Below are 57,075 nucleotides of genomic sequence, written 5' to 3'. Positions count from 1 at the left end.
TGTGTTGCTCAAGGCCGTGCACGTCTGCCCGGTCTATTGCCGCTTCTGCTTCCGGCGCGAAATGGTAGGGCCACAGGGCCTCGGCACGCTCGATGCGGCGGCGATGCAGGCCGCCTTCGATTATATCCACAGTGATGAGGAGATCTGGGAGGTCATCCTCACCGGCGGCGATCCGCTGGTTCTTTCCTCGCGCCGGCTCGGCGAGATCATGGAGGCGCTTGCCGGCATCACGCATGTGAAGATCATCAGGTTTCACACGCGTGTTCCGGTCGTCGACCCCGAAAAGATCGATGCGGCGCTGATCGCCGCGCTGAAGGCGAGCGGCAAGACGGTCTATATCGCGCTGCACGCCAACCATGTCCGCGAACTGACGCCGGAAGCGCGGGCCGCCTGCGCCCGCCTCGTCGATGCCGGCATCGCCATGGTCAGCCAGTCGGTGCTGCTCAAGGGTGTCAATGACGATCCCGACGTGCTGGCGAAGCTGATGAAGGCCTTTGTCGAAATCCGCGTCAAACCCTATTATCTGCATCATCCGGATCTGGCGCCTGGCACCAGTCATTTCAGAGTGACGATCGAGGAGGGGCAGGAGATCGTCGCGGCGCTGCGCGGCCGGATTTCCGGTCTCTGCCAGCCGGCCTACATCCTCGATATCCCAGGCGGTCACGGCAAGGCCGTCATCAGCGGAAGCGCGATGCGGGCGACAGGCGACGGATGTTATACCGTCACCGATTATCGCGGCGGCGAGCATTCCTATCCGCCGGCCGATTGAGACAAAACGTGGCGTATTGCGTGTCATTTCTGTACTCGCCACGCCAGAAACCAGAGTGTGTCGCAGTATCGAAATTACCTTAAGCCATTGATTTAAGGTGGTTGTTTACGACGGTGCGGGAATGACCGCTAAAATCCTAACTATGAGGCTCAGTCATATTTAACTCAATAAATTAGCGGAATGTTCTGTTTTCCGCACTAAAAGAACGCTCATGACAAGGCGATGAACGCCGGTTCGGGATCATGAGAATCTTGGAGTGATGGGATGAATAAGGCAATCCGCGACCTCGTAGCCAAATTCGGCAAGCTTCCTGGGTCGATCGACCAGGTCGCCGACGACGCCGATCTTTATGCGGCAGGTTTGACGTCCTTTGCTTCTGTGCAGTTGATGCTTGGCCTCGAAGAGGCCTTCGACATCGAATTCCCCGACAATCTCCTGAACCGCAAATCCTTCGCGAGCATCTCGGCCATCGCCAGGACCGTCGATCTGATCCGGGACAGCCGGAAGGTCGCCTGATGAATTTCCCAGTCAAGATCATGCAGGACGGTCTTGTCACAAGGGTGGCCCGTGTCGCCGAAATCGCGGCGAAACACGCGGATACCGTTGATGCCGAGGCCCGCTTCCCTCGGGAAGCCGTCGATGCGATGAAGGCCGAAAGGCTGCTCGGCATCCAGGTGCCGCGCCATCTCGGTGGCGAATCCGCCTCGATCACCGAGATCGCCGAATTGTGCTCGATGCTCGGCCAGGCCTGCGCCGCAAGCGCCATGGTCTTCGCCATGCACCACATCAAGCTGTCGAGCCTCGTTGAACATGGCGCCGACAGCGAGTGGCATCGCGGTCTCATGCGCCGCACCGCCGCCGAACAGCTGCTGATCGCATCCGCCACCACCGAAGGCGGTATCGGTGGAAATCTGCGCAACAGCATCTGTGCGGTCGAGGTCGATGGCGACACGTGCCGCCTCGAAAAGGATGCGACCGTCATTTCCTATGGCTCGCATGCCGACGCCATCCTTATCACTTCGCGTGCCCACGCGCAGGCGGCTTCCTCCGATCAGGTGCTGACCGCCTTCCTCAAGGACCAGTACACGCTCGAGAAAACGCATGTCTGGAATACGCTCGGCATGCGCGGAACCTGCTCCGACGGTTTCCTGTTCAAGGGCGAAGCGCCGGCTTGCCAGATCCTGCCGAAGCCTTTCGCGGAGATCGCGGCGCAATCCATGCTCGCCTCCTCGCACCTCTTATGGAGCGGCGTCTGGTACGGCATCGCCGTCGACGCCGTTGTGCGCGCCCAGGCTTTCGTGCGTGCCGCAGCCCGCAAGGCGCCGGATGCCCAGCCGCCGGGCGCACTGCGCCTCGCCGAGGTCTCGACCCTGCTGCAAATGGTGAAATCCAACGTGGTTGCCGGCCTCAAGGCCTATGAGGATGCCAAGGTTGACGCCGACAGGCTGTCGTCAATGGGCTTTGCCGTGGCGATGAACAACGTCAAAATCGCCTCGTCCGAGATGATCCTGGAGATCGTCAACCATGCCATGCTGATCTGCGGCATCATGGGCTACAAGAACGGCACGCCCTTCAGCCTCGGACGCCATCTGCGCGACGCGCATTCCGCACAGCTCATGATTTCGAATGACCGCATCCTCGGCAACACGTCGAGCATGCTTCTTGTCCATAAGCAGGACACTAGCCTACTGGGGTGACAGTCATGGATATGCAGACCTCGTTTCTGGACCGGCTTTTCGAATCCGGTCTGCTGATCGATACCGGCATCGACGGGCTCTACGGTCGTAGCGGCCAGTTCGAAGAGGTGATCGCTGCCTTCGAGCGCCTGATCGACACGTTCGGCGGCGCCGATGGTGCCGAAGCCATGCGTTTTCCGCCCGGCATGAACCGCGCCTTCTTCGAAAAGAGCGGCTACATGAAGAGCTTTCCGCAGCTCGCCGGCACGGTGCACAGCTTCTGCGGCAGCGAGCTCGATCATGTCAGCCTGCTGCAATACATGGAAGTCGGCGAAGACTGGACCAGGGGACAGGAGGCGACCGACATCGTACTGACGCCGGCTGCCTGCTATCCGCTCTATCCGACGATCGCCAAGCGCGGCAACCTGCCGAAGACGGGCGGCCTCTTCGACCTGCAATCCTATTGCTTCCGCCACGAGCCGTCGAAAGACCCTGCCCGCCAGCAGCTGTTCCGCATGCGTGAATATGTCTGCATGGGCACCGAGCTGCACGTCACCGATTTCCGCCAGCGCTGGATGGATCGCGGCGTCGAGATGATGAAGGCCGTCGGCCTCGAGGTGACGATCGACGTCGCCAATGATCCGTTCTTCGGCCGCGCCGGCAAGATGCTCGCCAATAATCAGCGCGACCAGAACCTGAAGTTCGAGCTGCTGATCCCGATCACCTCGGCTGCCAATCCGACAGCCTGCATGAGCTTCAACTACCATCAGGATGCCTTCGGCACGAAGTGGGGTCTCAATCTCGAAGACGGCAGTGTCGCGCACACCGCCTGCGTCGGCTTCGGACTGGAACGCATCGCCCTTGCCCTCTTCCATCATCACGGGCTCGATGTGAAGCAATGGCCGGCCAGCGTACGGAAAGCGCTGTGGGGCTGAGCAAATCGATGACATCGGTATTTTCGGGGGTATTTTCGGGAATTGACCCGGAAACCTACCGGGCCCATGCGCTGCATTCCGGCGAGCGCGCCTGGCCGGAAACCAATTGTTATGTCGATCTCTGGATCGAGGTTCTGGCGACATCAGGCGTTGCGCCAGAGGCGATGCTGGGTTTTACCCTGACGCAGGATTTCGAGGGCGACCAGTTCACTTTCTTCAAGGTGCCGCTCGAGGATCTGGAAGCGCTCTACGGCATTCGTGCGACCGAGCTTGCCATCTACGACCGTGTCGAACGCCATGTCGAGGTTCAGATCGCGCGGGCTCGTCTCTGCCTGATCGAAATGGATTCCTTCTACATGCCGGATACGCGCGGCACTGCCTACCGGCAGGAGCACGGCAAAACGACGGTCGCGATCAACCGGCTGGACGTTGCGGCCAAGCGCGTCGATTATTTCCACAATGCCGGTTATTTCCGTCTCGAAGGCGAGGATTTCGACGGACTGTTCCAGCTGTATCTGACGGAAAACGACCCGCCGTTCCTGCCCTATACGGAATTTGCGCGTTTCCCGGAAAGGCCGGCAGACGAGGCGCATCTGCGCGCGACTGCGCGGCGGCTTGCCGGTTTTCATTTTGCCCGGCGTCCCCGCGAAAACCCGATCCGCGCCTTTGCAAGCGTCTTTCCGCAACAGGTCGAAGCGGTGGCGGAACGGCCGTTCGGCTTCTTCCACAAATACGCCTTCAACACGCTTCGCCAGGTGGGCGCCAATTTCGAGCTGGCGGCCGATTACCTCACCTGGCTTTCCCCTGGTGAATTCGCCGCTGCCGCCGAGCATGCCGGGCGTATTTCGGAGGTGGCGAAATCGGTGCAGTTCCAGCTTGCCCGCGCCGTCACCCGCAGGAAGTTCGAGCCGTTGCAAGCAGCACTTGATCCGGCCGCCGATGCATGGGATTCCATGATGGCGTCGCTTGCGGGGCGAATCTGAGGCCGGAGATCTGACCATGCGGGGGCGTTTGGCAAGCATCGGTGCCGAGGAAAGTCTACTTTCCGAAGGCTGGAACCTGATCCTGACGGAGCCGGGCGCCTGCGCCGTGCCGCACGACATCCCGCTTTCTGCACAGTTCATTCCAGCACCCGTTCCAGGCACCGTCGCCGCAGCGCTTGAAAAAGCCGGGCTCTTCGACCGGGAAAATCCCGAGCCGCTGAACACGCGGGATGCCTGGTATCTCTGCCGGCTTTTCGATGCCGAACCCGGCGACGCGATCCTGCGTTTCGCAGGGCTGGCGACGCTCTGCCACGTCTTCCTGAACGGCCAGGAAATCCTGTTTTCCGAGAGCATGTTCACGGCGCACGAGATTCCGGTGACGCTTTTGGGCGGCGACGAGCTGGCACTGTGCTTCCGGGCGCTCGGCCCTCGCCTGTCGGAGCCGGGCCCCCGCGCGCGCTGGCGGCCGCAGATGATTACACCGGCGGGCTTGAAGAATTTCCGCACGACGCTGCTCGGCCATATGCCGGGCTGGTGCCCCGATATCCATGCCGTCGGCCCGTGGCGGCCGATTTCGATGGTGCGGCGTCATCCCGTCTCGATCGACAATGTCTCCATCCGCGCCGTATTGGAGGAGAGTGGTGTCGGCCGCCTCAGCGTTTCCCTGCATAGCAATGCCGAGGATCCGGCAATGCTGCTGCGCTGCGGCGGGATGGAGCAGCCCTTCGAGAAGGTCGGCGACAGTCATTACTCCGCTATCCTCAAGCTTTCCGACATCGAGGCCTGGTGGCCGCATACGCATGGCGCTCCGCGTATCTACGCGCTGACACTGGTTTCCGACGGCGTGGAATATCCGCTCGGCAGGACCGGCTTCCGACGTATCGACGTCGACCGTGGTGCCGATGGCGACGACTTCGCGCTTCTCGTCAACGGCGAACGCATCTTCTGCCGTGGTGCCGTGTGGACGACGGCCGATATCGTGCGATTGCCGGGCGGGCGGGCGGATTATGAGCCGTTCCTGCGGCTTGCCGCTGCAGCCGGCATGAACATGATCCGCATCGGCGGCACCATGGCCTATGAAACGCCTGATTTCTTCACGCTCTGCGACGAACTCGGTCTGCTCGTCTGGCAGGACTTCATGTTCGCCAATTTCGATTATCCGCGCAACGACAAGGCTTTTCTTGGTCACGTGCATGCGGAGGTCGAGGAATTCCTGCACGGCGTGCAGGCGTCGCCTTCGCTGGCTGTGCTCTGCGGCGGCAGCGAAGTCCACCAGCAGGCGGCAATGCTCGGCCTGCCGGCGGAATTCTGGAGCGGGCCGGTCACTGATGAAATCATCCCGGCGGTCGTCGCCCGCATGCGCCCCGACGTGCCCTATGTCCCGAACTCGCCATATGGTGGAGCGATGCCCTTTTCGCCCAATGCCGGCATTGCGCATTATTACGGCGTCGGCGCCTATATGCGGCCGATTGCCGATGCGCGCCGCGCCGATGTGCGTTTTGCCTCGGAAAGCCTCGCCTTCGCGCATGTGCCGCAGCAAAGGACGCTGCAGCGTCATCTCGATGTGCCCGCCGTCCATAGCCCGCTGTGGAAGGCCCGCGTGCCCCGCGACCGCAGTGCATCGTGGGATTTCGAGGATGTTCGCGACTTTTACCTGCAGCTTCTCTACGGTTCCGATCCGGCTGAGCTGCGCCGCGAAGATCCGGAACGCTATCTCGATCTCTCCCGCGCCGTTACCGGCGAGGTGATCGAGGAGACTTTTGCCGAATGGCGGCGCAAGGGCTCCGCCTGCAATGGCGCGCTCGTTTGGACGCTGCAGGATCTGCTGCCCGGCCCCGGCTGGGGAGTGATCGACTCCACCGGAGAGCCGAAGCCGGTCTGGTATGCGATGCGCCGTGCATTCCGGCCGGTGCAAGTGGTCTTCACCGACGAGGGAACGAACGGTCTCGACGTGCATGTCGTCAACGAGACGGATGCAGCGCTCGATGTCGAGCTCGAGGTCGTCTGCCTGCGCGGCGGAAAACAGCAGGTCGTCAGCGGCAGCAGGGCCTTCAAGCTGGCGGCAAGAGACACGGAGCGCCTTGCCTGCACCGCGCTGTTCGGCGCCTTCTTCGACACGACCTATGCTTTCCGTTTCGGGCCGCCGGCGCATGATGCCAGTGTGGCGCGCCTGCGCTCGCTGGCGGACGGCGCCATTCTCGCCGAGAGCTTCCACTTCCCGTGCGGACGGGGGAAGGCGTTGCATGATGCAGGTATCGAAGCATCATTCACCAGAGACGGCGACGACTGGTTCGTTGACCTCAGGACCGACCGGCTGGCGCAATCTGTGCATATCGACGTCGAAGGCTATCGTGCCGACGACGACTGGTTCCACCTTGCCCCCGGCGCGATGCGGCGCGTGAAGCTCCACGCGCTGTCCGGCGTGGAAAGCGATATTCCGCCTGCGGGCGAAATCAGAAGTCTAGGCAGTTCGCATCGCGTCGCAATCGAGGGCTGACGCCGCTGCGAAGGATGGTGCCGATCCATTGGGAAAGACCGTGATTTGAGAACGATATACCGCTTTCTGCGCGCCCATGTCCTGCAGCGGCTGATCCCGCGGTCGCGTCTTGCCTTCAATCCGCGCAAGCCGGTGGAAATCGTCGGCTATCTCTCGATGGCGGTCGGCGTCGGCGAATCGGCAAGGCTCTGCGCCGGCGCATTGTCGGAAGCTGGGCGGGCGATTTCGCTCTCCGACGTCAGCACGCATCCTGACGAGAATTCCTTCGCCGGATGGATGCCCTCGCATCTCTCCACCGAACCTGCGGGGAGCCGGATCTGGCATCTCAATCCGCCGATGCTGCCGCGCGCCATCCTGAAGAAGGGCGTTGCGAATTTCACCCGCGCCTTCAACATCGGCTATTTCGCCTGGGAGCTCGAAGTCGTGCCGACCGAGTGGCGCAATGCGATGCATTACATGAATGCCGTCTTCGTGCCGTCGGAATTCACCAGGCGGGCGATTGCGCCCCTCACTGCGGCACCGGTCATCGTCGTTCCGCATCCTGTCACCGAGAAGCCGACAACGGAAAGCATGCGCCAGAAATTCGGCATCGAGGAAGACGCCTTTCTCGTCAGCTTCATCTTCAGCGCCGGCTCCTCGATTAACCGGAAGAATCCGCAGGCCGTCATCGAGGCCTTCCGGATATTTGCCGGCGAATGCCCCAGCGCCTTCCTGTTGATGAAGGCCAGCGGCGATATCAACAAGGATGAGGGCCTGCGCGAACTGGTCGCCTCGGTTAAGGGCAATACCCGGATCAGGATCGTCACCGACAGGATGTCGAACTCCGATATCAACGGCCTCATCCGCTGTTCAGACGCCTATCTTTCGCTGCATCGTTCCGAGGGTTTCGGGCTGACGGTGGCCGAGGCGATCATGCAGCGTACGCCCGTCATTTCCACGGCCTGGTCGGGCACGGTTGATTTCTGCGATCCCGACAATAGCTGGCTGGTTTCCTCTCCCCTCATTCCGGTGGTCGATACCCATCCCGAATTTGCCGGGCTCGAAGGCGCGGTCTGGGCCGATCCCTCACCCGAGGCGGCCGCCGCGCACCTGCAAGATATCTTCCGCACACCCGAGCGTGCACGAGAGAAGGCCGAGAAGGCGCGGGAGTTCCTGCTGCGTTACCTCACGGAAAACAGCTACGAGAAGGCGCTTCAGACGCTGGCGGCGATGCAGGCGAGCTAAGGTGCCACTCCGCTTTATTTTAACATTTTCGCATTAGAGATGGCTGGTATGCGGCGGTAGGCCGATCCTGACGGATGGACAGATGTCGAAGGGTATTATCGCAAACTCGGTGATGAACGGTGCGGCAGGCATGCTGCTGCTTCTGACGGGCTTCGTTTCCTCGATCATAACCGCGCGGTTGCTCGGGCCGGAAGCCAACGGCATCGTCGCCTTTTCGCTCTGGCTGGTGGTGACCGGCGCCTCGATCGCCGAGCTCGGCTCCAGCATCACGCTGCTGAAGACCTTGCCGCAACTTTCGGCGGAAGGCTTCGACGCGCGCCGCAGGCGGGGTTTTGCCGCCATCCTCGTCAGCTTCATGATGTTCTCGACCGTCGTGCTGCTGGCGCTCTACGCGCTGTTCTTCCTCACCTCCGAAAAGATGCACTGGGCCGACACCGCACCATCCGTCGCTCTGGTCACGGGAGTGCTGTTCTTCATCCAGGCGATCGGTTCCTTCGTCAAATTCTACCTGATCGGCGAAAAGAAGCTTGGCGCCTTCTTTAAGCTGACGGTCGCCGTCTCGATCGTGCAGCTTGCCGGCGTTGCCGTCGGCGCCGTCTTCTATGGCGTCGAAGGCGTTCTCGTCGGTTATGCGCTCGGCCAGCTGGTGCTGTTTTTCGCCACGCTGCCGATCCTTCTGGCGCGGCGCGACTGGTGCGGGGTCTCGCTGAAATATCTCGCCTCCTCCTCCGTCATCCTGTCGATCCAGTTCATCATCGATTCCATTTTCCTCAACCGGCTCGAGCTGCTCTTCCTGCAGCAGTTCTGGTCGGTGGAGATGGTCGGCTATTATGCCGTCGGCCTGTCGATCGCGAATATCGCGCTGCAACTGCCGATCCAGATGACCGGCAGCCTGCTGCCCTATTATTCCGAGCGGCGGCACAGCAGCGACGATTCGACATTGCCGGTCGAGGTCTTTGCCGCCGTCACCCGAAGCATGGCCTATATCGTGCTACCGATGAGCCTCGGGCTTGCCGCGATCTCCAGCGAATTGGTGATTGTGGTGTTCGGCGAAGCGTTCCGCCGCAGCGGGACGGTGGTGGCACTGCTTGCGCTCGTCGCTCCCGCCTATACCTTCATGCAGATCCTCAGCCTCTACCTGCTGTCGATGGACAGGGCCCGCTCCCGCCTCAACATCAGTGTGATAGGTGGCCTACTGATGGTAGCGGGTTGTTTACTGATCGTACCTAGGCTTGCGGCCGAGGGCGCCGCAATCGTGCGCATCCTCGTATTCGTTGCGATGTCGATGATGATGATCAGACAGACAGGATTCGGATCCCAGCTTTCGGGTCTCTACGCAAGCCTGACGAAGGTGACGCTCGCCTCCGTCCTCTGCGCTTGCGGAGCGACTTCCGTGCTGGAATTCGTCCAGGGTCCGGCCGGATTGGTCGGCGCGATCATCGCCGGCGCATTCGCCTATTTCGCAGCACTCCGGGTGCTGCGCGCCGTGCCGGGCGAGGATGTCGAAGTCATGCGCTCCATTCTCGAGAAGATGCCGTCCCTGCTGCGGCGACCGGTCGGCCACGCGATCAATTTCATTGCGCCGCGGCTTCCCGGCGATCCCGATCGCGCCAAGGTCGCGCCCGGCGAATTCTCGCTCGAACCGGCCGAGGGCGCGGGACGCAGCGCCGCCCTGCCCGTCGTCTTCGACGGCACGATTGGGCTGTTCATGCCTGAAAATCCTCTCGCCAAAAAACGTTCGGCCGCCGTGCTCTTCGTCAGCCCCTGGGGTTTCGAGGAGATGTGCAGCCGCAAATTCTTCCGCGTCGCGGCCGAGCATTTCTCGGATATCGGCGTGCCGAGCCTGCGCTTCGACTATCGCGGCACTGGCGACGCGCTCGATTTCGACGCACTGCCGGCGAGGCTGGAAACCTGGGAAGATTCGATCCGTGCGGCCACCGACAAGCTGAAGTCGCTGAGCGGCTGTGACCGCATCATCCTCATCGCACAGGGCCTTGGTGCGACGCTTGCCCATCGCGTCGGTTCCTCGATCGAGGGCGTCGACAGCCTCGTCATGCTGGCGCCGGTGCTGAGCGGCCGGGCCTATCTGCGCGAACTCAACATGTGGTCCAAGATCATCGATGCCGATCTCGGCCTCGGCAAAGAGCATATCCAGACTGCCAAGGTGCAGATTGCCGGGCTCGTCATGCCCGAAGAGATCGCCGCCGAGCTCGGCAAGCTCAACATCACCTCGCCGCAGGGGCTCGCAACCTCCCGCTACCTGATCCTCGAACGTCCTGCCAAAGCCGAGGATACCGGCTTTGCCGATGCGCTGAAGGCGCTTGGCGCCGATGTCGAGCAGAAGGCTTTCGAAGGCTATGACGAACTCGCCACCAACCCGCTGTTTGCCAAGACGCCGATGACTGTCGTGGCGCTGCTGACGGCGTGGCTGGAGACAAGGACGACGGAGACATCCGCCGCCCATTCGTCGGCAGCGATCGACAACCCGCCGCTTGCCGGCGACGGTTTTGCGGAAACGCCGGTCCGTTTCGGAAGCCATAATCATCTGGTCGGCGTCGTCAGCCGGCCGCTCGGCGAGATCAAGGGCAATGCCGTGCTCTTCCTGTCGACTGCCTATGACCGGCATGCCGGCTGGGGACGCACGACGGTTGATATGGCGCGCGAGCTCGCCCGCCAGGGCGTCGTTTCGCTGCGCTTCGATTCTGCCAATGTCGGCGACAGCCCGCCGCGGCCGGATGCGCCGGAACAGGTGCTTTATTCGGATACGCAGACCGCGGATGCAGTCGCCGCGCTCGACCTGCTCGAAAGCGTCGTCGCCGGCCCTGTCATGGTCGCCGGCCGATGCAGCGGCGGCTATGTCGCCTTCCGCGCCGGCGTCGCCGACGAGCGCTTGAAGGCTGTCGTGTCGATCAATCCCTTCGTCTATTACTGGGATCCTGACATGCCTGTGCGCAGGGAGCATGTCGTCTCCGTTCCCCGCAGCCTCGATGACTACAGCCAGCGCCTGGCGCGGCTCGACACGCTGAAGCGGCTGCTGCGCGGCCAGGTGGATGTCGTCTCGGCGTTGCAGAACATCGTCATCGCCGCCGGCCGCCGGCTGTCGCCGTGGATCGCGCCGCTGCTCGAGCTGCTTCCCGACCGGCGCCATATCGCCCGCGAGGTTCGGCACTCCTTCGCGCTGTTCGGCAAACGCAAGGTGCCGCTGACGCTGATCTACAGCGAGGGCGATGTCGGTCTCGACCACGTCTATTTCCACTTCGGGCCGCACGGCGCCAAGCTTTCTCGCTATCCGAACGTGCGGCTGCTGATGTTGCCGGATGCCGACCACAATCTGACGCCGCCGCAATCGCGCAAATTCGTGCTCGACGAGATCATCCGTCTGGCGAGAGCGTGACCGGAGATTTTACAGCGCCGCGCGTCTTTTCACACGGGCAACGCTGTAGCGTCTATGCGGTAGAAAGACAGGATCAGATGCTTTCTGCGGCGACGACATCAAGCGATCTGTAGAGATCGATATAACGTCCGGCGACAATATCCCAGGAATAGCCGCGGGCGGCGTCGAGAAGCTCGGCGCGAACGGCGTCCGGTTGGCGCAAAAGAGCTTGATGGGCCGCTTCGATCGCCTTGGCGGCGCGCTCAGGATTGGTGAAATCGGCAAGCATGAGAACGGGATGCCGGGTGGCAAGCGTCGCAAAGGCATCGTTGGCGTTCAGCACCGGCAGGAGGCCGGCACTCATCGCCTCCAGCGCCACCAGGCCGAAACCTTCATATTCCGAGGCGGAGGCGAAAATCGAGGCTTCTGCGATAATGCGTCGGATCGTGTCGTTCTCGGGCGACACATGCAGGGTGACGCGGCCGGACAGATGACGGCTTTCGATTGCGCCTTTGACATCCGCCCGGTCCAGGTCGGATTCGGCGCCGACAATGTCGAGATGCCATTCCGGGTCACGGGTCTTCAGCTTGGCCATCGCATCGAGCAGGTGGTCCAGCCGCTTGTTCACCGAGAACCGGCCGATCGTGACGATGCGGCGCTTTGCCCGGCGCGAAGCGGTGTCGGCGAACTTGCCGATATCGGCGCCGTTTTCGATCAGCAGGCTGTCGGGCACGATCTCGGAAAACTGCTTGAGGTCGGAGGCGCTGCAGCAGACGACGCGGCGGTAGGCCATCGCCGAAGCGCGGGTCAGCGTCCGGAACCAGATCTTCTTGATCGTCGCGTATTTCTGCGTGTGGAAGAAGCCGCCATGGGTAGTGACGATCATCGGCTTGCCGTGCAGCAGCCGGCCCCAGGCGAGCGCGTCGAAGAAGAAGTCGATGGCATGGACATGGACGAGATCGGCATCGGCAAGATGGCGGAAAACATGCGGTGCCAGCGGATAGCGGCTGGTGCCGAACCAGGGAATGCGCACCACTTCGATGCCGTCGATATCTTCGCGAAGCGGCAGCTTATCCTCAGGCGCGGTGAAGAGCGAATCCAGCGTGACGACGCGCACGCGGTAACCGCGGCGCACGGTCTGGCGGGCGAGATTGGCGACGACATCTTCCAGGCCGCCGCGATTGGGCAGGAACTGGCGCACGACATGGACGATCAGCGGAGCCGTTTCCAACTGCGGCATCGCGTGCGCCCTATCTGCCTCGACGATCGACATTTTTCACCTATCGCTGGACGTACCCGCCCGTGCTGATGCGGGCCTGTGATAACAACGACCAGATATGCCCGGCGTTAAGGCGCGGTTTAGGCGACGTCCTGCGAGGGCCAATCTTCGCGAAAAAGGTTAACCGTGTCTGACGGGAATTCAGAATGCCTTAAAGGTCAGCGTCGTCAGCGAGCGGACGATGCCGGGAATATTGGCGATGTTGTCGTTGATGAATTTGCCGATATCCTGGCCTTCCTCGATATAGACCTTCAGCAGCAGATCGTAGTCGCCGCTGGTCGAATAGAGCTCCGAGACCAGTTCGGTCTGGTAGATGGCGTCGGCGACATCATAGGTCTTGCCGGGTGCGCATTGGAGCTGGACGAAGATCGGCTTCATGGAGATTTCCTGCAAAGTTGTTTGGGCCGCATAATGGTCGAAAGCGCCATGCCGATGCAAGCCGTTCGTCACACAGCCGGGTTGGCGGTGGCTTCTGCGACGATCCAGTCACGAAAGGCGGCAAGCGGCGCATAATCGGCGCGCTCGGGCGGAAAGGCGAGATAATAGCGCTCGCGGCTTTCCATTTCACGATCGACAGCGGCGACGAGATCGCCGCGCCTGATCTCCTCCTGCATCAGGAATGTCGGCAGCAGGGCGACGCCAAGGCCGGCGATTGCCGCCTGCGCCGCCGTGGCGAACTGGTCGAAGAGCATGCCGTGCACGCTTTCGAAAGAAACGCCGTTGCTGGCGAACCATTGCTCCCAGGCGTCGGGACGTGTCGTCAGATGGAGAAGCGGAACAGCGAGCAGATCCTCCGGTCCTGAGATAGTATATTGCTTCAGAAAATCCGGACTGCAGGCCGGCACCGTGCGCTCCGACATCAGAAACTCGAGTTCGGCGCCCGGCCAGTGCGGATGGCCGAAATGGATGGCGGCGTCGATTGAATCGAGGCGGAAATCGAAGGGGGAAAGCCGGGTCACCAGATTGATGGTCACGCCGGCATTGGCGGCGAGAAAGCGTCCCAGGCGCGGCGCCAGCCAGCGCGTGCCGAAGGTCGGCAGGATGGCGAGATTGAGCGTGCCGCCGTGGGGATTGGCGCGCAGGTTCAGCGAAGCGCTCGATATTCGACGCAGGGCCTCGCGAATCTCACGGGCATATCCGTCGCCGGCAAGCGTCAGCCGCATGGTCTGGCGTTCGCGCAGGAAGAGCTCGACGCCAAGCTGCTCCTCCAGCGCGCTCACCTGGCGGCTGACGGCGCTCTGCGTCAGATCGAGTTCACGCGCCGCTGCCGTCACGCTGCCGGTGCGGGCAACCGCCTCGAAGGCGGCGAGATGCGAAATCGATGGCAGAAAACGTCTGGACGTCAGCATGGTCATTCCGTTTCAGAATGGGCTATTTCCGAAATAGCGATATTTGCGGCTTTGTCGCGCGTGTAAAGAGGTTCATCCTGCAAAAACGGAATGATCCGGAGTTTCCCAATGCTGCAAGCCTTCGTTTCCCCAGATCGCATCCGATCGCTGTTTACCGAGGCGATGTCGCAGATGTACCGGGCGGAGGTACCGCAATACGGCATGCTGATCGAACTGGTGGCGGATGTGAATGCCGGCTGCCTCGAGAATGATCCCGATCTGCGCGATCGCCTGGCCCGCGCCGGCGAGCTGGAGCGCATCGATGTCGAACGTCACGGCGCCATCCGGCTCGGCACGGCCGACGAACTCTTCACCATTCGGCGGCTGTTTGCGGTCATGGGCATGCAGCCGGTCGGCTACTACGATCTTTCGGTCGCCGGCGTGCCGGTTCATTCCACCAGCTTTCGGCCGATCGACGAGGCGGCGCTCAACGTCAATCCGTTCCGTGTCTTCACCTCGCTGCTGCGACTGGAACTGATCGAGGACGAAGGGCTGCGCGGCGAGGCCGAAGCCATTCTGGCGAAACGGCGGATCTACACGCCGCGTGCGGTCGCGCTGATCGAGCGCCACGAACAAAACGGCGGCCTCACCGAGGCGGAGGCGACGGAATTCGTCGCCGAGGCGCTGGAAACCTTCCGCTGGCATGGCGAAGCGACAGTCAGCGCCGAAACCTACAAGCGGCTGCACGATGCGCATCGGCTGATCGCCGATGTCGTCAGCTTCAAGGGGCCGCACATCAACCATCTGACGCCGCGCACGCTCGATATCGATGCGGTCCAGGCCCGCATGCCGGAACGCGGCATCACGCCGAAGGCGGTCATCGAAGGACCGCCGCGCCGCCATTGCGGTATCCTGCTGCGACAGACGAGTTTCAAGGCGCTGGAGGAAACGATCGCCTTTTCCGGTGATGACGGCGCGATACAAGGGACGCATACCGCCCGCTTCGGCGAGATCGAACAGCGCGGCGTGGCGCTGACGGCGAAGGGCCGGATGCTCTACGACCAGCTGCTCGCCTCGGTTCGCGGCGAGGTGCAGGTCGGCGCCGGCGGCGCCAAGGCCGGCGCCTATGACGACGAACTCGCCGCGCGTTTCAAGGCGCTGCCGGACAGCTGGGACGAGCTGCGCAGGGCGGATCTGGCCTTCTTCCGCTATTCCGCGACGCCTGCGGGCATTGCGGCTGCGGTCGGCAGCATGCTGCCCAGCGATCCGGAGGCGCTGATCGCCAAGGGTTACCTCGCCTTCACCCCGATCGTCTACGAAGACTTCCTGCCCGTCAGCGCGGCCGGCATCTTCCAGTCGAACCTCGGTACCGACCAGCAGCAGAACTATGCGACCCGCTCGAACCGTGACGCCTTCGAGGCTGCACTCGGCGCCACCGTCCAGGACGAACTGGCGCTCTACGCCGAACGCCAGGCGGCATCGCTGGATTGGGCGCTGGAGGCGCTCGGCCTTGCGGGCTTGCCGTTGAAGACCGTTGCGTGAAATGGCAGGTTCAACACCTTCTTTTATGCACTAGAGTATCCGCGATTTCGCTCTGATCGGACTGAGCCATGCTGAATGATCCGCGCTCCCACGGCCTCTGGGAAAAGACAGCGCCCGAACCGCCGACGACCTCGCCTCTCGACGGCGCGATGTCGGCCGATGTCGTCATCGTCGGCGGCGGTTACACCGGCCTCTCTTCTGCCCTGCATCTCGCCGAAGCCGGGTCGAAGGTGGTGTTGCTGGAAGCCAAAGAGATCGGCTTCGGTGGTGCCGGGCGCAATGTCGGGCTGATCAATGCCGGCATGTGGGTGATGCCGAACGATCTGCCCGGCGTGCTCGGCCCGGTGCATGGCGAACGTCTGCTCGATCTGCTCGGCAATGCGCCGAAGCTCGTCATGGAACTGATCGACAAGCATCAGATTGCCTGCGAACTCGAACGGAACGGCACGCTGCATTGCGCGGTCGGCGCGGACGGGCTGAAGGAAATCGAGGATCGGGCGGCGCAATGGTCCGCCCGCGGCGCAGCCGTGACGCTGCTCGATGCAGCGGAAACGGCCAAACGCATCGGCAGCGATGCCTATACCGGCTCGCTGCTCGACAAACGCGCGGGCACGCTGCAACCGCTTGCCTATGCGCGCGGTCTTGCCCATGCCGCCGTCAAGGCCGGCGTCACCATTCACACATCCAGCCCGGTCATCGGGACGGAGCGCAATGGCGGCCGCTGGACCGTGAAGACGGCGAGCGGCGAGGTCAGCGCGGAGTGGATCATCGTCGCGACGGATGCCTACAGCACCGGCCCGTGGGAGCAGGTGCGCAGCGAGCAGGTGCATCTGCCCTATTTCAATTTCGCCACTGTGCCGCTCGGCCACAATCTGCGCCAGTCGATCCTGCCGGGGCGGGAAGGTGTGTGGGATACCAAGGAAATCCTCTCCTCCTTCCGCATGGATCAGGCTGGCCGCCTCGTTTTCGGCAGTGTCGGGGCGTTGCGCAATACCGGACTGGCCGTACACAGGGGCTGGGCCAAACGCGCATTGAAGCGGCTCTTCCCAGATATCGGCGACGTCGAATTCGAATGTGAATGGTATGGCCAGATCGGCATGACCGACAATGCGCTGCCGCGCTTCCACAAATTCGCACCTGGTGTGGTCGGCTTTTCTGGCTACAATGGCCGCGGCATTGCCCCTGGTACGGTCTTCGGCCGTACGCTGGCGGAGCATATCCTCGGCCGGCTTCCGGAAGCCGATCTGCCGTTGCCGCTGACTTCGCCCACCGAGCCAAGCTTCCGTGCACTCAAGGAAATATGGTACGAAGCCGGCGCTCAGGTCGCCCATTTCGCCGATGCCCGCTTCTAAGCACAATAAGATTGGAAACACGACAATGACCATCGCCGTCCTCGATCTCGCCACCGAAACCGCCAAGCTGCTTGCCGAACTCGGCGTCGATGCCAGCCGCTATCACGGCGGCACGCTTTCCGTCACCTCGCCGGTCACCGGCAAGGAAATCGGCAAACTCAGGGAACATTCCGTTTCCGAGACGAAGGCGGCGATCGAAGCGGCGCATCGGGCCTTCCTCGAATGGCGTGCCGTGCCGGCGCCGAAGCGCGGCGAACTGGTCCGCCTGCTGGGCGAAGAACTGCGCGCCTCCAAGGCGGCGCTCGGCCGTCTCGTTTCGATCGAGGTCGGCAAGATCACCTCCGAAGGCCTCGGCGAAGTGCAGGAGATGATCGACATCTGCGATTTCGCGGTCGGCCTTTCCCGTCAGCTTTACGGCCTGACGATCGCCACCGAACGCTCCGAACACCGGATGATGGAAAGCTGGCATCCGCTCGGCGTGATCGGCATCATCTCCGCCTTCAATTTCCCGGTTGCCGTCTGGTCGTGGAATGCCGCACTTGCGATGGTCTGCGGCAATTCTACCGTCTGGAAGCCCTCGGAAAAGACGCCGTTGACGGCGCTTGCCGTGCAGGCGCTGTTCGAAAAGGCGCTGAAGCGTTTCGTTGCCGAGGGCGGTACCGCACCGGCCAATCTGTCGACGCTGATCATCGGCGGCCGCGAGGTCGGCGAGGTGCTGGTCGATCATCCGAAGATCCCTCTGGTTTCCGCCACCGGCTCGACGGCCATGGGCCGCGCCGTCGGTCCGCGGCTGTCGCAGCGTTTTGCCCGCGCCATTCTCGAACTCGGCGGCAACAATGCGGCGATCGTCTGCCCGAGCGCCGATCTCGACCTGACGCTGCGCGGCGTCGCCTTCTCCGCCATGGGCACGGCCGGCCAGCGCTGCACGACGCTGCGCCGTCTCTTCGTGCATGAGAGCGTCTACGACCAGCTGGTGCCGCGCCTGCAGAAGGCCTATGGCTCCGTCACTATCGGCAACCCGCTCGAGACCGGCACGCTTGTAGGGCCGTTGATCGACGGTCAGGCTTTTAAGAACATGCAGGCAGCGCTCGGCGAGGCGAAATCGGCCGGCGGCACGGTGACCGGCGGCGACCGCGTCGAAACCGGTTCGACCGAAGCCTTCTACGTTCGCCCGGCGCTTGTCGAAATGCCCGATCAGACCGGCCCGGTCGAGCACGAGACCTTCGCGCCGATCCTCTATGTGATGAAGTATAGCGATTTCGACGAGGTGCTGGCACTGCACAATGCCGTGCCGCAGGGGCTGTCGTCGTCGATCTTCACCAACGACATGCGCGAGGCCGAAACCTTCGTCTCCGCTCGCGGTTCGGATTGCGGCATCGCCAACGTCAATCTCGGGCCGTCGGGCGCCGAGATCGGTGGCGCCTTCGGCGGCGAGAAGGAGACCGGCGGCGGCCGCGAATCCGGCTCGGATGCCTGGAAGGCCTATATGCGCCGCTCCACCAACACGATCAATTACGGCAGGACGCTGCCGCTGGCGCAGGGCGTCAAGTTCGACGTCGAATAAGCCGGCTGCAAAGGCGCAAAAGAGGGCGGCGCTCACGGAGTGTCGCCTTTTTTGCTCAATCGAGATTTATTCCCTTGTAATATGAAATATTTAGTCAAGATATTGTGATGGCTTTTCCGGCAAAGACAAACTTGAAATCGGCAGTCAGGAAAAATATACGCCTCTCATCGCCCTTGGAGAGCTCGGGTGACATCGCCACGGAGGCCATCATGAACATTGCTCTTAACCGTTTTTCTGGCGCACTAGCGCTTGCCGCTTCGCTTCTCTCGGCCACCGCGCTCGCAGGCAGCGCCAATGCGCAGGACGAAGGTCTCGTTGTTTACAATGCCCAGCACGAAAGCCTGGGCCGCGAATGGATCGCTGCTTTCACCAAGGAGACCGGCATCAAGGTCACCATGCGCCAGGGCAGCGACATGCAATTCGCCAACCAGATCATTCAGGAGGGCGACGCCTCTCCCGCGGATATCTTCCTGACCGAGAATTCGCCGGCAATGACGCTGGTCGATGGCGCGGGCCTCTTCGCCCCCATCGAAAAGGAAACGCTGGATCAGGTTCCGGAGCAGTATCGCCCGGCTGACGGCATGTGGACCGGCATTGCCGCCCGCACCACCGTTTTCGTCTATGACAAGACGAAGCTCACCGAAGACAAGCTGCCGAAGTCGATGCTCGACCTCGCAGATCCCGCCTGGAAGGGCCGCTGGGGTGCGGCACCTGCCGGTGCCGACTTCCAGGCCATCGTCGCCGCCCTGCTGCAGCTCAAGGGCGAACAGTCGACGGCCGACTGGCTGAAGGCTCTCAAGGAAAACGCCACGCCCTACAAGGGCAACAGCGTCGCCATGAAGGCGGTCAACGCCGGTGAGGTCGAAGGCGCGATCATCTATCACTATTATTGGTTCGGCGATCAGGCCAAAACAGGCGAGAACAGCAAGAATGTCGGCCTGCACTACTTCAAGAACCAGGATCCGGGCGCTTTCGTCAGCGTTTCGGGCGGCGGCGTCCTGAAGTCCACGCAGCACATGAAGGAAGCCCAGGCTTTCCTGAAGTTCCTCACCAGCAAGGCTGGCCAGGCAGTCCTCAAGGACGGCGATTCCTATGAATATGCCATCGGCAAGGATGCGCCCTCCAACGACAAGCTCACTCCGCTTGCCGATCTCAACGCGCCGAAGGTCGAAGCTTCGACCCTCGACAGCAAGAAGGTCGTCGAGCTGATGACGGCCGCCGGCCTGATCTAACGTTTCTGCCGCAGGCTTCCGCCGGCCAAAACTATTGCATTTGGCTCAAGAAAACCTTAGGGCATGACGATATCCGGCAACCGTCTTTCAAAGGCGGTTGCCTTCCTTTTTCAGCGTGTAAAGGCATCGGCCTTGCTGCAGGACAACAGATTGCTCGCATCCGGCAACCAGGCGCCGGTCGCGCCTAGGACCGCGCGAATGGTTTTGCCGCGCGGACGCATGCCGCACGCTTCCGTGATCCTGCTTGCAGCCGTCGTCGCGATCTTCAGTCTCGTGCCGCTCGGCTTCATCGGCTGGGTCACCTACGATGTCGGCTGGGAAACGGTGAAGACCCTGGTCTTCCGGCCGCGTGTCGGCGAACTTCTCGTCAATACGATTCTCCTGGAATCGATCACCATTCCGCTGTCGATCGCGCTTGCCGTGACGCTTGCCTGGCTGACGGAGCGTACGGACATTCCTTTCGCGCGGCTCTGGGCCTGGCTTGCGATCGCCCCGCTCGCCGTGCCTGCCTTCGTGCACAGCTATGCCTGGGTTAGCCTCGTTCCCGGCATGCGCGGCCTGCAGAGCGGCGTCTTCGTCTCGGTCATCGCCTATTATCCGTTCCTCTACCTGCCGGTCGTCGCAGCGCTGCGCCGTCTCGATCCGGCCATCGAGGATGCTGCGGCCTCGCTTGGTCTTAATCCCTGGCGGGTCTTCTTTCGCGCCGTGCTGCCGCAGTTGAGGCTTGCCATCTGCGGCGGCTCCCTGCTGATCGCGCTGCATCTGCTTTCGGAATACGGCCTGTTCGTCATGATCCGGTTCGACACGTTCGCGACGGCGATCGTCGATCAGTTCCAGTCCTCCTACAACAGCCCTGCCTCCAACATGCTCGGCGGCGTGCTCGTCGCCTGCTGTCTTTTTCTGCTTGGCTTCGAGGTGCTGGTGCGCGGCAACGAACGTTATGCCCGCGTCGGCTCCGGCTCGCCACGTCCGGCGGACCGCCGCCGGCTGGGCTGGTTCACGGTGCCGGCCGTGTTGCTGCCCGTCATCCTGGCGGCGCTGACGCTCGGTGTGCCGCTGGTGACGCTTGGCCGCTGGCTCTATCTCGGCGGCACCGATATCTGGCGCATCGAAGTCGGCAGCGCCTTCCTGCAGACGATCGTGCTTGCCGTTGTCGGCGGCGTGCTGGCGACGATTGCCGCAGCACCGATGGCCTGGCTTTCCGTACGGGCGCCCGGCCGCCTCCAGCGCGTGCTCGAAGCCTGCCATTATTATGTAGGCTCGCTGCCGGGCGTCGTCGTGGCGCTGGCACTGGTAACGATCACCGTGCGTCTCGTGCTGCCGCTCTATCAGACCTTCGCAACGCTGCTCGTCGCTTATGTGATGCTTTTCCTGCCGCGCGCCATGGTCGGGCTGCGTGCCAGCATCGCCCAGGCGCCGGTGGAGCTGGAGCGCGCCGCGATGGGCCTCGGCCGTACCCCGGGTCAGGCGGTGCGGCAGATCACCATGCGGCTTGCAGCACCGGGAGCGGCCGCTAGCGTCGCGCTGGCCGCACTCGGCATCACCAATGAACTCACGGCGACACTGATGCTCTCGCCCAACGGCGTCGATACGCTGGCGACGAAATTCTGGTCGCTGACCAGCGAGATCGATTATGTTTCGGCCGCCCCTTACGCCTTCATGATGGTCGTGCTGTCGCTGCCGCTCACCCTGATGCTCTATACCCAATCGAAACGGACCGCCGGCCAATGACGCTGCTCACGATCGAGAACATCAGCAAGCGCTATGGCCCTGTCCAGGCGTTGAAAGATATTTCGCTCGAGGTCTCGGCGGGCAGCCGCACGGCGGTCGTCGGTCCGTCCGGTTCGGGCAAGACGACGCTGCTGCGCATCATTGCCGGCTTCGAGCAACCGGATGTCGGCAGGGTGACGCTGGATGGTGACTTGCTCGCGGACGGCCCGGCGACAGTACCGGCGCATAAACGCGGCATCGGCATCGTCTCGCAGGACGGCGCGCTGTTTCCGCACTTAAGCGTTGCCGAAAATATCGGCTTCGGCTTCGAACGAAGGGCAGCGGATCGCGAGAAGCGCGTGCTCGAGCTGCTCGATATGGTCGAGCTCGACCGCGGTATGCTGACGCGGCGCCCGCATCAGCTTTCCGGCGGCCAGCAGCAGCGTGTGGCGCTCGCCCGCGCGCTCGGCCGCAAGCCGCGGCTGATGCTGCTCGACGAACCTTTCTCGGCACTCGATACCGGCCTGCGGGAAAATATGCGCAAGGCGGTTGCCCGCGTGTTGCAGGCGGCCGGCATCACCACCATCCTCGTCACCCATGACCAGGAAGAGGCGCTGACCTTTGCCGATCAGGTCGCGGTCCTGAGAGAAGGACGACTGATCCAGGCCGGATCGCCGCAATCACTATATCTGCATCCGCGCGACCGCGAGACGGCACTGTTTCTCGGCGATGCCGTGCTGCTTCCCGCCATCATCCGCAACGGCTTGGCAGACTGCGCCCTCGGCCATGTCGCCGTCGAAGGCAGTCGTCAGGGCAAGGCGGAGATCATGCTGCGGCCCGAGCAGATCCGCGTCGTTGCCGATGAAAGCGATCACAGCTATGGCGGGCGTGTCGTCGAGGTGGAATTCGGCGGCGCGGTCTGCACGGTTGCCGTCTCGCTCGACGGCGTTGCACTGCCGCCGATCCTGATCAAGACCTCGAGCGTCGCTCTTCCGGCGCGAGGCGATCTCGTTCGCCTCGATATCGCCGGCAAGGCGCATGTCTTCGAGAACTAAACTAAGAGCCCGCACCTCCTATTGGACGCGCGGGCTCTATCGATTTCGATTTCCGGGCTTGTGCGCTAGCCGAACTTGCGCACCACTTCTTCCGGCTCGATGCCTTCGAGCCAGCCGCCGGTAAAGCCGGCGAGTTCGAGGCCGAGGCGGATGACCGGCGATTGCCGCATCAGTTCCCAGATGAAATCCGAACGGTCGTTCTCGATGGTCATGACGACAAGGCCCTGATCGATGCCGACGGTGCGGTCGTCGACCCAGCCTTCCGGCCGCTTGGTCTTGACCGTCGGGTTGAAGCCGCCAGGAAAGCCGCCTTCCAACAGCAGGTTCGGATAGGTGGTCAGAAGCGCTTTGGTGCCGTCGAGAGCCGCCTGCTTGTCGTAGGGCAGGCAGGCAAGGGCTGCCCAGGGTGCGATCGTGCCGTCATCGGGGCCGAGCGGTGCGCCGCGGGCGGCGTAACCCAGAACCTTCGGCTGGCGGCCGCCGCGCATGCGCCGTGTCGGCGGCGGACCATCACAGGCGGTGAATCCCCAGATATTCCTGTTATAGCCGACGAACTGGCCGGGATTGCGCTCGGCATAGTCACGCTGGACGTTGATCATCACCTGCGTGTTGCGGAAATAGTCCCAGTTCCGCTCCGCCATCGGCTTGTCCTGAATGGCGCGGAAATCGATCCAGGCATGCGAGAAGAGATGGATGAACAGCGGCCCGGCATAGAGATAGGACTGCTCGCCGTGCAGCATCCAGGAATAGCTTGACGTAAAGGCGTCGTAGCACGACTGCGGAATGGGATGTGTCGGTGAGGCGAGCGCCAGCGTATAGAGGATGATCGCCTCGTCGAAGCCATGGTAGCGCCAGCGCAAGAAGCCGGAAGAGGGCTTCCAACCCATGGCAATAGTGTCGCCCTTGTTCAGCGCCCAGCGCCAGTCGACGCGCTCGTAGATGAAGGTCGCGAGTTCCCGGATTTCGGTTTCCGTCTCGTCGTCCTCGCGATTGAAATATTGCGCAGCCGTCAGGATGCCGGCGACGAGCAGCGCCGTGTCGATGGTCGAAAGCTCGCTGTTCCAGGCGCGATGGCCGGTATCCATGTGCAGGAAGTGGTAGAAGAAGCCGCGGTGGCCGGTCGCGTGGCGTTCCTCGCCCTGGCGCGCCTCGGCGAAGAACCGCAGCGTATTGACCGTACGCTCGGCTGCCTCCTCGCGGCTGATCCATAAACGCTCGACACCAACAGGATAGGAGGAAAGCGCGAAGCCGACGGCTGCGATGCTACACGGAACCCCGCCGATCGATGTGTCCGCCACAAGGCCGTTTTCGGGATTGGAATATTTCAGGAAGTACTTGAACGCCGAATGCTGCAGCCTGTCGACGAGCGCTGCATCAATGTCTTCAATCCGTTGCAGCATAGGCTCCTACCCAACTGTTGCATCGCCCCACGCTTCAACATGGGGGCCGTTCCCGGGCAAATCAAACCTTTTTGATTCGCAAGGATAAGAGAACACAAAAGGGTGGAATCGGTCGTTAATAATTATCGGTAAAATAATATCTAGCAGAAGTCATATAAGCGGTGCAGCAAAAAAGACGGCCTGAGCGCCACCGGCACGGGTTATTTCCCGCAATACTTGTTTTCCTGATGCTTTCGAGAGTGGGTTTTCAATTTCAGGCGGCTTCATCGAGCCGCACCAGATGACCTGCCGACACTTCCCGATATCGGCGCGGCGGTGCGACGTAGCCAACCGGGCGAACGGGGCTCTTGAGCTCGTCGGTTCCGAGGTTGCGCTTGATGCCGCGCCGCGAGGGGTCGGGGACGGGCACGGCTGCCATCAGCTTCTTCGTGTAGGCGTGCTGTGGATTGCTGAACAATTCCGCGCGCGGGCCGATCTCGACGATTTCGCCGAGATACATCACCGCGACCCGATGGCTGACGCGCTCGACCACAGCCATGTCGTGGGAAATGAACAGGAAGGCGAGGTTGAGGCTTTGCTGCAGGTCCATCAGCAGATTGCAGACCTGCGCCTTGATCGACACATCGAGGGCCGAAACGCTTTCATCGGCGACGATCACCTTTGGATCGAGTGCGAGCGCTCGGGCAATGCAGATGCGCTGGCGCTGACCGCCGGAGAATTCGTGCGGATACCGTTTCATCATGTCGGGTTTCAGTCCGACGCGTTCGAGAAGATCGGCCGCCTTTTCGCGGGCCTGGGCGCCGGTGCCGAGGCCATGTTCGGTGATGGGTTCGGCGACGGCGGCGCCGACGGTCATGCGCGGGTTGAGGCTGGCGAAGGGGTCCTGAAAGATCATCTGGATGCTGCGGCGCATCCGTCTGAGACTGACCGCGTCAAGGCTCAGCACGTCATAGCCGTCGAGGCTGACACTGCCGCCGTTCGGCTGGACGAGGCGGGTGATCGAGCGACCGGTGGTCGATTTGCCGCAACCGGATTCGCCGACGAGCGACAGCGTCTCGCCCTGGAAGAGATCGAAGGAGACGTCCTCGACCGCATGGATCGCGCCGGTCTTGCGGCCGAGTAGGCCGCCGCGGATATCGAAACGGGTAACGAGGTTCTTGACTTCGAGGATCGGCGTCCGGCGGCGGTCGACGGTGTCGGCCACCTCGACCGGTTCGCGGCGTTCGCCGGTCGCGGTATCGACGACCGGGAAACGCAGCGGCCATTTCCGGTCGGCCATCGAGCCGAGGCGCGGCACGGCCGAGAGCAGTGCGCGGGTATAGGGATGCCTGCCGCGATGGAAGATGTCGTCGGTCGTGCCGGTTTCCACCGCCTCGCCGCGATACATGACGATGGTGCGGTCAGCGATTTCGGCGACGACGCCCATGTCGTGGGTGATAAAGAGCACCGACATGCCCTCTTCTTCCTGCAGCATCTTGATCAGGTCGAGGATCTGGCCCTGGATTGTCACGTCGAGCGCCGTCGTCGGCTCGTCGGCGATCAGCAATTTCGGCCGGCTGGCGAGCGCCATGGCGATCATCACGCGCTGGCGCATGCCGCCCGAGAACTGGTGCGGATATTCGTCGAAGCGCGAGGCGGCGTTCGGGATGCGGACCTTTTCCAGCAGGCGCACGGTTTCGGCCCGCGCCTCGGCCTTGCCGATATCACCGTGGCAGGTCAGCGCTTCGGAGATCTGGCGGCCGATGGTGAAGATCGGGTTGAGGGATGTCATCGGCTCCTGGAAGATCATGGCGGCGTCGTTGCCGCGCACCTGGCGCATCTCCTTTTCCGGAAGGGTGAGAACATCCTTGCCGTTCAAGCTGATGGCGCCGTCGATGCGGCTCGATCCCTTGGCGAGCAATCGCATGATCGAAAGGGAGGTGACGCTCTTGCCCGAGCCGCTTTCGCCGACGATCGCCACCGTCTCGCCAGGCATGACCTCGAAGGAGACGTCGCGCACCACCGGCTTCCAGTCGCCGTCGACGAGGAAGGAGGTCGTCAGGTTCCGGACGGAAAGAACCGGGGAGGCGGAGGCTGAAGAAACATCACTCATGTCGTTCCCTTGGTCTTATCTGGTTCATGTCTTCAAAGGCGTGGCGAAGGAGGCGGAAGGCCTGCCTTCAGCGATGCGGGCCGCTTCCAGCGCCGCGATCTTTTCATCGATCTCGCGCCTGTCGGTCAGGCCGTTCGGATTTTGCCGCGTCGCCATCGTCTCGGCGACATGCAGGTAACGTTCACCCGCCACCGCGTGCAGGCGAACAAGTTCAGCGAGCGGATCGGGGTGATCGTCGGCGCGGAGGCTCAGCCACGGATAATCCTGGTCGCGATGGATGATGAGGGCGGCGGACTGCCTGCCGCGCTTATCGCCGCCGGCATCTTCGCCTGCCTGCATCGCCAGGAGCAGGCGTTCGGCCAGCGGCTTGTCCATCGCCTTGTTGTAGGTGGCAAGCGTCTCAGTGATGACGTCAGGACCTGCGAGCATGTTGCCGGCGACCGAGACGTTTTCGTCGATCAGATGCCCCGCCCAGTCGATGCATGCGGCGCCGGTGAAGGCGGCGTTGCGCCCCTTCGCATCGATGAGGTGCAGCTGCCGCTGATTGCGGCCGGCGTCACGCGCGATGAGCTCGGCGATGGTCTCCTCCGGCGCCTTGCCTGCAGCCAGCAGCGACAGGCCATCGACGCCGTAAAGCGGGCTGACGAAGGCCTGGGTCGCAACGGCGCCGATGCCGCCGCGAATATGCGGCACGAGGGCGCCGACGGCAAAGAAGCGGCTCGCGACGGCGATGCCGAGATGACCTGTCGAGGGATCACGGGCGACGATAGACCAGGTCATGGCTATCTCCCGATCGCATAGGCCTGCATCAGGCGCGGGGTGGCTGCGGCGCGCAGCAGCCCATCGGCATCGCGTCTCGCGGCGGTCAGCCGGCCGATCGTCCAGGGATCGGCGACCGTCAGCTTGTGGCCCCTGCGGCGCAGGGCATCGAGGACATCGGGGCCGAAATTCGCTTCCGCCATCAGGCTGCCGGGTTCGCGGGTGCGCGGATAGAAGGAACCCGGAAAATGCGAGGTATGGAACAGCGGCTGGTCGATCGCCGCCTGCAGGTTCAGCTTGTGGTGCGCATAACGCAGGAAGAAGGAGAGTTGCCACTGCTCCTGCTGATCGCCGCCCGGTGTGCCGAAGGCCAGTGTCGGGCGGCCCTCGTAGAGGCCGAGCGACGGTGTCAGCGTCGTGCGTGGCCGCTTGCCGGGCGCAAGCGACGTCGGCAGGCCTGATTTCAGCCAGAACATCTGGGCTCGCGAATTGAGGCAGAAGCCGAGGCCGGGCACGGTCGGCGAGGATTGCAGCCAGCCGCCTGATGGCGTGACGGAAACCATGTTGCCGTCGCGGTCGATGACGTCGATATGCACGGTGTCGCCGCGCTTTTCGGAAAGATGCGCCATGGTCGGCTCGTAGACGGCGCCGGTCTTCGAATCCGCGCCGAGCATCTTCATCGTCAGATCATGCTGCGCTTCGAAGCCAGGCACGATGCCGGGGCGAAGTTCGAAGGAGGCGTCCGCGCCGATGAGCTTGCGGCGCTCGGCGGCATAAGTCTCCGACAGCAGATGCGCGATGGGAACCTCCGAAAAATCGGGATCGCCGTAATAGACTTCGCGGTCGGCGAAGGCGAGCTTCATCGCTTCGACGACGGTATGGACGAAATCGGCGCCAGCGGGATCCACCGCGGCGAGATCGAAGCCTTTGAGGATCGACAGGGTCTGCAGGAAGACCGGGCCCTGGCCCCAGGGACCGATCTTCGCGATCGTCCAGCCATGATAATCATAGGTCAGCGGCTCCTCGATCGTTGCCGACCAGTTTGCCATGTCGTTGGCGGTCAGGACGCCCTTGTGGCGGTTGCCGCTCGCATCCATCACCTCGGTGGTTTTGAAATAATCGTCGATCTTCTCGGCGACGAAGCCGCGATAGAAGGCGTCGCGGGCCGCCTCGACCTGCGCTTCCCGGCCGCTTTTCGTCTCGGCCTCGGCGATGACGCGCTTCCAGGTTTCGGCAAGCACCGGATTCCTGAAATTCGCATGCGCTTCGGGGGCGCTGCCGCCAGGCAGCCAGGTCTCGTAGGAGGTCGGCCATTCCTTCTCGAAGAAGGCGGCGAGCCCCTTGATGGTGGCGGAGACGCGCGGCAGCATCGGATGGCCATGCTCGGCGTAATAGATCGCCGGCTCCAGCACATCGCGCACGCTCATCGAGCCATAGTCGCGCAGCATCAGCATCCAGCCATCGAAGGAGCCGGGGATGACGGTCGCAAGCAGCCCATCGCCAGGGATCAGGCTCAGGCCTTCCGCCGTATAGTGTTCGATCGTCGCGCCGGCGGGGGCAGGGCCCTGCGCGCAAATGACCTCGACCTTGTCCTTCTTCTTCGAATAGATCACCGCCGGCAGGTCACCGCCCGGGCCGCAAAGATGCGGCTCGACGATCTGCAGCACGAAACCCGTCGCCACTGCCGCGTCGAAGGCGTTGCCGCCCTTTTCGAGAATGCTCATGCCGACGGCCGAGGCGATCCAGTGCGTGGAGGTGACGACGCCGAAGGTGCCGAGGATTTCTGGACGGGTCGTGAATGCGGTCATGTCAAATGTCCTTTCAAGAAATCATGCTTCGCGCGGATCGAGCGCATCGCGCAGGCCGTCGCCTAGGAGATTGAAACCGATGACGACGAGGAAGATCGCGGCACCCGGCCACATCGCCATCCATGGCGCCTGGGAGAGGAAATTCTTGGCGACGTTCAGCATCGAGCCCCAGCTCGGCGCCGGCGGCTGCTGTCCGAGGCCAAGAAAGGAGAGGCTCGCTTCGGCGATGATCGCCGTGGCGATGGTCAGCGTCGCCTGGACGAGGATCGGCGCAAAGACGTTCGGCAGGATATAGCGGGTGATGATGCTCGAGGACCGGAGGCCGATCGAGCGGGCGCCCTCGACATATTCCTCGGTCTTGACCGAAAGCACCTGGCCGCGCGTCAGCCGCACGAAGACCGGCATGGCCGAAAGGCCGATCGCAATCATCGCATTGGTCAGGCTCGGGCCGAGAAAAGCTGCGAGCGCGATCGCGGTGATGAGGAAAGGCATGGCCAGAAAGGCTTCGGTGATGCGGGAGATCACCATGTCGATCCAGCCGCCGAAATAACCGGAGATAAGGCCGAAGGGCACGCCGATGACAACGGCAATGGCCACCGAGAAGACGCCAGCCATCAGCGATGCCTGCGCGCCCCAGATCATCCGGGAAAGAATGTCGCGGCCGATGTCGTCGGTGCCGAGCCAATGGGCGGCCGACGGCGCCTTGCGGATTGCCGACCAGCTTGTGGCGTTCGGATCGGGAATCGGAAGAAGGGGGGCGGCAACGGCGAGAATGGCGAAGAAGGCGATGATCGTAAGGCCGACGAGGGCGCCCTTGTTGGCCTTCAGCTTGCGCCAGGCGCGGCTCGGCGTGCGGTCGATCGCAGAGGGAATGCCGGTCTCTCCGATTGCGGTCATAGGGCGGCCCTCATGCGTGGATTGAGCAGGACGTAGAGAATATCGGCCAAGAGGTTCATCAGGATGAAGCCGATCGCCGTGCAGATCACCACACCCTGGACGACGGCGTAGTCACGGTTGAAGACGGCGTCGACGATGAGCTTTCCGAAACCCGGAATGGTGAAGATCTGCTCGGTCAGCACGGCGCCGGCGAGCAGTTCGCCAAAGAGCAGCGCGGTCAGCGTCACGATCGGCAGCATCGCGTTGCGGAAGCTGTGCTCGAGCACGACGGTGCTTTCCGGCAGTCCCTTGGCGCGGGCGGTGCGGATGTAGTCGGCGCTGAGTACACTGAGCATGGCCGAGCGGGTATGTCGCATCAGCGTCGCCGCCAGCGCATTGCCGAGCACGAAGGAGGGCATCAGCATGGTTTCCAGCGAACGCAGCGGATTGCTGAAAAAGGGTTCGTAGCCCGATGCCGGCAACCAGCCGAGATTGACCGAAACCAGCAGGATCAGCATGATGCCGAGCCAGAAATTCGGGATCGACAGGCCTGTCAGCGCGATGATGTTGGCGAGATAGTCGATCATCGTGTTTTTCTTGACGGCCGCCAGGATGCCCATCGGCACGCCGATGACAAAGGCGAAGATCATCGACATGATGGCAAGCTGTATGGTGACCGGCAGTTTTTCGCCGACGAGCTGCAGGACCGGCTGGTTGGTGCGCAGCGAGATGCCAAGATCACCCTGAAGGGCGGCCCCCAGCCAGCGGACATATTGATAGGGCACGGGATCGTTCAGCCGGTATTTCTCGCGCAGGAATTCGAGAACCTGCGGATCGCGTTCCTCGCCGGCCATGGCGAGGATCGGGTCACCGGGCAGCAGCTTCTGCAGCGAGAAGACGAAGATCGAAATGATCAAAAGCGTCGGTATGGCGACCAAGAGCCGTTTGGCGATATAGGTGTACATGGGCGATCCTGACACGACTGGGGTCATGCGGCGGAGGGTTTCCGCCGCATGATTTGCTGGATCAAAAAGTAGAGCATGATGTCGTTCGAAAACCGCTCACACTTTTCGGCATCATGCTCTAGGGATCAGCCGGCTTTCTTGACGCCGACGAGACGGATCATGCCATCCGGCGACGGAACGAAGCCGGTGATGTTCTTGTGCAGCGCCCAGATCCAGGACTGATGGCCGAGATAGATGATCGGCAGATCGTCGTTGAGGATGACGGCGGCGGCATCATACTTCTGCTTGCGCACGGCATCGTCGGTCGATGCACGGGCTTCGTTCAGCAGCTTGTCCACCTCGGGGTTGCAGTATTTCGTGTCGTTGATGCCGCCCTTGCAGGTGATGAACTGATGGATGTTGCCATCGGGATCGACGCGGCCGGACCAGTCGGAACGGCTGAGCTGATAGTTGCCGGCGGTCTGTTCGCTCAGCAGCGTGGCGAATTCCGTCGATTTCAGGCTGACGTCGAAGCCGGCTTCGCCGACCATCGACTGGATGATCTGCATCATCTGCATGGCGACAGGATTGTTGGGAATCTGCAGCTCGATCGGCACGCGGTCGAAGCCGGCTTCCTTGATTAGCGCCTTGGCCTTGTCGAGGTCACGGGCGGGGACGGGAATATCCTTGTCGAACCACGGGCTGCTCGGCGGGAAGGGCTGGTTGCCGGCAACCGCCGTGCCCTCATAGACGATCTGGTTGACGGCATCGCGGTCGATCGCCAGCGAGAAGGCCTGGCGCAGGCGCTTGTCCTTGCCGAAAGGATTGTCGGCACGCGCACCATTGCCGATATTGGTATAGAGCGCCATGTAGCCGGTGCCGACGGCATCGGCATAGACGAGGCTCGAATCGGACTTCACCGCTTCAGCGTCGGTCGCGGCCAGACGCTCGATCATGTCGAGATCGCCGGACCGCAGATTGGCGAGGCGCACCGTCGTATCCGGGATCGGCAGATAGGTGAGCTTGTCGATGAAGATCTTGTCCTTGTTCCAGTAGTCCTGGAACTTTTCGAGCACGATGCGGTCCTGCTGGACGCGCTCGACGAACTTGAACGGACCGGCGCAGACCGGGTGATCGCCGAACTTGGCGCCGAGTTCCTTGGCGGCCTTCGGCGAGACGATCATGCCGGCGCGGTCGGAAAGCTGGGCAAGAAGGGTGACGTCGGGCGCCTTGAGGGTGAACTTGACCTCGTATTCGCTTGTCGCCTCGACCTTTGCGACCGAGCTGAGCTCGCTCTTGCGGCGCGATTCCGGCAGGGTGATGTTGCGCTCGATGGTGGCGACGACGGCTTCGGCGTTGAAGGGGGTCTCGTCATGGAACTTGACGCCTTGGCGCAGCTTCATGGTGAGCTCTTTGCCGTCGGCCGACCAGCTCCATTCGGTGGCAAGCTGCGGCACGATTTTCAGGTCCGGTGAGACGTCGACCAGCTTGTCGCACATCGCGGTATAGACGATGCGGCCGACGAAGGTGCGCGACTGCGCGGGATCGAGCACATCGGCATCGTCCTGCAGGCCGATCTTCAGGTCGACGGCGAAGGCAGGAAGTGCAAACAGTGCGCCGGCAACGGCGGTGGTAAGCAATTTGGCGATCTTCATTCCATTCTCCTCTGTCTATTTTTGTTTGGTTTTTGCTTCCATTCCGGCGGTTATGGCCCGCCATGTTCTTTTCTCCCTGCTCACCTCGTTGTTCAGGCGAGGGTCTTGTCGACCTCCGCTTCGCTATGATCGAGCGAGGTGATGCGGATGAGGCTTTCCTGCAGTGTCAGCAGATGCTGGCGCATCGCTTCGCCCGCCCTGGCCGGGTCATGGGCGGCGATCGCATCGACGATCGCCGTGTGCTGGTTAAAGGTGACGGGCCGCGTCCGGCTGGCGCTGCGGGCGCGCTCGCGGATCGTCTGCCAGGCATCGTCCTGGCGCACCCGGTTGATGACGTCGAAGATGGTGAGGAAGAAACCGTTGCCGGCGCATTGGGCGATCTGGCGGTGCAGCGCCCCGTCCCAGAGTTCGCGCCCGTCGGCATCGGTGCTTTCGTAGATCTTCTTCACCAGATCGTACATGCGCTCGATATCGGCGGCCTTGGCGCGCATGGCGGCAAGCTGGGCGAGCTGCGGCTCGATGCGCAGGCGCACTTCCATGACTTCCATGAGATCGGTGCCGGCAACGATCGAGCCGACATGATCGCTCCAGCCGTCGGGGCGCGGGCCGGCATAGGTGCCGGAGCCCTGACGGCGCCAGATGCGGCCCTCGGCCTCCAGCACTTCGAGGGCGCGGCGGACGGCACGGCGACCGACGCCAAGCATTTCCGAAAGGGTGCGCTCGGTCGGCAGCTTGCCGTCGGCGTCGAGACTGTCGGACCGCAGGAGAGCCCTCAGCCTCTCCAGCGCATAATTCGAATTGCCTTGCGTCTCATCTATCGGCATTCGCTTAAATGGTCCGTACCAATTTTCTATTGGTTCAGTGCAAACCAAATCGCGCCGACCGTCAAGCGCTTTTTTGTGCAAATCGAAATCTGCCCGTTTTTTGCTCAGATCCCGCTATCGCCGCGATATGGAAAAACAGTCGATCGCGGCGACAGGGCGCCGCCGCGATCGACAGTATCATTCAGAAAAACGCAATTGGTTCAGCTGACCTCAGGCCGGCGTCGAGCGTGCGGAGAGAAAGACTTGCGGCTCGAAGGCAAAATCCTTGTCGAAGGGGTAGGTCGGATGCTGCTTGCGCAGCCGCGGCAGGCGCTCGACGAACTGGTCGACGACACCTGTTGATAGCGCCATCAGGTTCGGATTGGCAATCGGCGCCAATTCCGGCGAGAGATAGCCCGATTTGACGACGATGATTTTCGCCCGATGCGCGTCAAGGCCGAGCCGGGTGAAATCGGCGATATTGTGATAGGGCCGGCGCTTGGCGGAGAGCACCAGATCGATGCCACTGACCGAAACCACCGCCTGGCGGTCAGTCGGATCAGAAGTTTCGTGCAGGAATTTGACGGTGAAGCGGGCGATAACCGGCTTGCTGCCTTTGTTATCGAGCGAGGCGCCGACGCTGAGCTCCAGCTCGGCGCCGATGCCTGCGGCATAACAGGCCTCGGTCGCCGCCTTGTCGGCGATGCCGGCGAAGACGACGCCGGTGGCCTCTCTGGCGATCAGCTCGGCCAGCACATCGGCCCGGTCCCCGACACCGCCGCCGGTCGGGTTGTCGCCGGATTCGGCAAGCACAACAGGGGCGGTCGGGCTTGCGATCGCCTTTTCGACGCATTCTTCGAGCGAGCCGGTCTCGCAGCCGAAAACAAAGTCTTCGCGCGCATTCCAATAAGCCCTCGCGAGGCGTTTCGCCTCACGCTCCAGCACGGCGCGGTCGGTGCCGGTCATGATGGCGGCGGCGGTGGCGCGCGGTTCGTCGGCCCAGACATAGCCGACCATCAGCGATGCATCCCAGACGCCGTCGATCGCATCGATCCCGGGCAGCATGTCATAGAGGCTCTTTGCCGGTTCATCGACAGTGCTGGTGCGCTCGCCGGGCAGCACGACCGGGATCGGCGCCCAGAGAAGGGTCGGCCTCTCGCCCGTTTTCAGGCTCTTTACCAGCATGGAGACGGAGCGGCGCATCGTCTCCTCGACATCGATATGCGGTGCGGTGCGATAGGTGGAATAGATGTCGAGCGCGTCGATGATGCGCTGGGTGACGTTGCCGTGCAGGTCGTAGCTTGCCGAGACCGTGCAATCCTCGCCGACCGCCGCGCGGGCCGCACCGATCCAGTCGCCCTCGGCATCCTCCATGCCTTCGACATACATGGCGCCATGCATGGCGAGATAGAGACCGTCGAGCGGCAGCATCGGCTTCAGCCGCTCGAGGAATTCACCCTTGAAGGCCTCGTAGGTGGCGCGCGAAACCGGACCGCCGGCAATCGCGCGGGCATGGATCGTCGGCAGAAACTCGGCGTCATAATCCTTGAGGAAGGCGAAATAGGGAGACGCCAGCAGGGCCTCCCCACGCACGACGCGGAAATCCTTTTCCTCGTTCAGAACGGGATTGTATGTGCTGCATTCGGTATGAATGCCACCGACGGCGATACGCATGGGAAACCTCAGTTGATGTTGGGAGCAATCAGGAAGTTATGAGTGGCGATGCTGGTAACCCGGCTCGAGCGCCGGCATCGATGTGCTGGGTCCGGATCGGCATCGCCCAGAGGAGTTCGTGCTGCGATAAACTGAACATTTGCGGTCCGATCCGAAGACGCGTCCTTTTTGCCTCGACAATAAGTTTACAAACGAACCAATCAACCAAAATAAATTGCAATCTTGATCTTCTAAGCCGGCGTCGAGGTGGAAGGCGCCGTAATCGCTGAGCCTCCGACCGACTCGGTTTCTTCAGCCGGATGCCTCGGCCCGATCGCTGCCGACAAACGCGTCAGCGTCGCCATAAAGAAAAAATCCCACTTCGGGATCCCGAAATTCCCCCGCTTCGGGATTCCGAAATTCGTCGCGTTTTGGGCGGTGTTGCCGCGGGGAAACATCCAATGATTTCAGCACCGCAACCAATTTCGGGATTCCGAAGTGCTATATAGATTATGGTGGGGTCTGGCTGGCGATGAATTCAGCGAAGCGCTCGACAGGTTCGCCGAACAGGAAGTCGATGCGCCCACCCACTCAGAGACTATCCGTCGTATTCTTGGAGAATGGCTATCAGCTCACGGATTCCTGCCAAAATGATCCCGGAGACGTAGCGCAGGGCGTCAAATCAGCTCTTGCGCGCAAGCTCCTCAGCGGTCGGGACCGTGATCGCCCTTGATGCGGGAGTTGAAGCTTATCGCCACAAAGTGGCGAGCTAAAAATGTTTGAGTATCAGTCATTCGCTGCCGCACCAGGATTTCGAGATGAAATCGGGATTCGGAAACACATGAGTTTCGGAAGTGGTCCCTTGCCGTGCGTTGGCGCAACGGCGTCAATCGTGGCGCTATGCAAACACTTAATTCTATCGGGAGAAACTGGAGCGGGCGAAGGGATTCGAACCCTCGACCCCAACCTTGGCAAGGTTGTGCTCTACCCCTGAGCTACACCCGCTCAATCCGCATCGGTCCGGGGTAGTTGTTGGACCGTGGGCGCCGCCTCGCGGCGACCGGCGCTATATGGCCTAACGGGTTTTCAAATGCAACAGGGAAATGACGGAGAGGCGAAGAAAAATTCTGGTGTTCGCAGCGGCCCGGCGGAAAGGCCGCAAATGCGGGGCAAAGCGTCGGTCGCAAAGATTGCCAAACGATGTGGACCGACTTAATCAGGACGCCTCGCTTTTTTCCCTTCCCGTCCAATGGATTGCCCCATGTCCGAAAATGCCCCGAAGACAAGAGATGAATTGTTTGCCTTTCTCGACGGACTCGGTATTGCCCATAAGACGGTCGACCATGCGCCGGTCTTCACCGTGGCGGAATCGGTTGCCCTGCGCGATGAAATCCCCGGTGGCCACACCAAGAATCTTTTCATCAAGGACAAGAAGGACAGGTATTTTCTGCTGACCGTGGAGGAAAATGCTGCCGTCGACCTCAAGCAGGTGCATAATGCCATCGGTGGGTCGGGCCGGGTCTCCTTCGGCAGGCCGGAGAAGCTGATGGAGTATCTCGGCGTCGCTCCGGGTTCGGTCACGGCGTTCGGCGCGATCAACGATACTGCCGAGAATGTCACCTTCGTGCTCGATGCCGAGCTGATGGCGCACGAGATCGTCAACTGCCATCCGCTATCCAATGATGCGACGACCTCGATTGCGAGCAGCGATCTTATCCGTTTCATGGAAGCGACCGGGCATAAGCCGCTTGTCTTGAAAGTGACGTCCTGACATACGATTTTAGCGCTAGAGCGCGTCGCGATCTTTTAGATTCGCTTGCCGCGCTTTAGTCTTTGGTTTTGCGCATATCTTTATCGCAAAACCGCCACACAGTTTTGCGCGACATGCTTTAGCAAAGACGCCGGCAGGATCGGCGCGGCGGGAGATACCTATGAGCGGCAGCGACAACCCCTATAACGGTTCCTTCGGAAATCAGATGACGGCGACGACAAGCTTCGGTGCTACGCCGGAACCCGCGGCTGCGGCCGGCAGCTACATCACGGAGACGACGACCGCGAATTTCGCCAAGGACGTCATCGAGGAATCGCGCAAGCAGCCGGTGCTGGTCGATTTCTGGGCGCCCTGGTGCGGCCCGTGCAAGCAGCTGACGCCGGTCTTGGAAAAGGTGATCAACGAAGCCAAGGGCCGCGTTCGGCTGGTCAAGATGAACATCGACGACCATCCCTCGATCGCCGGCCAGCTCGGCATCCAGTCGATCCCCGCCGTCATCGCCTTCGTCAACGGCCGTCCTGCTGACGGTTTCATGGGCGCGGTGCCGGAAAGCCAGATCCAGCAGTTCATCGACCGGATCGCCGGTCCGGCCGGCGCCGACGAGGCGGCCGAAATCGAAGCGGTGGTTACTGAAGCGGCGGAACTGCTTGCCGCCGGCAATATCAACGAGGCCGCTCAGCTCTACGGCGCCGTGATGCAGGCCGACCCCGAGAATGCCAAGGCGCTTGCCGGCATGGCCGAATGCATGATCGCCGCAAACCAGCATCAGCGGGCGCGCGAAATACTGACGGAGTTGCCGGAAGAGCTGGCGAAAGACACCGGCATCCAGGCCGTGCTGATGAAGCTCGAGCAGATCGAAGAGGCTCGCAAGCTCGGCGATCCCGTTGCGCTAGAGCGTGAACTGGCCGCCAATCCCGATGACCACGAGGCGCGAATCAAGCTTGCCAAGATCCGCAATGTCGAAGGCCGGCGCGACGAGGCGGCCGACCATCTGCTGCTGATCATGCGCAAGGACCGTGCCTTCGACGATGACGGCGCCCGCCGCCAGCTGCTGCAGTTCTTCGAGGTCTGGGGCTTCAAGGATCCGGCGACTGTTGCAGCGCGGCGCAAGCTTTCGGCGATGCTGTTCTCGTAGGGTGTAGCGCGTCCAACAAGACACGCTATCACTTTGAATCTACGCGTAGTGCTTCTCGAAAATCGATTCCGATTTTCGAGGTTACCGCTAAGTTTCGAGCATCTGCCCTTGCGTTTTCGGACGAGGGCACCACATTCTCGTGAAGACGGGCATGCCCGTTACAAGAATGCGGGACGGTTTCATGCAAGTCGGGAATGCCAGATACCTGAAGCCGGGCGATCTGCCTGATGCGATCGCTGTCTTCCCCCTGACCGGCGCCCTCCTCCTGCCGGCCGGGCAGCTTCCACTCAACATTTTCGAGCCGCGCTATCTGGCGATGCTGGATGCAGCACTGACCGGAAACCGGCTGATCGGCATGGTGCAGCCGGCGCTCGGCGAACATGAGGACAAGGGCGGCGAGCCCAACCTTGCCGCTGTCGGTTGCCTCGGCCGCATCACCTCCTTCGCCGAGACCGGCGACGGGCGCTATATCGTGTCGCTGACCGGCGTCTGCCGTTTCCGGCTGCTGGAGGAGAAAGCGACCAGCCATCCCTTTCGCACCTTCCGCATCGCTCCCTTTATCGCCGATCTCTCGGCCGAGAACGAGGAGGGCGCGGTCGATCGCGCGGCACTTCTCACCGCCTTCAAGGCCTATCTCGATGCCAATAAGCTGGAGGCCGACTGGGAGAGCGTCGAGCGGGCGAGTAATCTGACGCTCGTCAATTCGCTGGCGATGATGTCGCCCTTCGGGCCGGCGGAAAAACAGGCGCTGCTGGAGGCGCCCGACCTGAAGACCCGGGCCGAGACGCTGATCGCCATTACCGAAATCGTGCTGGCGCGCGTCTTCGGTGACTCCGACACGGTTCTGCAGTAGACTTCAGCCATGGATGAAAAACTCAGCCGCGTCGATCCAAAGCTGCTCGATCTCCTGGTCTGCCCGCTCTCCAAGGGCCGGCTTTCCTATGATCGCGAGCACAATGAACTTGTCTCGGAAAAGGCGCGGCTTGCCTATCCGATCCGCGACGGCATTCCGATCATGCTGATGTCCGAAGCCCGCCGCCTCGACGACTAAAGCAATTCCAGGAAGCGGTTTTCCCAGGCAAAGCGCCAAGCGCTTTTGCCGGGAATTGCGTAAAAGGTTAAATCGTCTGGCCGGCAAGCAGCCGCGGATTGTCTTTTGCCGTCGTTCCGGCCGCCTGGCCGATGAAGAAGGATTTGAGACGCGGCAGCCGGTCGACGATGCCGAGGCCGACGTCGCGGGCGATGCGGATCGGCGTCGCGTCGTTGGAGAAGAGCCGGTTCAGCACGTCGGTCGTCACTCCCATGCGGAAAGTGTCGAAGCGCCGCCAGGTCTGGTAGCGCTCGAGAATGTTGATCGAGCCGATATCGAGGCCGAGGCGGTCGGCCTCCACCACGGTTTCGGCGAGTGCCGCCACATCCTTGAAGCCGAGATTGAGGCCCTGACCCGAAATCGGGTGGATGCCGTGGGCGGCGTCGCCGGCCAGCGCGAAGCGTGGTGCGACGAAGGAGCGGGCGAGCGTCAGGCCGAGCGGGAAGGCACGCTTGTCGCCGATAACCTTCAGGCTGCCGAGCTTGTGGCCGAAGCGGCGCTCGAGCTCTTCCTCGAAGATCAGGTCGTCTGCAGCGACCAGCCGGTTGGCATCCTGCGTGCGCTCCGTCCAGACGAGCGAGGAGCGGTTGTTCTTGAGCGGCAGAATGGCGAAGGGGCCGGCCGGCAGAAAATGTTCCTCGGCGCAGCCGTCATGCGGCCGCTCGTGTTCGACGGTCGCAACGATGCCGGACTGGCCGTAGTCCCAGGTGACGGTTCTGATGCCGGCGAGATCGCGCAGTTTCGAGCGTACGCCGTCGCAGGCAACCAGCAGCCGGGTTTCCAGCGCGCTGCCGTCCGAAAGCGTGACGGTGACATGGGTGTCGTGGGTCTTCAGCTCCGTGGCGCCGAGCCCGTGGCGGATGTCGATGCCGAGCCGGTCGCAGGCGCCGCGCAGGGCGGCGACCATCACAACATTCGGGATCATGTGGGCGAAAGGCCGGCCATCGGCCACTTCGCCGTCGAAGGTCAGAAAAACCGGACGCACCGGATCGGAGGTCTTGGAATCGGTGACGATCATTTTGGTGATCGGCTGGGCTTCCGGCTCGATCTCGTTCCAGATGCCGAAGACCTCGAGCATCTTCGCCGCCGCCGCGATGATGGCGGAAGCGCGCGTATCGTTTTTCCAGACATGCTCGGGAGCCGCCTCGACGACCGCGACATTCAGATGCGGCGCGGCCTGTTTGACCGCGATAGCGGCGGAAAGGCCGACATAACCCCCGCCCACAACCAGCATGTCCAGCATCGCGCCGCTCCCGTACCTTGTGCCTCAGATGTGCTCTATATAGATCATCGCAACTTCACTTCCTACCGCTGGGAGACATAGAAATGACGGGCGAGACATCGGGGCCTTCGGCGATGGAGACGCTGCTTTCGACGCTCGACCTCGAGCCGATCGAGGTCGATATCTTCCGCGGCCGCAGCCCCAAGGTCGGCTGGCAGCGGGTCTTCGGCGGCCAGGTGATCGGCCAGGCGCTGATGGCGGCGCAGCGCACCATCGAGGGCGAGCGTTTCGTCCATTCGCTGCATGCTTATTTCATGCGTCCCGGCGATCCCACGGTGCCGATCATCTATCAGGCGGAGCGCATCCGCGACGGATCGAGCTTCAACACGCGGCGCGTCGTCGCCATCCAGCATGGCAAGGCGATCTTCGCGCTGTCGGCCTCCTTCCAGGTGGAGGAGCCGGGCTTCGAGCACCAGATCGCGATGCCCGAGGTCGAGATGCCGGAGGCGCTGCTCGGCGAACAGCAGATCAAGGAAGAGTATCTCGCCCACGCGCCGGAAGCGATCCGAAAATACTGGCAGCGTGAGCGGCCGATCGAGATCCGCCCCGTCTCGCTGACGCATTATTTTTCCGACAGGAAGCTCGATCCCAAACAGGACGTCTGGGTGCGCGCTACCGGCCCGGTTCCCGACGACCGGCTCTATCAGGCGGCAGTGCTTGCCTATCTTTCGGACATGACGCTGCTCGATACGTCGCTCTATGCGCACGGAACGTCCATCTTCGACCAGAGCCTGCAGGTGGCGAGCCTCGATCACTCGATGTGGTTCCACAGACCCTGCAAACTCGACGACTGGCTGCTTTATACGCAGGACAGTCCGTCGGCTTCAGGCGCCAGAGGATTAACCCGGGGTAGCCTATTTACACGATCCGGCAACCTGATCGCATCGGTCGCGCAGGAAGGCCTGATTCGTAAAAAGGCAAATGAATAAAAATTGTGCAACTTTATAAATTTGCGCGTTATTTGTGCGCTTATTGGCCAATCATCTGCCTGTTTATTGGCACTCTTTATTATAACCTTTACTTTTCAATAACTTACCACCCGTCTCGAATCTGGCACGTCCCTTGAATGTGTATTGGCCGGTCGCTGTTCAGGAACGTCAGCGGCAAGGAGAGTCGGCTCCGCGCCGAGGATAACGAAGGATGGGAAACCAGATGAAAATTGTGATGGCCATTATCAAGCCGTTCAAGCTCGATGAGGTCCGCGAAGCCCTTACGGCGATCGGTATTCAGGGGCTGACCGTAACCGAGGTGAAGGGCTACGGGCGCCAGAAGGGGCATACCGAAATCTATCGCGGCACCGAATACGCAGTCAGCTTCCTGCCGAAGCTCAAGATCGAAATCGCTGTTGCATCGGAACTCGTCGACAGGGCGGTCGAGGCCATTGCGGCTTCGGCCAAGACCGGCCAGATCGGTGACGGCAAGATCTTCGTCTATTCGATCGACCATGCCGTGCGCATCCGTACGGGCGAAACCGATTCAGAAGCGCTGTAAGAACGGCAGATCAAGGAGCTTTTTCCAATGTCAATTTCGAAGTTTTCTTCCACCTTTGCGCGTGTTTGCGCAGCTTCGGCCGCCCTTCTGGCGCCGGCCGTCGCTTTCGCGCAGGAGGCTGCGCCGGCCGCCACCGCCGCTGCTGCTCCTGCTCTCACCATGGACAAGGGTGATAATACCTGGATGCTCGTCTCCTCGGCGCTCGTCCTTCTGATGACCATCCCGGGCCTTGCGCTTTTCTACGGCGGTCTCGTCCGTGCCAAGAACATGCTCTCGGTGCTGATGCAGGTCTTCATGATCACGGCCGTCGTGGCGCTGATCTGGGTGACCTACGGCTATTCGCTCGCCTTCACCGACGGTGGTTCGCTGAACAGCTTCGTCGGCGGCTTCTCCAAGGCCTTCCTTGCCGGCGTCAACACCTCGTCGCTCGTAGAAACCTTCTCGAAGGGCGTCGCCATTCCGGAATACACCTTCATCGTGTTCCAGATGACGTTTGCCTGCATCACCCCCGGCCTGATCGTCGGCGCATTCGCCGAGCGCGTCAAGTTCTCGGCCGTCATGCTCTTCGTCGTGCTCTGGGTCACCTTCATCTACTTCCCGATGGCACACATGGTCTGGTTCTGGGGCGGTCCGAGCTCCTACACCTCGCCGGCCGGCCTGATCTTCTCCTACGGCGCAATCGACTTTGCCGGCGGCACGGTCGTTCACATCAATGCCGGTATTGCGGGCCTCGTCGGCGCCATCATGCTCGGCAAGCGCACGGGTTATAAGAAGGAAATCATGGCTCCGCACTCGATGACGCTGACCATGGTCGGCGCCTCGCTGCTCTGGGTCGGCTGGTTCGGCTTCAACGCCGGCTCTAACCTCGAAGCCAATGCCTATGCCTCGCTTGCCTTTATCAACACCTTCGTCGCAACGGCTGCTGCCGCTGTGTCCTGGTGCATCGTCGAAAGCCTGACCCGCGGCAAGGCCTCCATGCTCGGTGGTGCTTCCGGTGCGGTCGCCGGTCTCGTTGCCATCACTCCGGCGGCAGGCTTTGCCGGCCCGATGGGTGCGATCGTTCTCGGCCTGATCGTTTCGCCGGTCTGCTACTTCTTCGTCGACGTCGTGAAGAACAAGTTCAACTACGACGACAGCCTCGATGTCTTCGGCGTCCATTGCATCGGCGGTATCATTGGCGCTCTCGGCACCGGTATCCTCGTCAACCCGGCACTCGGTGGTGCAGGCATCGTCGATTATTCCACAGCCGACTTCGCAGCCTCCTATGCCGGCACGGCAACCCAGGTCTGGAACCAGGCCAAGGGCGTGCTGACGACGCTGCTGTGGTCCGGTATCGGCTCGGCGATCCTCTTCAAGATCGTCGACGTCGTCATCGGCCTGCGTGTGACCGTCGAAGCCGAGCGCGAAGGTCTCGACCTTTCGACGCACGGCGAAGCCGCCTACCACTCTTCTTGATCACAGGGTTTGCGGCGCCCGGCAGAAGGGCGCCGCTTCACGGCCCGTCGCGGCCTATCTAACCATAGACCGCATTTGGCCCGGACCTTTCAAGGTTCGGGCCTTTTTCATTTCCCGGTTCGGAATTGTCGTCCAGGCATGCATGGTTAACATCGCTTTAACCCGGCTCTGATTAGGTAGAGCGGACGCATTTTGGCACGGCGAAGCTTCAGCGATTCGCGTGTCCTCAGGCATTGGACGGGTTAGACACATGGCAAGAAGCACGTCGCCGGCAATGGATGGCCGTCCGGATCGGTTCTCCTTCTCGGCATTCATGCTGCGGCAGATCCAGGCGCTTATCGGCTTTGCGATCTTTCTGCTGCTGGCGTTCTGCGTCGCGGCACTGGCGACCTGGAATGTTGCGGATCCGAGCTATTCCTATGCGACCGCCAACCTGCCGACGAATATTCTCGGCTACAGCGGGGCTGCCTTTGCCGATATCGTCATGCAGTTCCTCGGGCTTGCCAGCGTCGTTTCGATGCTGCCGATCGTCGCCTGGGCGCTGACGCTGATCTCGGGTCGCCGCTTCAGCCGGATTCCTGCCCGTGCCGGCGCCTGGTTCGGCGGTTCGGTGCTTTCCTGCGCCGTCCTCGGCTGCTTTCCGCCGCCGCTCACCTGGCCGATCCCGAACGGCATCGGCGGTGTCATCGGCGACATGATCCTGCGTTTTCCCGCACTTTTCGTCGGTGCTTATCCCACAGGCACCTTCGCCATGGTCGTCGGCTGCATCTTCGCCGCGCCGACCGCCTGGCTGATGCTCTTTGCATCAGGCCTTGTCGGCCGCAGCGACGCCGACGAGGAGATCGAGGAAGACTACGTCGATACGCGTAGCAAGGCCCGCGTCGTCGGAGACGAGGACGAGGAGGAAGACGAGTCCCGCTGGGTCGCTCTCAGCGGCGCCGTGACGCATGCCTGGTACATGAGCCAGGCCCGACTGCGCCGGCTGGTCGGCATGGGTCCGCGCAAGCGGCGCCAGGGCGATTACGAATCACCTTATGATTTCAACGATGACGAGTTCGGCACGCTGAACGAGCCCGTTCGCGCCAAGGCGCCGACCGTCCGCGGTGAGCGCATGGAACCCTCGATGGAACCATCGATGGGGGCAAGGACGGCTTCGCCGCGGCGCATCGTCTCCGCGCCGTCGATGTCCATCGATGACGACGATGAGAATGACGACGACCTGCCCTTCGATAACGACATGCCGCCGCGCCCGGCCGATATCCTGCCCGACGACGATGACGACGACTGGATGATTCGCGCGCCGGCAAAAGCGGCCGGCAAGCCGGAACCGCGCGTCGTTCCCGTCGTCGCACGTCCGAAGCCCAGCGCCCGCATCGAGCGGGAGGCGCAGGGTTCGTTTATCCGCCCCGAGGGTTTCCAGCTTCCGTCGATGCATCTGCTCGCCGAACCGAAGAATGTCGTGCGCGACTCCACGCTTTCGGCCGATGCACTGGAGCAGAATGCCCGCATGCTCGAAGGCGTGCTCGAAGATTTCGGCGTCAAGGGCGAGATCATCCATGTCCGTCCCGGTCCCGTCGTCACGCTTTACGAACTGGAGCCGGCGCCCGGCATCAAGTCGTCGCGCGTCATCGGCCTTGCCGACGATATCGCCCGCTCGATGAGCGCCATTGCCGCCCGCGTCGCCGTCGTGCCCGGCCGCAACGCGATCGGCATCGAATTGCCGAACCAGACGCGCGAGACCGTCTATCTGCGTGAACTCATCGCCTCCCGGGATTTCGAGGGCAGCAAGGCGAAGCTCGCCATGGCGCTCGGCAAGACGATCGGCGGCGAAGCCGTGATCGCCGATCTTGCCAAGATGCCGCATCTGCTCGTCGCCGGCACCACCGGCTCCGGCAAGTCGGTCGCCATCAACACAATGATCCTGTCGCTGCTCTACCGCATGACGCCGGAACAGTGCCGGCTGATCATGATCGACCCGAAGATGCTCGAACTGTCCGTCTATGACGGCATCCCGCACCTGCTTTCGCCTGTCGTCACCGATCCGAAGAAGGCCGTCGTCGCGCTCAAATGGACCGTGCGCGAGATGGAAGAGCGCTACAAGAAGATGTCGAAGATCGGCGTCCGCAACATCGACGGCTTCAACACCCGCGTCGAGCAGGCGCTGTCGAAGGGCGAGGCGATCTCGCGCACGGTGCAGACCGGCTTCGACCGCCATACCGGCGAGGCGATGTACGAAACCGAAGAATTCGATCTGCGGCCGATGCCCTACATCGTCGTGATCATCGACGAGATGGCAGACCTGATGATGGTCGCCGGCAAGGATATCGAAGGCGCCGTCCAGCGTCTGGCACAGATGGCCCGTGCGGCCGGCATCCACGTGATCATGGCGACACAGCGTCCGTCGGTCGACGTCATCACCGGCACGATCAAGGCGAACTTCCCGACCCGCATCTCCTTCCAGGTGACCTCGAAGATCGACAGCCGCACCATTCTCGGCGAACAGGGCGCCGAACAGCTGCTCGGCATGGGCGACATGCTCTACATGGCGGGTGGCGGACGTATCCAGCGCGTGCACGGCCCGTTCGTTTCCGATGTCGAGGTGGAAGAGATCGTCTCCTACTTGAAGACTCAGGGCTCGCCGCAATATCTCGACGCGATCACCGCCGATGACGACGAAGACGGCGACTACGGCGGCGGCGGCGGCCCGGCCGGCACGTCCAATCTTTCCGAATCGGAAGATCCCTACGACCAGGCGGTCGCCATCGTGCTGCGCGACGGCAAGGCGTCGACCTCCTACGTCCAGCGCCGGCTTGGTATCGGCTACAACCGTGCTGCCTCGCTCGTCGAGCGCATGGAGAAGGAGGGCATCATCGGACCGGCCAATCATGCCGGCAAACGCGAGATCCTCGTTCCGACCGAAGGCGACATCCTCGACCGCTGACAGAACAGGCATATATTTCCAATACAGCCGCTTTTGCGGAAACCTGATAGCGTCGAAGCCGTTACCTTTCGCAGGCCGATCGCAACGCCTTGAAGACGCCGCCTTTCGGCAGCATGCAGATCGCATAAAGGAGATTTAGATGAGTCACTCCGATACCTTCCTCTCCGGCCTGACGGTAACGCGCCGCGACCTTCTCGGCGCCTTCGCCGTCGCTGCGATGGCGAGCGCCATTCCCCTCGGCGCTTACGCGCAGGCGGCAGCTCCCGCCTCCGGCACCGCGCAGGCGATCGCCGATCATTTCTCCGGCGTCACGACGATGCAGGGCGAATTCGTGCAGTTCGGTCCGCGCGGCGAACAGACCGGCGGCAAGTTCTTCATCCAGCGCCCCGGCAAGTTGCGCTTCAACTATGACGCTCCCTCGCCGATGCGGGTGATCGCCGACGGCAGGAACGTCGCCATCGGCAATACGAAGCTGAAGACCTGGGATCTCTATCCGCTCTCCAAGACGCCGCTCAGCCTGCTCCTGGCGCGGCGTATCGACCTTTCGGCCGGCATGGTGAAGGGCGTGAAGGAAGAGTCTGACCTGACGACGATCGCGCTCGGCAACAATACGGTGTTTGGAAACTCCACCATCACCATGATGTTCGACCCGAAAACCTACGACCTGCGTCAGTGGACGATCACCGACAATCAGGGCAAGGACACCTCGGTGATGATCTTCAACGTCAAAACCGGCATGCAGTTCGACGATCGCGTCTTCCGCGTGCCCTATGAGACCATTCCAGGCACGCCTCAGTCGCGCGACTGAGACCTTTTCGGTTGATCGCCGGCCGCTTTGACCAGATCCGGATGTTTTCAGGCCGATTGGCTTGAAAACATCCGGATCTCAATCAACGATTTGAGCATGATGTCGTCCGAAAACCGCTCACACTTTTCGGCATCATGCTCTTGGCCGGTTCCCTCGCGTCCGCCTTTGTTCTAAAGCCCTTTCATGAAAGCGCATCGCGTGGAAACCGTTGCACGGTTTGCGCGGTACGCGTTGGGCGTGAAAGGGCATGGGCATGGGCTTTTCGATCACCACCTGGAACATCAATTCGGTGCGGCTGCGCATGCCCATCGTCGAGCAGCTCGTTCTCAAGCACAGGCCCGATATTCTCTGCCTGCAGGAAACCAAGGTGACGAACGACCTGTTTCCGGCAGCACCGCTGAGGGCGATGGGTTACAATCACATCATCATCCATGGCCAGAAGGGCTATCACGGCGTGGCGATCGCCTCGCGTATTCCGTTGGCTGAGGATCACCGGCAGGATTATTGCGGCGTCGGCGATGCGCGCCACATCTCTGCTATCTTCGAGCACGGCAATCGTCGAGTCCGGCTGCATAATTTCTATGTCCCGGCCGGCGGCGACGAGCCGGATCGCACGATCAATCCGAAATTCGGCCACAAGCTCGATTTCATCGAGGAGATGAAGCTGCTGAAAGCCAATGGCGAGGCCAACACCTCAGCCATCCTTGTCGGTGACCTCAATATCGCGCCGCTGGAGCATGACGTCTGGTCGCACAAGCAACTTCTGAAGATCGTCAGCCATACGCCTGTCGAAACCGAGGGGCTGCTCGAGGTGATGAAGCGCGGCGCCTGGCTCGATCTGATGCGCCAGCATGTGCCTGAAAACGAGAAACTCTACACCTGGTGGAGCTATCGCGCCAAGGATTGGGAGGCCGCCGATCGCGGCCGTCGTCTCGACCATATCTGGTCGTCGTCGGATCTCGGGCCGCATCTCAAGCGAATCGAAATCCTGAAGGAGGCGCGCGGCTGGGACCGGCCCTCCGACCACGTACCGGTCACGGCGCATTTCGATTTCTAGAGCGATGCGGTTCAGCTTTTCGTAAAGCGGAGAACTGCTCTAGGGATCAACTGAAGCGGTAGAACTGGCTTGCGGCCTTTGCCGCGAGTTCGGCAAGATTGTCGCGGATCCGGTTCTCGATCAGCCGGGCTGCGTCTGGATATTCCTCGATCAGCCGATGAAAGAGGGCGCGGGTAATGCGGATGATGCTGGTGTCCTCGCGCGCTACCGCGGTGAACTTGCGCTCCACCAGCGTCACCAGCGCCAGCTCGGAAACCAGGGTTCCGGGACCGGCGATCCCCTCTGTCCTCTGCATGCCGTCGTTGCTCGTTGCGCTCAGCTCCAGACTGCCGCTGAGGATGACATAGGCGCTCTCGGCGGGCGAGCCCTGGCGAAACAGCATCTGACCGGCAGCGATCATGCGCCGGTCGGCGCCGAAGGCGATCAACCGCAGCTGATCCTCGTTCATGTCCTTGAACAGAGGAAGCTGCGCGAGCATGTGGATGTCGTCGGTCAGCGCCATGCGGGCTTTTCGCCTTAGAGCAATTCCAGCAAAAGTGCTTGGCGGTTTTGCCAGGCCAAGCGTGAAACGCTTTTGCCGGGAATTGCGTGAAAACAAAGAGATAGAGCATTTCCGTGATTCGGAGAAAAACGGAACTGCTCTAGGGTATGATCTTGTAGCCGCCGTTTTCCGTGACGAGGATTTCGGCATTGGAGGGATCGCGCTCGATCTTCTGGCGCAGGCGGTAGACGTGGGTTTCCAGCGTATGCGTCGTCACGCCGGAATTATAGCCCCAGACCTCTTCAAGCAGTACGTCGCGGGTAACGACCTTCTGTTCGGCGCGGTAGAGATAGCGGATGATCGCCGCTTCCTTCTCCGTCAGCCGGATCTTCTGGCCGTTATCGGTGGTCAGGAGCTTCTGGCTCGGCTTGAAGAGGTAGGGGCCGACGGTGAAGGTCGCGTCCTCGCTCTGCTCATGCTGGCGCAACTGCACGCGGATGCGCGCCAGCAGTACGGCGAAGCGGAAAGGCTTGGTGACATAGTCGTTGGCGCCGGCTTCGAGACCGAGGATCGTGTCCGAATCGGTATCGTGGCCAGTCAGCATGATGATCGGTGCCTTGAAGCCGCCCTTGCGCAGCAGCTTCACTGCCTCGCGGCCGTCCATATCGGGCAGGCCGACATCCATGATCAGCAGGTCGATCGGCGTCGAGCGGGCGGTCGCGACACCCTTGCCGGCGTTGGCTTCCTGCAGAACCGTGAATTCCTCATACAGCGACAATTGCTCTGTCAGCGTCTGCCGAAGGTCATCGTCGTCATCCACCAGAAGAATGGTGCGTGCGGTCATGCCGTTTGCGTCCTCATGTTAAGTCCCCTAGTCCTACGCCAAATTCCTGGTTTGGCAAGGATCGGGCAACGGGTGTTGCCGGGCCGGTTTCGATATGATTTCAATCGAAGCCCCAGACAAGGCACGACATGCGAGAAAAATGGAAAAAGCAAGGCAGAGGCCGGGTATGCCGCCGTCGACGATCGTGGTGCGTGCTGCGCCGGGGCGCAAGAGCCGGGCGATCGTCCGGCTTGGCGCCATCACCGTGCCTGCTGCGATCGGCCGCTCCGGCCGCACCGTGATGAAACGCGAGGGCGACGGCGCCACGCCGATCGCCTCGATGCGGCTGATATCGGGTTTCCGGCGCGGCGAGCGGAACGGCCGGCTCGTCACTCCGCTTTCAATACGCCGCATCCGCCCCGACATGCTCTGGTGCGATCAGTCCGACAGTGCCAGCTACAACCGCCTCGTCCGGGCGCCATTCAACGCAAGTCACGAGGAGATGCGGCGCAGCGACGGGCTCTACGATATCTGCCTGGTGATGGACTGGAACATCTCCTCGCGTGCGCGCAATCGCGGCTCGGCGATCTTCTTCCATCTCATCAAGCCGGGCTACGAGCCGACGGCGGGCTGCGTGGCAGTGAGCCTGCGTGACATGCGCCGCCTGCTGCCTCACCTTCGAAAGGGAACGATTGTCCGCGTCGTCTGATTGTCTTCCGGATGCGGTCACCTATATGCTTCCGGTGACCGAACGCTCCGGCTGAATTGCGCAGCAATTGAAAGTGTTACAGCGTCCTTTGCGCGTCTTAAAAGACGCGCGGCGCTGTAAGGGGGCGCAATTCATGCCTCGTCCGATTCTTCAAACTCCCGGAGATATATTGTGACCGCTCAACCTATCATCACTTTCCATGACGGACATTCCATTCCGCAAGTCGGCCTCGGTGTCTGGCAGACGCCGCAGGATATTGCCGCTCCCACCGTGCGTACTGCGATCGCCGCCGGCTATCGCCACATCGATACCGCTTCCGGCTACGACAACGAAGAGGGCGTCGGCGAAGGCATCCGCTCTTCCGGCCTCGACCGCAAGGACATCTTCGTCACCACCAAGCTCAGGAATACCGATCAGGGCTATGACAATACGCTGCGTGCCTTCGACGGCAGCCTGAAAAAGCTCGGTTCCGAGTATGTCGACCTCTACCTCATTCACTGGCCGTCGCCGCATCGCGGCCTCTATACGGAGACCTGGAAGGCTTTCGCCCGCATCCGGGAAGAGGGCCGCGCCCGCTCGATCGGCGTGTCGAATTTCAATCCTGAACATCTCGAGCGCATCATCGGCGAAACCGGCGTCGTTCCCGTCATCAACCAGATCGAGCTGCATCCCGATTTCCAGCAGAAGGCGGCGCAGGAGGTTCACAAGAAGCTTGGTATCGCCACAGAATCCTGGAGCCCGCTTGGCCAGGGCAAGTTCATCTCGAACGCCGATATCGGTGAGATCGCCAAAAAGCATCAAAAGACGCCGGCTCAGGTCATCATCCGATGGCACATCGACACCGGCCTCGTCGTCATCCCGAAATCGGTGACACCGGCGCGCATCGAGGAGAACTTCCAGGTGTTCGACTTCAAGCTTGATGCCGACGACGTGGCCGCGATCGCCAAGCTCGACAGCGCCGGTGCCCGTATGGGACCGGATCCGATGACGGCAACCTTCTGATCGCCGTCTCCATCATTGCCAGCCAATCAGCGGCCGCCTCGGGAGAGATCACCCGCGGCGGCCTTTGTATGCGGGCCTGCCGCTTCAATAGTTACATTTGGACGATCCGTTGGTCGGGGTAAAACCGAAGTTGCAGGCATTGTTCAGGCGCCGCGGACGCCCGATCGAACCGGTATAATCGTCCGAAGCGAAGGCGCGCGAGGGATACCAATAGCCATTCGAGCTCTTGATATAGCCGGGCCGGGCGCTGCTATAGCCGCGATAGCCATTGAGAGACGGTGCCTTGCTTTGCGCGACCTGTTGCCACAAGCCGGAAGAGACCTTGATCGGTGATGCTGCCGGATGGATCGGCGCAGCCGCGGTGGCATCGATCGATGCCAGCGATACGAACAGGCCCAGGATGGTTCGCGGCAGGCGTCCTGCCATTTTCTGTCTCATGGCTATTCTCCCAGATCACACAACGCGGAGCTTTGCTGGCACAACCAGGCGGGTTGATCGCCGGGACCGGCAATGGACGCCCGAAAGCGTGCCTGTCGAAAGTCGCGCGAGATGCGTCTGAAAGCGCCATCTCGATGAAGCCACAGGCATTCTCCGATGTCGATTGCCCGAACGGGTGAAATCAAGAACGCGGGTCATTCACTGACGAGCCCGTGGGAGCATTACCCACCAGGTGCCGAAGGCACGGGGTGCCATAAATGCGAAGCCCACCGATGCGCAGGGGCATCGGTGGGCTTTTGATTGTCATCCGTTTTGACGGATCAGTTCCACTCGCGGATATCGACGAAGTGCCCGGCGATCGCGGCTGCGGCGGCCATTGCCGGCGAGACGAGGTGCGTGCGGCCCTTGAAGCCCTGGCGGCCTTCGAAGTTGCGGTTCGAGGTCGAAGCGCAGCGTTCGCCCGGCTTCAGACGGTCGTCGTTCATCGCAAGGCACATGGAGCAGCCCGGCTCGCGCCAGTCGAAACCGGCGGCCTTGAAGATCTTGTCGAGGCCTTCGGCTTCCGCCTGTTCCTTGACGAGGCCGGAACCCGGCACGATCATCGCGTCGACGGTTGGGGCAACCGTCTTGCCTTCGACGACCTTGGCGACTTCGCGCAGATCCTCGATGCGGCCGTTGGTGCAGGAGCCGATGAAGACGCGGTCCAGCGTGATGTCGGTCATCTTCGTGCCCGGCTTCAGGCCCATATAGTCAAGCGCGCGCCACTTGGAGGTGCGCTTGGTTTCGTCCGGAATGTCATCCGGGTTCGGAACGATGCCCTGAACGGAGATGACATCCTCGGGCGAAGAGCCCCAGGAAACGATCGGCGGCAGGCTGGCGGCGTCGAGCACGACGACACGGTCGTAATGAGCGCCCTCGTCGGTCTGCAGCGTCTTCCAGTAGGCGATTGCCTGTTCCAGCGCCTCGCCCTTCGGCGCGCGCGGCTTGCCCTTGATGTATTCGAAGGTTTTTTCGTCAGGGGCGATCAGGCCGGCGCGGGCGCCGCCTTCGATCGTCATGTTGCAGACGGTCATGCGGCCTTCCATCGACAGCGCGCGGATCGCTTCGCCGGCAAATTCGATGACGTGGCCGGTGCCGCCGGCGGTGCCGATCTCGCCGATGATGGCAAGGATGATGTCCTTGGCGGTGACGTGCGGCGGAAGCTGGCCGTCGACCCGCACCAGCATGTTCTTTGCCTTCTTCTGGATCAGTGTCTGGGTCGCCAGCACATGCTCGACCTCGGAGGTGCCGATGCCGTGCGCCAGCGCGCCGAAGGCGCCATGCGTCGAGGTGTGGCTGTCGCCGCAGACGATTGTCATGCCGGGCAGGGTGAAGCCCTGTTCCGGACCGACGATGTGGACGATGCCCTGGCGCTTGTCGCTTGCCGAATAATATTCGACGCCGAATTCGGCGGCATTGGTCGCCAGCGCTTCCACCTGGATGCGGCTTTCCTCGTTCTTGATGCCGAGATGGCGGTCGGGCGAGGTCGGAACGTTATGGTCGACGACGGCGAGCGTCTTTTCCGGCGCGCGAACCTTGCGGCCGGTCATGCGCAGGCCTTCGAAAGCCTGCGGCGAGGTCACTTCGTGGACCAGGTGGCGGTCGATGTAGAGAAGACAGGTGCCGTCTGCCTGTTCGTCGACCAGATGATCGTCCCAGATCTTGTCGTAGAGGGTACGCGGTGCGCTCATGGCGTTAAGTCCGTTTTTCTAAAGCTTTTGGAAAATCGAGAAATGGCAGATCAGGCTCCGCCGGCCGTCATTCGATCAACGAAGTCGGCTGTTGAGCGCACCGGACACGCATGCAAAAAACCGTGCCGGCAGGCGATAGTGGTCCTGCAGCACGAAAATATGCGCACCAATGCATCTGAACTTGGATTCCATGGCCCTGCATATAGCGATTTTTCGCGGCGGCTTCAATTTGAATCATCAGCAGGCGCTCTGCGGCCTCTCGGCGGCGCGGCGGGCATTGATCGCTTACCGCGACTTCATCCATTTCTCCGTCCGCCGCAGCGCCAGCGACAGGCCGATCGTCAGGATCAGATAGATATAGGTGACGATCGAATAGGTCTCGAAGAAGCGAAAGGAGCCGGCGGCATAGACCTTGCCCATCTGGGTGATGTCGGCGACACCAAGCACGGAGACGAGCGAGCTGTCCTTCACCATCGAGACGAAATCGTTGGAGAGCGGCGGGAAGATCACCCGGATCGCCTGCGGGAAGACGACGGAGCGAAAGCGCCGGTAACGTGACAGGCCAAGCGCCTTGGCCGCCTCGATCTGGCCGAGATCGACCGACTGGAAACCGGCCCGGAAGATTTCGGCGATGAAGGAGGAATAGCCGACCGTCAGCGCGATGATCGCTCGCCACATCAGCGACAGGTCGCGCACCAGAATGGGCTCGGCCATACCTGATGTCACCAGCGGCGAAATCAGGAAGTTGTAGGCTGCGACCAGAGCCGGCGCGCCGACGAAGGCGACGTAGAACAGCAGCACGAGGATCGGTATGCCGCGGATGATCTCGATGTAGAAGCGCGCAATCTGACGCAACACCTGGCTGTCGGCCATGCCAAGCAGGCAGATGCCGAGGCCGAGCACGGTGGCGAGCACGAAGGCGACCAGCGTGACGAAGACGGTGACGCCGACACCGTTGACGACGGTGCGGAAGACCTGGGCATAGATATCGTTGGCGACAATGACGGCGGCAAGCACGATGCCGATCGTGACGAGGGCGACCAGCCACCAGGGATGGTCGTCCTTGACGTGTCTGTCGCGAGATGGTCGCAACGCCATCAGCGGCTGCTCGGCGTCATTCGCCCATCTTGTAGTCGAGGAACCACTTCTTGTTCAGCCCATCCAGCGTACCGTCGGCCTTGAGTGCGGCGATGGCGGCATTGACCGGGGCGACGAGGTCGGACCCCTTCGGGAAGATGAAGCCGAAATCTTCGGTGCCGAGCGGCTCGCCGATCAGCTTCAAGGCGCCGTTCGAGGCGTCGACATAACCCTTGCCGGCGGTGCCGTCGGTCAGCACGACGTCGACGTCGCCGGCCTTCAGGGCCTGGACGGTGGCGCCGAAGGTTTCGAAGAGTTTGATGCGCGGGTTCTGCTCGTTGCCATCAAGCACTTCGTAGACGGCGGTATAGAAGGGCGTGGTGCCGGGTTGTGCGCCGACCAGGCCATCCTTGAATTCGCCGAAGGACTTGGCGTCGGTGAAGCGCTTCTCGTCGCCGCGCACCAGCATGAACTGCTGCGAGCGCATATAGGGATCGGAGAAATCCACCTTCTGCTTGCGGTCTTCCTTGATGGTGATGCCGGTCATGCCGATGTTGTACTGGCCGTCGGACACCGCCTGGATCATCGCGTCCCAGCTGGTGTTCTGGTATTCGACCTTGAAATTCAGCCGCTTGGCGATCTCGTTCATCGCATCATATTCCCAGCCGATCGCCTTGCCGGATTTCGGATCGACGAATTGCAGCGGCGGATAGGCATTCTCGGTGACGACGACGACGCTCTTGCCGCCGAGATCGGGCAGTTCGGCGGCCGATGCGGCGAGGGGTAGAAGAGCAAGGGCGGCGAAGCTCGCAAGAACGGTACGACGAAACAACATTGAACGGTTCCCCAAAATTGAACGGCAAAAACTGTCACGGAAGATAGGCCTGAGGCAAGGCCGCCGGCTGCGCACCGAAGCAAAAAATAGAAAAGGCGACCCGAAGGCCGCCTTTCCAAGCAAAGAATTTTGCGTGGCGCAGATCTTATTCTGCTGCCGGTTCCGCTGCAGCGGCGGCTGCTTCAGCGGCGGCCTTGGCTTCCGCAGCGTCTGCTGCTGCCTTCTCGGCGGCGAGCGCCTGAGCTGCTGCAACCTTTTCAGCTTCGATACGTGCCTTTTCCTCGGCAATGGCGGCGCGCTCGGCGTCGTTGAGCTTGCGGGCGCGGACGCCGGTGTCTTCAACGATACGGGCAGACTTGCCGCGACGGTCGCGCAGGTAATAGAGCTTGGCGCGACGGACCTTACCGCGGCGAACGACGTCGACGCTTTCGATCATCGGCGAGTAGATCGGGAATACGCGCTCGACGCCTTCGCCGTAGGAGATCTTGCGGACCGTGAAGTTTTCCTGCAGGCCGCCGCCGGAGCGGGCGATGCAGACGCCTTCATAGGCCTGAACGCGCGTACGGGTGCCTTCCGTGACCTTCACGTTGACGCGGACGGTGTCGCCCGGGGAAAATTCGGGAAGCGTGCGCTTGGCTTCGATCTTGGCGGCCTGTTCGGCCTCAAGCTGCTGAATGATGTTCATCGTCTTAACCTTTGGTTCTTCTGAAACAGCCAGAGCGCTCGACACTGATCCTTCGGAACTGGCCTCAGGACTTTGCCCGTTAAGGGCGGGAGCGGATTCGCCATTCTTTGTTTGCTGGCAGACGGGGATAAACCCCATTTCCGCGTGCGCCAATACACGAAAGGCCAGGCCTTGTCATCCCTTGGACGGCATTTTTGTGAAAAGGGCTGCGAAATCAGCCGTTTTTCTCACTTTACAGCGCCGCGCGTGTTTTCAGACGCGCAAAGGACGCTGTAGCATTTTGAATCTACGCATCGTGCTTTCCGAAATTCGATCCCGATTTTCCGGGCGATGCGCCGGCCTTTTCCAGCAGATCCGGCCGCCGCTCCCGCGTCAGCCGCACCGCTTCCTGATGCCGCCATTTCTCGATGGCGCCGTGGTTGCCCGAGGTGAGGATCGCGGGGATTTCCCGGCCTTCCCACTCCTGCGGCCGGGTATAATGCGGATGTTCCAGCAGTCCGCCTTCAAAGCTTTCGTGCAGGCCGGAAAGATCGTTGCCCATGACGCCAGGCAGGATGCGGACGATGGCATCGAGCACGGTCAGCGCCGCCGGCTCGCCGCCTGATAGGACGTAGTCGCCGATCGAGACCTCTTCCAGTCCGCGCGCCTCGATCACCCGCTGGTCGACGCCCTCGAAGCGGCCGCAGACGATGATGACCCCGTCGCCCGCCGCGAGTTCGCGCACACGCTCCTGCGTCAGCGGCCGGCCGCGCGGGCTCATCAGCAACCGCGGGCGGGTATCGGTTTCTGAGGCGCTGTCGATCGCACGTGCAAGAACGTCGGCCTTCAGCACCATCCCGGCGCCGCCGCCGGCCGGGGTGTCGTCGACGGTGCGGTGTCTGTCGGTGGCGAAGTCGCGGATCTGAACCGTGTCCAGCGACCATTGCCCCCGCTCCATCGCCTTGCCGGCGAGCGAGAAGCCCAGATGCCCCGGAAACATTTCCGGATAAAGTGTCAGCACGCTCGCCCGGAAAGCCATCATTTCTTCTTTTTCGGCTTGTCGGGAGTGAATTTGGAAAGCTCTTCGGGATCGTCGACCAGCCCCGCCGCCAGCGGATCAATCAGCAGCGTGCCGGCCTCGAGGTCGATCTCCAGCACCGAGGCTTCGGAGAAGGGGATCAGCACCGGGCGCTTGCCCGGGCCTTTGAGTTCCAGCAGGTCGCCGGCGCCGAAATCGAAGACGCCGGTAACCGTGCCATAGCTGACGCCCTTGTCGTCCCGCGCCTCGAGCCCTTCGAGATCGGCATAGTAGAACTCGTCTTCGTCCAGCTCCTCGTCCGGCAGGTTGTCCCGCTCGATATAGAGTTCAAGCCCATTCAGGGCCTCGGCGGCATTGCGGTCGTTGACACCGCGGAAACGGACGACGACGACATTCTTCATCTCGCGGATTTCGAGGACTTCGAAGCTGCGGCCGTCCATGCTGTGCAGATGGCCGTAGTCGCCAAGCGCGCCGGGATCGGCCGTATAGGCCTTGGCGCGCACCTCGCCCCGGAGGCCTTGCGCGCCACCGATCGTCGCCATCAGAACGGGGTTTTCAAGCTTTGTCATGGGTTCCTTCATGTGAAGCCGAAAGACAGGTTTCTCATAAACGAAGTGCGGGCGATTGGAAACGAAAACGGGCGGCATGTCGCCATGCCGCCCGCTCGAAGGGAATGTCGCGATTATTCCGCGGCGTCTGCTGCAGCAGCCGCGGCGTCGGCGACCTTCTGAGCCTTTT

General features: G+C 62.1%; 50 protein-coding genes and 1 tRNA gene (2 of these 51 only partly in view). 26 read left to right on the top strand and 25 right to left on the bottom strand.

Going from position 1 to position 57,075, the window contains the following annotated elements; genetic code table 11:
* From RL_RS23685 to RL_RS23650, 8 genes are all read left to right on the top strand, one after another.
* Window positions 1-769, top strand: the 3' portion of a protein-coding gene (locus RL_RS23685) for a lysine-2,3-aminomutase-like protein (RefSeq protein WP_011653950.1). 284 nt of this gene lie to the left of the window's left edge; only the last 769 of its 1,053 coding nucleotides appear in the window; its start codon lies beyond the left edge, outside the window; it ends in the stop codon at window positions 767-769.
* Between the two features lie 264 nt (window positions 770-1,033).
* Complete coding sequence (locus RL_RS23680; RefSeq protein ID WP_003543737.1) at window positions 1,034-1,285, top strand: acyl carrier protein; 252 nt, start codon at window positions 1,034-1,036, stop codon at window positions 1,283-1,285.
* A complete protein-coding gene (locus RL_RS23675; RefSeq protein ID WP_011653949.1) occupies window positions 1,285-2,466 on the top strand; it encodes an acyl-CoA dehydrogenase family protein in 1,182 nt (393 codons plus the stop codon). The genes RL_RS23680 and RL_RS23675 overlap by 1 nt, the downstream gene beginning before the upstream one ends.
* A gap of 5 nt (window positions 2,467-2,471) precedes the next feature.
* Window positions 2,472-3,380: an amino acid--[acyl-carrier-protein] ligase gene (locus RL_RS23670; RefSeq protein WP_041936511.1), complete on the top strand. Its 909-nt coding sequence runs from the start codon at window positions 2,472-2,474 to the stop codon at window positions 3,378-3,380.
* Entirely contained in the window at window positions 3,371-4,363 is a 993-nt protein-coding gene (locus RL_RS23665) for a DUF1839 family protein (RefSeq protein WP_173364454.1), read from the top strand. The genes RL_RS23670 and RL_RS23665 overlap by 10 nt, the downstream gene beginning before the upstream one ends.
* Before the next feature lie 16 nt (window positions 4,364-4,379).
* Window positions 4,380-6,860, top strand: coding sequence for a glycoside hydrolase family 2 protein (locus RL_RS23660; RefSeq protein WP_011653946.1), 2,481 nt, complete (start codon window positions 4,380-4,382; stop codon window positions 6,858-6,860).
* A gap of 45 nt (window positions 6,861-6,905) precedes the next feature.
* Window positions 6,906-8,084 carry a glycosyltransferase family 4 protein gene (locus RL_RS23655; protein ID WP_011653945.1) on the top strand — a complete coding sequence of 393 codons (1,179 nt, stop codon included), beginning with the start codon at window positions 6,906-6,908 and terminating at the stop codon, window positions 8,082-8,084.
* Window positions 8,085-8,166: 82 nt separating this feature from the next.
* Window positions 8,167-11,478 (top strand): oligosaccharide flippase family protein, encoded by a 3,312-nt coding sequence (locus RL_RS23650; RefSeq protein ID WP_011653944.1) that lies wholly within the window; start codon window positions 8,167-8,169, stop codon window positions 11,476-11,478.
* Between the two features lie 73 nt (window positions 11,479-11,551).
* Here the strand turns inward: RL_RS23650 and RL_RS23645 are convergent, their stop codons facing one another.
* From RL_RS23645 to RL_RS23635, 3 genes are all read right to left on the bottom strand, one after another.
* Window positions 11,552-12,730 (bottom strand): glycosyltransferase family 4 protein, encoded by a 1,179-nt coding sequence (locus RL_RS23645; RefSeq protein ID WP_041936510.1) that lies wholly within the window; start codon window positions 12,728-12,730, stop codon window positions 11,552-11,554.
* 147 nt (window positions 12,731-12,877) lie between these two features.
* Window positions 12,878-13,114, bottom strand: a complete 237-nt coding sequence (locus tag RL_RS23640) for an Lrp/AsnC ligand binding domain-containing protein (RefSeq protein WP_003543721.1) — start codon at window positions 13,112-13,114, stop codon at window positions 12,878-12,880.
* 68 nt (window positions 13,115-13,182) lie between these two features.
* Window positions 13,183-14,091, bottom strand: coding sequence for a LysR family transcriptional regulator (locus tag RL_RS23635; protein WP_028742634.1), 909 nt, complete (start codon window positions 14,089-14,091; stop codon window positions 13,183-13,185).
* 84 nt (window positions 14,092-14,175) lie between these two features.
* Between RL_RS23635 and RL_RS23630 the strand changes: the two genes are divergently transcribed.
* The 6 genes from RL_RS23630 (at window position 14,176) to RL_RS23605 (ending at window position 22,519) form a co-directional block, all read left to right on the top strand.
* A complete protein-coding gene (locus RL_RS23630) occupies window positions 14,176-15,606 on the top strand; it encodes a 2-oxoadipate dioxygenase/decarboxylase HglS (protein WP_011653940.1) in 1,431 nt (476 codons plus the stop codon).
* Window positions 15,607-15,674: 68 nt separating this feature from the next.
* A complete protein-coding gene (locus RL_RS23625) occupies window positions 15,675-16,958 on the top strand; it encodes an NAD(P)/FAD-dependent oxidoreductase (protein ID WP_011653939.1) in 1,284 nt (427 codons plus the stop codon).
* 25 nt (window positions 16,959-16,983) lie between these two features.
* Window positions 16,984-18,522, top strand: coding sequence for an L-piperidine-6-carboxylate dehydrogenase (locus tag RL_RS23620; RefSeq protein WP_011653938.1), 1,539 nt, complete (start codon window positions 16,984-16,986; stop codon window positions 18,520-18,522).
* A gap of 209 nt (window positions 18,523-18,731) precedes the next feature.
* Window positions 18,732-19,754, top strand: a complete 1,023-nt coding sequence (locus RL_RS23615; protein WP_011653937.1) for an iron ABC transporter substrate-binding protein — start codon at window positions 18,732-18,734, stop codon at window positions 19,752-19,754.
* Window positions 19,755-19,817: 63 nt separating this feature from the next.
* Window positions 19,818-21,485: an ABC transporter permease gene (locus RL_RS23610; protein WP_041936509.1), complete on the top strand. Its 1,668-nt coding sequence runs from the start codon at window positions 19,818-19,820 to the stop codon at window positions 21,483-21,485.
* Window positions 21,482-22,519, top strand: a complete 1,038-nt coding sequence (locus RL_RS23605; RefSeq protein WP_011653935.1) for an ABC transporter ATP-binding protein — start codon at window positions 21,482-21,484, stop codon at window positions 22,517-22,519. Before RL_RS23610 ends, RL_RS23605 begins: the two co-directional genes overlap by 4 nt.
* A 65-nt stretch (window positions 22,520-22,584) precedes the next feature.
* Here RL_RS23605 and RL_RS23600 read toward each other — a convergent pair whose 3' ends face one another.
* The 10 genes from RL_RS23600 to RL_RS23550 form a co-directional block, all read right to left on the bottom strand.
* Window positions 22,585-23,919, bottom strand: a complete 1,335-nt coding sequence (locus tag RL_RS23600) for a glucoamylase family protein (protein ID WP_011653934.1) — start codon at window positions 23,917-23,919, stop codon at window positions 22,585-22,587.
* 253 nt (window positions 23,920-24,172) lie between these two features.
* A complete protein-coding gene (locus RL_RS23595; RefSeq protein ID WP_011653933.1) occupies window positions 24,173-26,011 on the bottom strand; it encodes an ABC transporter ATP-binding protein in 1,839 nt (612 codons plus the stop codon).
* Between the two features lie 24 nt (window positions 26,012-26,035).
* Complete coding sequence (locus RL_RS23590; RefSeq protein ID WP_011653932.1) at window positions 26,036-26,791, bottom strand: DUF1028 domain-containing protein; 756 nt, start codon at window positions 26,789-26,791, stop codon at window positions 26,036-26,038.
* Window positions 26,792-26,793: 2 nt separating this feature from the next.
* Window positions 26,794-28,578, bottom strand: a complete 1,785-nt coding sequence (locus RL_RS23585; RefSeq protein WP_011653931.1) for a gamma-glutamyltransferase family protein — start codon at window positions 28,576-28,578, stop codon at window positions 26,794-26,796.
* Window positions 28,579-28,599: 21 nt separating this feature from the next.
* Window positions 28,600-29,475 (bottom strand): ABC transporter permease, encoded by an 876-nt coding sequence (locus RL_RS23580; RefSeq protein WP_011653930.1) that lies wholly within the window; start codon window positions 29,473-29,475, stop codon window positions 28,600-28,602.
* Complete coding sequence (locus tag RL_RS23575) at window positions 29,472-30,419, bottom strand: ABC transporter permease (RefSeq protein WP_041936508.1); 948 nt, start codon at window positions 30,417-30,419, stop codon at window positions 29,472-29,474. Before RL_RS23575 ends, RL_RS23580 begins: the two co-directional genes overlap by 4 nt.
* Before the next feature lie 125 nt (window positions 30,420-30,544).
* Window positions 30,545-32,053: an ABC transporter substrate-binding protein gene (locus tag RL_RS23570; RefSeq protein ID WP_011653928.1), complete on the bottom strand. Its 1,509-nt coding sequence runs from the start codon at window positions 32,051-32,053 to the stop codon at window positions 30,545-30,547.
* 92 nt (window positions 32,054-32,145) lie between these two features.
* Window positions 32,146-32,877 (bottom strand): FadR/GntR family transcriptional regulator, encoded by a 732-nt coding sequence (locus RL_RS23565; RefSeq protein WP_011653927.1) that lies wholly within the window; start codon window positions 32,875-32,877, stop codon window positions 32,146-32,148.
* Between the two features lie 210 nt (window positions 32,878-33,087).
* Window positions 33,088-34,530, bottom strand: a complete 1,443-nt coding sequence (locus RL_RS23560) for a M81 family metallopeptidase (RefSeq protein ID WP_011653926.1) — start codon at window positions 34,528-34,530, stop codon at window positions 33,088-33,090.
* Between the two features lie 909 nt (window positions 34,531-35,439).
* Window positions 35,440-35,514: transfer RNA gene (locus RL_RS23550), tRNA-Gly, on the bottom strand.
* Between the two features lie 256 nt (window positions 35,515-35,770).
* Here RL_RS23550 and RL_RS23545 point away from each other — a divergent pair.
* The 4 genes from RL_RS23545 (at window position 35,771) to RL_RS23530 (ending at window position 38,466) form a co-directional block, all read left to right on the top strand.
* Entirely contained in the window at window positions 35,771-36,280 is a 510-nt protein-coding gene (locus RL_RS23545; protein ID WP_011653925.1) for a prolyl-tRNA synthetase associated domain-containing protein, read from the top strand.
* A 160-nt stretch (window positions 36,281-36,440) separates the two neighbouring features.
* On the top strand, window positions 36,441-37,415 hold the full coding sequence (gene trxA / locus RL_RS23540) for a thioredoxin (RefSeq protein ID WP_011653924.1): 975 nt from the start codon (window positions 36,441-36,443) through the stop codon (window positions 37,413-37,415).
* Window positions 37,416-37,581: 166 nt separating this feature from the next.
* Window positions 37,582-38,268, top strand: a complete 687-nt coding sequence (locus RL_RS23535) for an LON peptidase substrate-binding domain-containing protein (RefSeq protein WP_011653923.1) — start codon at window positions 37,582-37,584, stop codon at window positions 38,266-38,268.
* Window positions 38,269-38,277: 9 nt separating this feature from the next.
* Window positions 38,278-38,466 (top strand): Trm112 family protein, encoded by a 189-nt coding sequence (locus tag RL_RS23530; RefSeq protein ID WP_011653922.1) that lies wholly within the window; start codon window positions 38,278-38,280, stop codon window positions 38,464-38,466.
* A gap of 67 nt (window positions 38,467-38,533) precedes the next feature.
* Here RL_RS23530 and RL_RS23525 read toward each other — a convergent pair whose 3' ends face one another.
* A complete protein-coding gene (locus RL_RS23525) occupies window positions 38,534-39,748 on the bottom strand; it encodes a ubiquinone biosynthesis hydroxylase (RefSeq protein WP_011653921.1) in 1,215 nt (404 codons plus the stop codon).
* A gap of 83 nt (window positions 39,749-39,831) precedes the next feature.
* On the opposite strand from RL_RS23525, the gene tesB reads away from it, so the two are divergent.
* From tesB to RL_RS23495, 6 genes are all read left to right on the top strand, one after another.
* Entirely contained in the window at window positions 39,832-40,716 is an 885-nt protein-coding gene (tesB, locus tag RL_RS23520) for an acyl-CoA thioesterase II (RefSeq protein ID WP_011653920.1), read from the top strand.
* Window positions 40,717-40,927: 211 nt separating this feature from the next.
* Window positions 40,928-41,278, top strand: coding sequence for a P-II family nitrogen regulator (locus RL_RS23515; RefSeq protein ID WP_003543684.1), 351 nt, complete (start codon window positions 40,928-40,930; stop codon window positions 41,276-41,278).
* A gap of 27 nt (window positions 41,279-41,305) precedes the next feature.
* Window positions 41,306-42,733, top strand: coding sequence for an ammonium transporter (locus tag RL_RS23510; protein WP_011653919.1), 1,428 nt, complete (start codon window positions 41,306-41,308; stop codon window positions 42,731-42,733).
* Window positions 42,734-42,983: 250 nt separating this feature from the next.
* A complete protein-coding gene (locus RL_RS23505) occupies window positions 42,984-45,674 on the top strand; it encodes a DNA translocase FtsK (protein ID WP_011653918.1) in 2,691 nt (896 codons plus the stop codon).
* Between the two features lie 139 nt (window positions 45,675-45,813).
* Entirely contained in the window at window positions 45,814-46,482 is a 669-nt protein-coding gene (locus RL_RS23500) for an outer membrane lipoprotein carrier protein LolA (RefSeq protein WP_011653917.1), read from the top strand.
* A 253-nt stretch (window positions 46,483-46,735) separates the two neighbouring features.
* Window positions 46,736-47,539 (top strand): exodeoxyribonuclease III, encoded by an 804-nt coding sequence (locus RL_RS23495; RefSeq protein ID WP_011653916.1) that lies wholly within the window; start codon window positions 46,736-46,738, stop codon window positions 47,537-47,539.
* A gap of 46 nt (window positions 47,540-47,585) precedes the next feature.
* On the opposite strand, the gene RL_RS23490 is transcribed toward RL_RS23495, so the two are convergent.
* The gene (locus RL_RS23490) at window positions 47,586-48,041 is read right to left on the bottom strand and encodes a cyclic nucleotide-binding domain-containing protein (RefSeq protein WP_011653915.1); all 456 of its coding nucleotides are present in this window, start codon (window positions 48,039-48,041) and stop codon (window positions 47,586-47,588) included.
* A 139-nt stretch (window positions 48,042-48,180) separates the two neighbouring features.
* A complete protein-coding gene (locus RL_RS23485; RefSeq protein WP_011653914.1) occupies window positions 48,181-48,864 on the bottom strand; it encodes a response regulator transcription factor in 684 nt (227 codons plus the stop codon).
* 166 nt (window positions 48,865-49,030) lie between these two features.
* On the opposite strand from RL_RS23485, the gene RL_RS23480 reads away from it, so the two are divergent.
* A complete protein-coding gene (locus RL_RS23480; protein ID WP_011653913.1) occupies window positions 49,031-49,552 on the top strand; it encodes a L,D-transpeptidase family protein in 522 nt (173 codons plus the stop codon).
* A 171-nt stretch (window positions 49,553-49,723) separates the two neighbouring features.
* On the top strand, window positions 49,724-50,554 hold the full coding sequence (locus tag RL_RS23475; protein ID WP_011653912.1) for an aldo/keto reductase: 831 nt from the start codon (window positions 49,724-49,726) through the stop codon (window positions 50,552-50,554).
* Window positions 50,555-50,638: 84 nt separating this feature from the next.
* Here RL_RS23475 and RL_RS23470 read toward each other — a convergent pair whose 3' ends face one another.
* From RL_RS23470 to rpsP, 9 genes are all read right to left on the bottom strand, one after another.
* A complete protein-coding gene (locus RL_RS23470; protein WP_011653911.1) occupies window positions 50,639-50,992 on the bottom strand; it encodes a hypothetical protein in 354 nt (117 codons plus the stop codon).
* 320 nt (window positions 50,993-51,312) lie between these two features.
* Window positions 51,313-52,722 (bottom strand): 3-isopropylmalate dehydratase large subunit, encoded by a 1,410-nt coding sequence (gene leuC / locus RL_RS23465; RefSeq protein ID WP_011653910.1) that lies wholly within the window; start codon window positions 52,720-52,722, stop codon window positions 51,313-51,315.
* Window positions 52,723-52,789: 67 nt separating this feature from the next.
* Complete coding sequence (locus RL_RS40005) at window positions 52,790-53,026, bottom strand: hypothetical protein (protein WP_162039360.1); 237 nt, start codon at window positions 53,024-53,026, stop codon at window positions 52,790-52,792.
* A complete protein-coding gene (locus tag RL_RS23460; RefSeq protein WP_003543672.1) occupies window positions 53,008-53,820 on the bottom strand; it encodes an amino acid ABC transporter permease in 813 nt (270 codons plus the stop codon). Before RL_RS23460 ends, RL_RS40005 begins: the two co-directional genes overlap by 19 nt.
* Before the next feature lie 16 nt (window positions 53,821-53,836).
* On the bottom strand, window positions 53,837-54,634 hold the full coding sequence (locus RL_RS23455) for a basic amino acid ABC transporter substrate-binding protein (protein WP_011653909.1): 798 nt from the start codon (window positions 54,632-54,634) through the stop codon (window positions 53,837-53,839).
* Window positions 54,635-54,779: 145 nt separating this feature from the next.
* Window positions 54,780-55,319: a 50S ribosomal protein L19 gene (gene rplS, locus RL_RS23450; RefSeq protein ID WP_011653908.1), complete on the bottom strand. Its 540-nt coding sequence runs from the start codon at window positions 55,317-55,319 to the stop codon at window positions 54,780-54,782.
* Between the two features lie 286 nt (window positions 55,320-55,605).
* Window positions 55,606-56,340 (bottom strand): tRNA (guanosine(37)-N1)-methyltransferase TrmD, encoded by a 735-nt coding sequence (trmD, locus tag RL_RS23445; RefSeq protein WP_011653907.1) that lies wholly within the window; start codon window positions 56,338-56,340, stop codon window positions 55,606-55,608.
* Window positions 56,337-56,906, bottom strand: a complete 570-nt coding sequence (gene rimM / locus RL_RS23440; RefSeq protein ID WP_026158926.1) for a ribosome maturation factor RimM — start codon at window positions 56,904-56,906, stop codon at window positions 56,337-56,339. Before rimM ends, trmD begins: the two co-directional genes overlap by 4 nt.
* 113 nt (window positions 56,907-57,019) lie before the next feature.
* Window positions 57,020-57,075: the 3' end of a 30S ribosomal protein S16 gene (gene rpsP / locus RL_RS23435; protein ID WP_003543667.1), read on the bottom strand. It continues 316 nt past the right edge of the window; the window shows 56 of its 372 coding nt (coding positions 317-372); the start codon falls outside the window, past its right edge; its stop codon occupies window positions 57,020-57,022.

Origin of the sequence: Rhizobium johnstonii 3841, from assembly GCF_000009265.1 — a bacterium.
GTDB lineage: Bacteria > Pseudomonadota > Alphaproteobacteria > Rhizobiales > Rhizobiaceae > Rhizobium > Rhizobium acaciae.
This window is presented reverse-complemented; position numbering and strand designations above follow the sequence as displayed.

What these genes read in the sequence shown, in the direction of transcription:
- RL_RS23455 (WP_011653909.1), bottom strand. Translation starts at nt 54,634, where the DNA reads ATGTTGTTTCGTCGTACCGTTCTTGCGAGCTTCGCCGCCCTTGCTCTT.
- leuC (WP_011653910.1), bottom strand. Translation starts at nt 52,722, where the DNA reads ATGAGCGCACCGCGTACCCTCTACGACAAGATCTGGGACGATCATCTG.
- RL_RS23560 (WP_011653926.1), bottom strand. Translation starts at nt 34,530, where the DNA reads ATGCGTATCGCCGTCGGTGGCATTCATACCGAATGCAGCACATACAAT.
- rimM (WP_026158926.1), bottom strand. Translation starts at nt 56,906, where the DNA reads ATGACAAAGCTTGAAAACCCCGTTCTGATGGCGACGATCGGTGGCGCG.
- RL_RS23530 (WP_011653922.1), top strand. Translation starts at nt 38,278, where the DNA reads ATGGATGAAAAACTCAGCCGCGTCGATCCAAAGCTGCTCGATCTCCTG.
- RL_RS23600 (WP_011653934.1), bottom strand. Translation starts at nt 23,919, where the DNA reads ATGCTGCAACGGATTGAAGACATTGATGCAGCGCTCGTCGACAGGCTG.
- RL_RS23630 (WP_011653940.1), top strand. Translation starts at nt 14,176, where the DNA reads ATGATCCGGAGTTTCCCAATGCTGCAAGCCTTCGTTTCCCCAGATCGC.
- RL_RS23595 (WP_011653933.1), bottom strand. Translation starts at nt 26,011, where the DNA reads ATGAGTGATGTTTCTTCAGCCTCCGCCTCCCCGGTTCTTTCCGTCCGG.
- RL_RS23575 (WP_041936508.1), bottom strand. Translation starts at nt 30,419, where the DNA reads ATGTACACCTATATCGCCAAACGGCTCTTGGTCGCCATACCGACGCTT.
- RL_RS23675 (WP_011653949.1), top strand. Translation starts at nt 1,285, where the DNA reads ATGAATTTCCCAGTCAAGATCATGCAGGACGGTCTTGTCACAAGGGTG.
- tesB (WP_011653920.1), top strand. Translation starts at nt 39,832, where the DNA reads ATGACGGGCGAGACATCGGGGCCTTCGGCGATGGAGACGCTGCTTTCG.
- RL_RS23485 (WP_011653914.1), bottom strand. Translation starts at nt 48,864, where the DNA reads ATGACCGCACGCACCATTCTTCTGGTGGATGACGACGATGACCTTCGG.
- RL_RS23570 (WP_011653928.1), bottom strand. Translation starts at nt 32,053, where the DNA reads ATGAAGATCGCCAAATTGCTTACCACCGCCGTTGCCGGCGCACTGTTT.
- RL_RS23500 (WP_011653917.1), top strand. Translation starts at nt 45,814, where the DNA reads ATGAGTCACTCCGATACCTTCCTCTCCGGCCTGACGGTAACGCGCCGC.
- RL_RS23650 (WP_011653944.1), top strand. Translation starts at nt 8,167, where the DNA reads ATGTCGAAGGGTATTATCGCAAACTCGGTGATGAACGGTGCGGCAGGC.
- RL_RS23565 (WP_011653927.1), bottom strand. Translation starts at nt 32,877, where the DNA reads ATGCCGATAGATGAGACGCAAGGCAATTCGAATTATGCGCTGGAGAGG.
- RL_RS40005 (WP_162039360.1), bottom strand. Translation starts at nt 53,026, where the DNA reads ATGGATGAAGTCGCGGTAAGCGATCAATGCCCGCCGCGCCGCCGAGAG.
- RL_RS23510 (WP_011653919.1), top strand. Translation starts at nt 41,306, where the DNA reads ATGTCAATTTCGAAGTTTTCTTCCACCTTTGCGCGTGTTTGCGCAGCT.
- RL_RS23590 (WP_011653932.1), bottom strand. Translation starts at nt 26,791, where the DNA reads ATGACCTGGTCTATCGTCGCCCGTGATCCCTCGACAGGTCATCTCGGC.
- RL_RS23680 (WP_003543737.1), top strand. Translation starts at nt 1,034, where the DNA reads ATGAATAAGGCAATCCGCGACCTCGTAGCCAAATTCGGCAAGCTTCCT.
- RL_RS23615 (WP_011653937.1), top strand. Translation starts at nt 18,732, where the DNA reads ATGAACATTGCTCTTAACCGTTTTTCTGGCGCACTAGCGCTTGCCGCT.
- RL_RS23660 (WP_011653946.1), top strand. Translation starts at nt 4,380, where the DNA reads ATGCGGGGGCGTTTGGCAAGCATCGGTGCCGAGGAAAGTCTACTTTCC.
- trmD (WP_011653907.1), bottom strand. Translation starts at nt 56,340, where the DNA reads ATGATGGCTTTCCGGGCGAGCGTGCTGACACTTTATCCGGAAATGTTT.
- RL_RS23545 (WP_011653925.1), top strand. Translation starts at nt 35,771, where the DNA reads ATGTCCGAAAATGCCCCGAAGACAAGAGATGAATTGTTTGCCTTTCTC.
- RL_RS23620 (WP_011653938.1), top strand. Translation starts at nt 16,984, where the DNA reads ATGACCATCGCCGTCCTCGATCTCGCCACCGAAACCGCCAAGCTGCTT.
- RL_RS23495 (WP_011653916.1), top strand. Translation starts at nt 46,736, where the DNA reads ATGGGCTTTTCGATCACCACCTGGAACATCAATTCGGTGCGGCTGCGC.
- RL_RS23625 (WP_011653939.1), top strand. Translation starts at nt 15,675, where the DNA reads ATGCTGAATGATCCGCGCTCCCACGGCCTCTGGGAAAAGACAGCGCCC.
- RL_RS23610 (WP_041936509.1), top strand. Translation starts at nt 19,818, where the DNA reads ATGACGATATCCGGCAACCGTCTTTCAAAGGCGGTTGCCTTCCTTTTT.
- RL_RS23470 (WP_011653911.1), bottom strand. Translation starts at nt 50,992, where the DNA reads ATGAGACAGAAAATGGCAGGACGCCTGCCGCGAACCATCCTGGGCCTG.
- RL_RS23525 (WP_011653921.1), bottom strand. Translation starts at nt 39,748, where the DNA reads ATGCTGGACATGCTGGTTGTGGGCGGGGGTTATGTCGGCCTTTCCGCC.
- RL_RS23645 (WP_041936510.1), bottom strand. Translation starts at nt 12,730, where the DNA reads ATGTCGATCGTCGAGGCAGATAGGGCGCACGCGATGCCGCAGTTGGAA.
- RL_RS23535 (WP_011653923.1), top strand. Translation starts at nt 37,582, where the DNA reads ATGCGGGACGGTTTCATGCAAGTCGGGAATGCCAGATACCTGAAGCCG.
- RL_RS23515 (WP_003543684.1), top strand. Translation starts at nt 40,928, where the DNA reads ATGGGAAACCAGATGAAAATTGTGATGGCCATTATCAAGCCGTTCAAG.
- RL_RS23505 (WP_011653918.1), top strand. Translation starts at nt 42,984, where the DNA reads ATGGCAAGAAGCACGTCGCCGGCAATGGATGGCCGTCCGGATCGGTTC.
- RL_RS23460 (WP_003543672.1), bottom strand. Translation starts at nt 53,820, where the DNA reads ATGGCGTTGCGACCATCTCGCGACAGACACGTCAAGGACGACCATCCC.
- RL_RS23490 (WP_011653915.1), bottom strand. Translation starts at nt 48,041, where the DNA reads ATGGCGCTGACCGACGACATCCACATGCTCGCGCAGCTTCCTCTGTTC.
- rplS (WP_011653908.1), bottom strand. Translation starts at nt 55,319, where the DNA reads ATGAACATCATTCAGCAGCTTGAGGCCGAACAGGCCGCCAAGATCGAA.
- trxA (WP_011653924.1), top strand. Translation starts at nt 36,441, where the DNA reads ATGAGCGGCAGCGACAACCCCTATAACGGTTCCTTCGGAAATCAGATG.
- RL_RS23580 (WP_011653930.1), bottom strand. Translation starts at nt 29,475, where the DNA reads ATGACCGCAATCGGAGAGACCGGCATTCCCTCTGCGATCGACCGCACG.
- RL_RS23480 (WP_011653913.1), top strand. Translation starts at nt 49,031, where the DNA reads ATGCCGCCGTCGACGATCGTGGTGCGTGCTGCGCCGGGGCGCAAGAGC.
- RL_RS23605 (WP_011653935.1), top strand. Translation starts at nt 21,482, where the DNA reads ATGACGCTGCTCACGATCGAGAACATCAGCAAGCGCTATGGCCCTGTC.
- RL_RS23640 (WP_003543721.1), bottom strand. Translation starts at nt 13,114, where the DNA reads ATGAAGCCGATCTTCGTCCAGCTCCAATGCGCACCCGGCAAGACCTAT.
- RL_RS23585 (WP_011653931.1), bottom strand. Translation starts at nt 28,578, where the DNA reads ATGACCGCATTCACGACCCGTCCAGAAATCCTCGGCACCTTCGGCGTC.
- RL_RS23635 (WP_028742634.1), bottom strand. Translation starts at nt 14,091, where the DNA reads ATGACCATGCTGACGTCCAGACGTTTTCTGCCATCGATTTCGCATCTC.
- RL_RS23670 (WP_041936511.1), top strand. Translation starts at nt 2,472, where the DNA reads ATGGATATGCAGACCTCGTTTCTGGACCGGCTTTTCGAATCCGGTCTG.